We start from the raw sequence: 54,181 nt of genomic DNA, 5'->3' as shown, positions 1-54,181 counted from the left end.
TCCACCCTCCGACCATGCATGAAACGTCGTTCCCAGACGTCGGTGGTTAATCTCGCAGCCTGAGTTCGCTCTTGGGGGTGGACGTTCAGTTCCTCTGCAACAGTATCCATTAGACGAAGTGTTTCAACGAACCGATGCTCAGACGAGTCTTTTGGGACAAAATCTACAAACCAATCGCTTGGACCGAGTTCTTCGTTCACCTCAGTCGTAGTGTTATGTTCTACTGCGACCACTGAGGCGAGTGCCTCTTCATTCTCTGATTGCACCAACCCACATTCTGGACAGACAGTCGGTAGTTCCCATCGTTCTCGATTATTGACTCGATTTCTGGAGTCAAACGAACGCGATCAGAGGAACTAATCCGATGACTCGGGCAAAGACGGCGCTCTCACTAGCGTGAGAACGCCGTCATCCGGACAAAGATCCACAGCTGTCGCTCACCACGAGGCGGCTGCTGGACGCGGGCAGATTCAGCCCGCGTCCAGCTGGCTGTAGGTCAGCGGGATTCCGGTACGGTTGGTCGGGGCTTCCCATTTCCGACATAACGTCTCGTCAAGAGCGTGGTCAATCCACTCGCGGAACACCTCGAACCGAAACCAGACGGGGAGTGCTCGCCCGCCGCGCCGCGGCGTGGCGAGCACACCCCATCGGACGATCAACCAGAGATTCCGCAACAAGAAGCTCACAAGAACGAACAACAACCTAACCACCGGATCAGTCGTGCTTGTCCGCGCACGTGCCTCGCGCATCGTCCGGAACGCTGTCTCGATGGCCGAGCGTTTCTGGTAGAGAGCTTCGACTTCCTTCGGCGTGCGATCGGCCAGATCGCACGCCACATACGCTCTGACGAGCAAGCCGTGTTTGCCACGGTTCCCCTGCTGGTAGGAGACACAGACCGCGAGCGGGAAGCGCAGTTCCCGCTCGCTTCCCTCGTACATCACGTACTCCGTCCAGTAGGAGACCGTTGTGTCCAGTTTCTCGGCCATCTGTTTCCCACGGCGGATGATTGGAAGGGCGACCGGTGCAACTGCATCAAGTCGCTGGATTGACGCGCCGTTGTAGAATCCACGGTCAGCGAGGAGTCCAGCGATGTCAAACGGAAGGGCTGCGACGTGGTCGAGCAGACGCTCGACCGCGTCGCTTTTCGGTTCGTCTCCACGGACGGGTGTGACTGCGACGATGAGTGGTTTTGCCCGACAGAGAACGAATCCAGCGAGATAGCGATGGCACTGAGAGGTGCCATCGCGGGGGTTTGTGTGGCAGAGTTCGCCAGCCTCAGCGTGTGGACAGCCGTGGTAATGAATATCGACGAAATCGAGACAGATGATCCTCGGCGTGGGGCCGAGGATCATCGCGGCTTGCTGAGCGAGCAGGTTGTTGACAGTGTCTTCGAGTTGGTCAGCCGGAATAGTGTGTAACTGCTCGAAGGTGTAGTCGTCAGAGTAGGTCCGACGAGTGGTGTCGGTAACGGCCTTGATGGACTTCTGATCAACGGCTGCTTGGGTAACAGTGTCCCAGATGATCCCGGAGTCGAAGACTGCGGCTTCGACTCCGGGGAGAGGAAGCTCCAGTAGAAGTCCGACCGCTAAGGTTTCGAGGTCTGAAGCCGTAAGGAAAGTGTCTGGATGGTAGAGAAATCTCACAATCACCCATCCAGACGCTTGCTGAGAATCTAACCCTACCAGTTGTGACTCTCCGCTAACCCGATGGGAACTACCGACAGTCGCACCCGATCCAACCCTCAAATCACTTAATTCGGCGTGACAAACGAGACAGGAGGTCGCTGACTCGCTCATGAGGACACCAACTCTTTCTCTACGCAATCGATGTATCGTGCACAGATTCGGTGTGCTTTCGACTGCTTTCTCGTTTGCTCCATCTGAGGCTTAGATTGCTTGAAGCGGTAGCGAGCCTCTGTTACTGCCTCAAAGAGATCATCACTCAAAATTCGATACTCCTCCACGTAGGTCTCGAACCCCGCAACCCTGTATGTCCCTACGTAAATTTCGTTAGTGAGTATCGTTTTGACACACTGCCGATTCCAATTGTTCCCTTTCTTGGTTCGAATCCCTTCCTCGTTAAGCAAAAAGGCGACCTGCGGCATCGACTTCTCACGGAGATACAGTCGAAAGATTCGCTCCACCAGTTCCTTCTCGCACTCGTTGACCAGAAGCATCCCATCCTCTGATTTCTCGTATCCTAAGGGAGGATGGTCGTTCGGCCACTTTCGCTCCTGTGCTAACCCGTACAGACCCATTTTCACACGCTGACTCGTGAGGTCAATTTCCAACTCTGCGGCTGACGCCAAGTTTCGAAAATTGAACCGTCCGACTGGACTGGTGGTGTCGATGAATTCAGTGACACTCTGTAATGCCACTCCCCATTTGTTGAGACGCTCTTCCGTCTTCACGAGATCAACGAGTGACCGACAAAACCGGTCTAACTTCCAAAATACAACAACACCAATTAGACCGTATTCCGCCTTTTCAAGCATTGCTTGGAACTTCGGTCGATCTGTGTTCCGTCCGGACTTCGCTTCATCAATAAACACGTACCTGACATCCCACTCAGATTGTTCGCAGTGTTCCCAACAACGGCGTACCTGTTCGTCAATAGAATATCCAAATCGTTGGCTTGAGGACGATGTTCGAGCGTAAATCGCCGCCGGGGTTCGCTCATTCTGAGAGGTAGTCTCTGGAGCTTGATTTGCTAAATCAGTCATTGTTGATCCTCGTCTAGTATCTGCTGTGCCTCCGGGCCTGGTTCCGATAGTGGAACGGGTACGTCTTCATTGACGCAGGCAGGGCAGAGAGGAGGATTTTCTATGTCGCCATTCCACTCAATCACGTCGAACGGATAAAGCGCAGAACACCGCTGACACGCCCATTCGTACACGTCGTATCGGTCAGTCAATTGAGGATATCGACTTGCGAGTGTCGGTGTGAGTTTTGCCCCTTCGTGACTATCGAGGTACTGGATTACTTTCTCTTCAGGATACCTGTTGAAAAGTGGGAGAAGCCCGTGCGCATCAACATCGCTGTACTGCGTGCCTTGCGCTCGGCCACATCGATGTTTGAACGTGCAGAACTTACACTCCCAATCGAACTCGGGTTCAGCCGGAGGGAGTTCTTGATTCAGTCGGTATTCCGTATGTTTGTCCGCCCAATCGACGACGAAATCCTCCCAGCGGTCGGGGTCGAACTGAATGTGGAAGGGTTTGATGTCGAGTGTCGTCCGGTCGCCGTAGACGATGACGGCGTCTGCGAGGTCAACGTCCCACTCTTGAGATAACCCCCAGAGATATGCGTAAGCTTGAGCGATATGGTGTTCGCTGGGTTCAGTGGCGTACTCCAGTGACTGCTTGGTCTTGATTTCTGTAAGGAGGATCGGACAGCTATCCTCATCAACGATAACAGGGTCAGTCTGTCCCCGAATCTGAATCTCCCCGGCATCGGTATCGAGGGTGTAGTCGACCCACATGGAGTTTCTGACGTATGCTCCTTCTTCGCTTGCGATCTGTTCGAGGTAGGGCATCATCCACTCTTCTTCGAACTGTGTTCCGGTCCAGAAGATTCCTGACGGGTCTTCGGATTCTTCGGGCGCGTTGAGTTGCTGGTAGTAGACTTTCCGGTGACACTGGTTCAGTTGATGTGGACTGTGCCGCTCTGGGGGTTTCTCCGGTGGAGGGAGATTGAACCATGTCCTACCGGACTTGATGTTCTGTCTGAACTCACGGTGTTGTTGCCACTGAATGAAGCTCTCTTTCCCGATTTTCCGGGCGAGGGTGGCGGCAGTTGGTTCCATCACATTACTCTCATAGGCGTTCAAAGAATATAGATATATGCATAAACGTAATCTATGAACTACGTTTATGCATTTATTCTTTTGAGAGCGGTGTGGTTTTACTCTGGCTTTGAATATCACGTCTCAATGCGTCCCCGTGTTAGTTGGATGACCCGAGCGGACGATGCTATACTTGAATTACTTAGCGAAGCGGGGATCGCAGCGAATCCGAGCACTATTGCCTTCAATATTGATTACGACAACCGATACGTTTCACAGCGGTGCAGAGTGCTTGCAGAGCACGAGCTAGTAGTGCGAGTTCACGATACGAAAGCAATGTATCAGATAACTAATTTGGGTGAGAGGTATCTCGTAGGGGATATTGACAAAGACGAACTAGAATAAAGACATGTCATTTCTCCGCTTTGTAGATCTCTCAGTCTGTCTGAGTGTCATGTCGTTTGTTACATACCACTACTTGGACTCTTCGGTAACAATTCCGTTTCTAAGTAGGTGCCTCTGATATAGCGGTGAATACTCAGAAACTTGTTCACTGAGATCAGAACGAATTTCGTCCTTATCGTCGTCTTCTGGCACGTCTAAGTCTAATGCAATTGACCTATCGATTCCTAAGTCCATAAGTAATAGCCGCCCTGAGTCGTATGACCCACGCTCAAGACGCTTGTCGAAATTGAGCATGAATTGGTTATCATACTCATCAATATCTTCAAGAATATCACATAGGATTTTGTAATATTTCACGAGGACATAGCGAACATCCGTATTGATAATTCGCATCAACTCTTTAATTGCCGAGTTCACACTGTCCTGATTCAATGCGTCCTGACGCAGCTCAATCATCTCTTTGTAATCACGTTCGCTGAGCCAGTGATATGCCGTATACAAGATATGGTTCAAATTGTATGCACGTGTTTCATCGGCAGGTGTCGATTCAATTTCCTCATTGGAGTCTGACACGAAATGGAATATAGTATTCAGTCTTCGCGTAACATTAAAGAATGAATCCTTGAGATCACGAGTATTCACTTCCCAAGGTTCGGTACTAGCATGAACATTCTCATATAGTTGATTTTGTAGTATTGGATCAACTGTCGGGTTCTTTTTGAGAATCTTCTGTGGAATTGAGATATTTGGCAACTCGGTATCCAGTTTATTGACTACCTGATCCGCTACCTGATCCTTTACCCCCTTCTGCAAGAGATATGGCTTAACCGAACTTCGATCCTTTAGATATCTATTTCGTAAGAGTATAACGGTATATCTAAGCCCAGCGTCGCCGATATTGTTGGTGTTCGCTGTCGCAACTTGTTCGAGAAGGTCCTCTTGCTTGTTTAGAACTGCACTTGATGTCGCTGATGTTATCTCTTTCTCAATGGTTTTGTCAAGTTTCCCGTCAGACCATTCGTCATCATCACGGTCGATATAATAGATTGTACCGTAGAGTTTGCTACCGACACGACCAACTCGGCCAATTAAATTCTGTAATTCAAAGTCTGAGAGTGTTTTATTTCTCCCTTTGCTATGGTCTATAATATACATCTTTTCAGCAGGGAGATTGACCCCCTGCAGGAGTGTTGGCGTACATACAATTGTATCGATAATCTCTTCGCGATACAAGGATTCAATTTCGTCCCGAGCTACCTGCGGAACACTGGCATGATGGAAGGCCACACCGTTCTGGATCGTGTCGATTAGAGCGTACTCATCGTGAATCGACCGTCTAAGATAGTCGAGAAGAGCCTTGGTTTCTGGCTCAGACTGAGGCTCTCGAGAATTTGCAATGCCCTTAGCCATGTTCTCTGCAGCAGACTGTGATTTGGCATATAGCAGAGACTGATCACCGAACCCAAAGTTGTCGACAAATTCTTTGATTGTTTTCTTTTTGTTAGTTTTAACGGTGCTATAGCTCAATCCAGTCGGTCTATCTACCTCCAAATTTAGGATGTTCCCAGATGCACTCTTTACTTCGACATCAATTGAATCAGAGTATTTTCTAAAAGTAAACCGTGCCTGAAGCTGAAATACGGGATTAAATACTGTTTTGATGTCTGATGCTTTCCCTTGGACAATCCCTTCAAGTGCTGTCGATGGGTTCTCAATATATGGTCCTGCAGCGATAATTTGGGTCTCTTCCCAAGCAGCTTCGAGATTTTCTAGTACATTCTCAAAGAGTGGTCCTCGACCGCCGTCCTCCAACTGTTGAATCTCATCAAGGAAGATTAAATCAATATCTACCTTCTCAGACTCTTCATAGTCAAACAGCTGAAGACACCGCTCAGGAGTCAATATTAACAAGAAACTTTCGTCGACACCCTCTAAGTTTGCGCTTGTCCGTATATCAATTTCATCACCAAGTTCGTCTCTAAAGTCTGCACTAACTTCCGAAATTAGTGCACGTGAGGGTACAAGATATACTCCTTGGAACAAATCATCTTCTGCAATACAGTGTGCAATATACCGGCGCATTAAGAAAGACTTGCCAGAAGAGGTTGGACCAGAGAACACAACATACTTTTCGTCAAGTTCGCTCCAAATTTTGTGCTGGAAGCGGGAGAGCACTGTTTCACTATTTAGGCGGTGATATTCTTCGGTAGCATCTAATTCTGCGTTGAGGAGTGTTCCTTCAAAGTCATCCGGGACTTGTCCTTCCCCATTATTATCTGACAGAGAATGTGCGCTCGGTAAACTTCCCAAACGGGACAGGATAGTGTACAGAAATTTCCGGTACAGGTTTTCTTGTGCGTCATCTCGGGTGATATATAACAAGACAGCAGTAGCTAGTGCCTTTTTGAGATGATCATCGTTGGAACTACCAGCTAAAACTGAACTTGCCCAAGCAGCTTTCCTGATGTCTCTTTTCTCGAGATCTGCGGTGTAGTCATGGCCGATGTCTGTGTAGAATACCTCTTTTGTGAGTTCATCAAGAGTGTGATTAAGATACTCCGCATTGTTGGCAGCATCATAAGTACTCATGCGCTTTCACCTTGTGCATTAGAGCTATCATTTATGTCGGGATCTTTTGCATCGTCATTTTCAGTGTCATCTTCACTCTCCTCCTCCTCCTCCTCGAAAATATATCGTAAGCCCGGATCGATAGATACCAGCATTCTTTCACGAAACTCGTCAAGATCAGGAACTGGGAGAAATAGAAATAACAGATAAGCTCGTCTCAAACGGTCACTTCCGTTGTGAACCTGGGTTTTCGTCCTCGAAAGTGGGTCAAGATCATCTAACCGATCTTCAATGTCCGTTTTGATCTCTTCATCATCCTTTGTGACATCTTCTACTGAACTTAGATCGCTATCTTCGTAGCAGATAAATATAGGATGTAGTATTGGATATTCACTAGGATCACTCACGAGAACATCAGCTAAATAATCAAATTGGTCGTCATCAAGGTTGTCCGTGAGATTGTTTGGAGCAACATTTAATTCTTGATTGAAATATGTTCTTGATTGCTCTTCGTGAAACTCAGAAATACTTTGAACTGCTTCTCGAATTCCACTAGTTAGGTTTCCATATACTTTTGCTTCACCGATCCCGATACATTCTTGATTATTAAATTCCCCAAAGAAAAAATTGTCACACCCATACACTTCGTGATTATAACTTTGTTTACTTGCTATCTTATGGGAAATCATAGGAATATCTAGAAACCCATCAGTTAAGAGAAATAGTAGAAATTCACCGAGTGTTCCATCTTGGCGGAACTGCTTTCCAATGCCCGCCATCTCCTGGGCCTTTATACTGGGTGATTTGTTGTTCTCTCTAAGGTCTTCAACTTCAGACTCAGAAAATACGTAGTACGCAAATCGATTTCGTAGAAATTCTCCTAACCCGCCAAACGCAAATCCTGCTGGTTGGACTTGAACACAGTAGTTTGTCAAGTGAAGATTATCAACAGAGTCAGAATCCACATTGTAGATGTATTCTCCAAGAGAACCTGAGTCTGCTGTGTTGAATAGACAGACGGCGTCGGGATAGACCGTCAAATCAGTAAGGATGAAGCCGAGGAGGTCGGGTATGGTGGAAGTCGATCTCCTCGACTTCGTTGAGTGGTTCAAGCGTCTAGCCAAACAAGCCTTGGGAAAGCACGCGGGCGAGCCCGCCACCGGCGGGTTCGCCCGCTGGAAGCACGTCGTTATTCACGGGTTTCGGCTCGAAGAGGAGCACAGCTTCCGAGAAACCGCAAATCGGCTGAAGTACATGGGTGACATACGGGACGTCCTTGAGTTGAACAGGAGCGACGTCCCAGATTACACGACGCTGAACAAGTCGTTCGATCGGTTCAAGATGTGGGTGTGGCGGGCGTTGCTGCGCGTTTCAGCGCAGCAACACCCGCAGTCTGGATTCGCCGCTCTCGACAGCACGTTTTTTGATCGAGGCCACGCCTCTGCGCATTATCTCGATCGGTCGAACCAGACGGTTGAGACGATGAAAGTGACGACATTGACCGATACAGCGTCACTCGCTGTTCTTGACGTGCAGTGCCACGCGCAGTGGCCACATGATACGAAATCAGGGCCGCAGGTCGTCCGCCGGAACGCGGACGACCTGCATACAGTCGCTGCTGATAACGGCTTCCAGGATTGGCACTCTGAATACGAGTTCTACAGCCTCAGCGTGGAACCGTTGATTCACTACCGTGGATCGTCTGCGAACGCGCTCAGCAACAACGCGCTCATTCGAGAGCGTGGCTACACCCAGCGTTGGATGGCTGAAACGTCGTATTCGTCCGTGAAGCGCTCGCTCGGCGATGCCGTGCGAGCGCAAACCTGGTATCGAGAGTTTCGTGAAATCGTCCTGATGTTCGCCATCATCAACATCGAACAACTCTGTGATCCGCTCTGATCCCTACGCCGTACCCCTATTCAACACAGCACCTGAGTCAATTACTGTGGCTTCCGACCAGTCAAATTTGCCCATCTGTTTGTCTCTCTCTTATGTCATAATCACTTAATACTTTACATAAGTTTATTTTCTTCATTGTAGGTATGAGCGACCCAACGTCAAGAACTGTTTTCAAGAGAGACTATGAGGACCTTACTAGACTCACACCGAGAAACATCTTCAGCAAGCGATTTCTACACCTACTCCGAAGGAGATGCTACCGAATCACGGGACAGCACCGACCCCCGTTCGGATGACGAACGAAATCAATCGCGTGACATAGCACTCGTTTATAAACGATGTACCGCCGTCTTGCGGATGTGGATCGTTCGGAAAACGGATGGGCGCTACAGGATTTGAACCCGTGACAACTTGGTCCGAAGCCAAGCACTCTGTCCAGACTGAGCTAAGCGCCCTCACTCCTTCGTACGGGAAGCCCCGATTTTAAACCCCCGGATTTCGGTCGACGATGCCAGTCGAACACACGGTCTCAGAGGTCCGTACTCAGATGTGACACCGGCAGCTCCGACTCGTCGTCGAGGTCCAACTGTCGTGCCAGCACGTCGACCGCGATCCGCCGAGCGACCGTCTCACTCTGCTCACCAGCAGTCTCTCGGAGATGGCGTTCGCCGGGTAACGACCCGTCCGTCTGCTCGTCGACGAACCGCCGAAGCGCTCCCCGTGTCGTCGGTTCTGCCTCGGTCGCTAGCTCGCCGAGTCGTGCCAGTTCGAGCTGTGTCTCCACTGTCGCGACCAGATACCGCTCGGCCGTTGCGACGGGGTCGGAAACCGAGGGGATCGTCGAGAGATAGCGCGCGGCGGCCGAGTCGTCGACGCCGGCGTGGTCCGTCACCCACTCGCGGACAGTCTCCGCGTCGGCGTCGGTCGGAAGGTCGTCTCGGGCGTCCGCACAGAGCGTCGCCTCCTCGGCGGCCACGTCGTGGAAGACGTCGCCGACGACGACGGTGTCGGCACCGGCGTCGAGCATCGCCTGTGCGTGCTCCCGAGAGTCGAGGCCGCCGCCGTACCAGAGTCGCGACCAGTCGAGGCTGTCGGCGACGGTCGAGAGGATGGCTTCGGCCTCGTCGCCGCCGTAGGTGCCGGAGTACTCGAGGTAGACGAGTTCGCTCTCGAGGTGGCGCTCGGCGGCCATCGCGTGCTGTTTCGCCGTGTCCGCCGCGAGCAGGTCGTCCTCGTCGACGTTCGCCTCACGAGCGGCCGCGCTGTCGGGGTTCTGGATGATGTAGGCCTCGAACACCGCCTCCGAGAGCAGCAGTGAGGTGGCGACGTTCGCGAGCGCGTCAAGCACGCGGTCCGGCGTCCACCACGGGAGTTTCTCCGCGAGCATCGACGGCGTGAGTTCCTCTCGGATGTACTCGGTGCCTTTCCCGAGCGTGCCGACGAGCGACTCGGAGTCACCGTTGAGCACCTCCGGGATGGCGATGAACGCGGCGGCCTCGCGGGTGCGTTCGGTGACGTGTCGCGCCTCGCTGGGTTCGTGGAAGGCGGGGACCGAGAGCGGTTCGAGGAGCGCGAACGTCTCTTCGGTGTTTCTCGCGGTGACGTCGCTCGACCCGCCGACGGAGACGGCGCTCGTGTGGCGGAGGAAGAGCGGATAGAGGAGTGGAAGCTTCTTCGCGTCCTCGGGGTCGAGTTTGGTGACGTGGGTCCACTCTCTCGGAACCGGATTGGTGTCGAACGGGCCCACCGTCCGACCGACGATACCGACCGTGTCGACCAGTCGACCGACGCTGCGCGCGAACTCGTCGAGGGAAACCATCACTCGAACTGCACAGAGCAGCCAGTAAATAGCTCGCGAATCGGTCGCGTGTTTTGGGACGAGAGGGCCCGTCTCGGTCCACCTGCCGGCGGCTCACCGCTCCTCGGTTCACCTCGTACGGTCGCCGTCGCGTTCACAACCCCTATTAGTGGCTGGTGGTGTACCACACAACCAATGCAGGATGTAGCCGCCACGGCACGGTCACGAGTGCCGCCCATCGCTCGGGCGTTTCTCCGCTACGTCGGTCGGTCTCCCGACCCCAGCGTGGTACCCGTCCTCTTGCTTCGCTCCGAGGTCGACGCCGACATCGACGCGATGACCGAACGGATGTTCAGCGACGTCGAACTCGAACTCGAGCGTGCGCTCGCGGCGGGCGAGATCGAGACGGTCGACGCGGGTACGGCGGTCCGGTTCGACTACGACACCCGCCTCGTCCTGCCGGCGCTTCTGACGCTCGGTCGCCTCTGTCTGCTCGCCAACGACGTTCCGGTGCTCCGCCACGTCCGCGACGTCGACGAGGAACTCGCCCGCGAGAGCCGGACGACGACCTACAACATCGTCCAGGCGCTCGTCGACGGCGACATGCGCGACGCCATCAACGACGAGGAGTACGAGGACTTCGAGACGAACGCGCGGCCGAAGTCCCGCGTCGCCGCACGCGCACAGCGACGCCTCTCGGAGAACGTCCGCCGCTGGTTCGAGAGTCCGGACACGCCTGCGGCCGTCCGCGACCACTACGACCACGCCGTCGGTCTCTCGGAGGGACACCAGGACGACGACGAGCGGTTCCGCGACCTGCTCGAGCGGTATCACGCCGCCGAGAGCGAGGACCGGTCGGCAGTCGCCGACGAGATCCGCGACTCCTACAAGTTCGCCGAGTCGGCGGACGCGCTCGAGCTGTTCGACGACGATCAGTCGCTGCCCTACTTCCTCACGCAGTACCTCCGCGTCGGCATCCTCTACGAAGACATGTTGAACATGTACGAGGCCGACCTCGACGTCGACCTCGGGCGCGACTTCAAGCGGGCGATCGTGCTCATGGTCATCGCCGCGCAGGTGGGTCTCGACGACACGGACGACTACCCGGAGGACCGTCGGACGCAGTTGACGCCGGTGACGGCGGAGTTGAACCTCGCGGCCGACCGGGAGACGGGCGTCGCGAACCTCCGCGACGTGGTCGTCGAGTATCTCGACCGGGCCGAAGCCTGTTCGCCCGACCATCTGACCAGCATGGCGATCGAGTTCATCCGACAGCAGTCGCTGGACCGGTTGGCAGCACTGCCAACGAGGGAGTAGGGGGACCCGACGTTTCGCCCGACGACGTCGTCGACACCGAGTCGCGTCCGGGACGTCCGCCAGCGGCGAGACAGCCCGGTTCGACGTCGAAAGCCAATAGTGTGTCCCGGTGGCTCTATCAAAAAGAATATTACCGACACTCCGTATTTTACTATCAGTTGATGATTCCCGGCGATGCGGAGCGATGGGTAGCCGGTTCACGACGAGCGGGTGGTTCGGCGGTGACAGCCGATGTATGACCTCCGTCCGACGTTCGACGCCGAGGTCGACCCGGGAACGAACGTCCTCGTCACCGGACCGCCGTTGACCGGAAAACGCTCGCTCGCCCTCGACGTCCTCGCGGCAGGGACGCGCGCGGGAGAGGGGACGATTGTCGTCACGACGAAAGACAACGGCGAGCGTCTCCTCGACGACTACGCGAAACGGACGCCCTACGAGGGGAAGCCGGTGGCCGTCGTCGACTGCGTCTCCCGCCAGCAGGGCGTCGGCGACCTCCGCGACGACGACCGGATCAAGTACGCCTCGTCGCCGGTCGACATGACCGGGATCGGGATCAAACTCTCGGAGTTCCTCCAGGCGTTCTCCCAGGAACAGCGGATCGAACGCAACCGCATCATGGTCCACTCGCTGTCGACGCTCCTGATGTACTCGAACCTCCAGACGGTGTTCCGGTTCCTCCACGTGTTCACGGGTCGGGTCCAGAGCGTCGGCGGGCTCGGACTGTTCTGTCTCGACTCGAGCGCTCACGACGAGCAGACGATGAACACGCTCAAACAGCTGTTCGACGGCATCGTCACGACCGCCGAAGACGATCCGCCGTCGATCCGACTCGCCGACGACTGACGGCGAGTCACGGCAGCCGACAGTGACCGACGGCGGGGCGACGAGAGTCGGCGTCCGTGTGCGCCGTCGGCGTCCGTGTGTGGTCCGCAATCGCGCGCGAACCACTTTTGTCTCCACTCGCCCTTCACGACGGTATGCCGCTCACGAGTGACGACGAACTCCGCTCGCTGTTCGATCTCGAGACGATCGCCGTCGTCGGCTGTTCGACGACGCCCGGTAAGGCCGCTCACGAGATTCCGGCCTATCTCCAACGTCACGGATACGAGATCGTCCCCGTCAACCCCTTCGCCGACGAGGTCCTCGGCCAGCGGGCGTACGACTCGCTGGGCGAGGTCGAACCGACGGTCGACCTGGTGAACGTGTTTCGGCCGAGCGAGGCGGTGCCCGGCGTCGTCGACGACGTCCTCGCACGTCACGAGGAACACGCCGACGTACAGGCGCTCTGGCTCCAACTCGGCATCACACACGACGAGGCCGTCGCCCGCGCCGAGGAGGCGGGGCTCCGCGTCGTCCAGGACAGATGTATGAAGGTGGAACACCAGCGACTGCTGGAGTGAACGTCAGCGTTTTCTCACTGTGGCTGTGAGTCTCGGACGTGGCCGTCCGACTCCTCCACTACTCGGATCTCGAACGCGCGTTCGACGACCCGAGACACGCCGCACGCGTCGCCGCCGTCGTCGGCGAGCGACGCTGTCCGGGAACGCTCGTCCTCGGGACGGGCGACAACACCGCCCCGAGCGTCCTCGGCGTCGAGAGCGACGGACGGCAGGCGTTGGACTTCTTCAACGCGGTCGGCACCGACTTCGAGACGTTCGGCAACCACGAGTTCGACCACGGACTCGACGCCGCGCGCGCGCTGGTCCGCGACGCACCCAACGAGTGGCTCACGGCCAACGTCTTCGAGGACGGACGGCGGTTCGGTCACCCCCACACCGCCCCGTGGACCGTCGCCGACGTCGAGGGCACTCGCGTCGGTCTCGTCGGCGTGACGACCGCGGAGACGCCGCTGTCGAACCCCGAGGCGACGTCGCTCACCATCACCGACCCCGTCGACGCCGCGACCGAGGCGATCGCCGACCTCCGGGCGTCGGAGCCGGCGGTGGCGTTCGTCGTCGTCCTCGCTCACGTCGGCGACGACCGCCTCGCGGACGCCGTCGACGCCGACGTCGTCCTCGACGGACACCGTCACGACCCGGTCGTCTCCCGACACGGCGACACCTGTTACGTCCGGACCGGAGCCGGTGGGGAGCGGCTGACCGAGGTGCGACTCACGGCCGACGAAGCGCCGTCCGTCGAGCCGCACGTCGTCGGCGAGACGTCCGTCACGCCCGATGCGAGTCTCGAACAGGCGCTCGCGACTCGCATCGCTGCCACCGGACTCGACGAGGTGGTCACCCACCTCGACGCCCCCATCGAGCGGACCGACGTCGCGGTCAACTGCGCGGAGAGCCCCCTCGGCAACGCCGTCGCCGACGCGATCCGCTGGGCCACCGACGCCGACGCCGCCGTCGTCCCCGCCGGCGGGTTCCGCACCGGACCCGCCCTGGTCGGGGAGGTGACGGCGTTCGACCTCCGACGAGTGGCACCGTTCGACGACGAGTTCCGCGTCGTCAGCTGTACGGGCGCGGACCTCCGGGCGGCCGTCCACGACCTCTCGCTCGCCGACGTCTGCGCGGACGCCTCCCCGGCCTGTTTCGGACACGTCAGCGGGATGCACGTCGTGTGGGACGACGACCGTTCGACGATCCGCGAACTCTCCGTCGGGGGAGACCCCGTCGCTCCGGAGCAGGAGTACACGCTCGCCACCGTCGCGTACTTCCTCCGGACGAACCGTCGCCTCACGGCGGTCGGGTCCGGCGACGTCGTCGACAGCTACGCCGGCGAGCATCCGCTCGTCGCCTACGCTCGCTACGTCGGTCTCGACCCGCAGACCGACGGACGGATCGAGCGACCGACGTTGACGGAGTGAGGACGGCGCGCCTCGCCGACAGATGAGGATGGCGCGTCTCGCCGAGCGCTCACGGACGTGTCCCGTCCGAGCGGTCGCGTTCGGTCGTCCGAGAGCGACCTACCCCTCCCACTCCTCGTACGAGCCGTAGACGCCCTTCGAGAGGTATCGCTCGCTGGAGTCGGGGAAGACCGTCGCCACCGTGTCGAACGGGGCGTCGATCTCGCCGTCGCGGATGTCCCGAGCGACCTGCTGGGCGACGACGCTGTTGGCCGCAGAACTGGACGCGACGAGCTGTCCCTCCTCGCGGGCGAGTCGCTGCATCTCCGCGTGCGTGTCGCGGTCGGCCACCTGCACGACGTCGTCGACGAGGTCGGCGTCGAACAGCTCGTTGGTCGAGGGGTCGTGTGTCCCGATCCCTTCCGTCTTGTACTCTCCCTCCTCGACGTCGCGACCCTTCAGCGTCGAATAGAGCGACCCCTCGGGCTCGACGGCGACGACGTAGGTGTCGGCGTGGAGCTCGCGCCCGTAACGCGCCATCCCCATCAGCGTCCCCGCGGTGCCACAGCCGGCGACGAGCGCACCGACCTCGCCGTCGAGTGCGTCGTAGATCTCGGGTGCGGTGGTCTCGTAGTGCGCCTCGACGTTGAGCGGGTTCTGGAACTGCTGGGGAACGACGGCGTCGTCGAGTTCCTCGGCGAGTTCGTGTGCGCGGTCGATGGCACCACCCATCCCGTCCTCGGAGGGCGTGTTGACGACCGTCGCACCGAGCGCGCGCATCAGTCGCTGTTTCTCGACGCTGAATCGCTCGGGGACGACGAACACCGCCTCGAGGTCGAGTTGGCCGGCGGCGACGGCGATGCCGATGCCGGTGTTGCCCGCCGTCGGTTCGATCACCGTCCCACCGGGCGAGAGCGTCCCCTCGGCGAGCAGCTGTTCGAGCATGTACTTCCCGATCCGGTCTTTGACGCTCGCGCCGGGGTTGAACGACTCCAGTTTCGCGTAGACTGGAACGTCGTCGGGGGCGGCGTGGAGGGAGACGAGCGGCGTCTCACCGATAGTCTCTAGGACGGACGAGAGCGGTTCCCGATGGGTCGTCATTACGGTGGCAAATGTTGCCCCGTCCCCTTAACGTTGTTATCCCCGTCTCGGGTCGTCGCGCGGTCGGAGGTCGTCGACAAGAGCGTTGCGGGGTCGACCGGCGGACTACTGACTGTCCGACGCAGACGACGTCTCCGTCGAGTCCGTCGAATCGGCCGACTGGGTCGCCTCGCTGCCGTCCTCGGCAGTCGTACCGGCGTCGGCAGTGTCGCCGGCCAGCGAGTCGTCTTCGGCCTCGGCGATGTGGGCCTCGGCCGTCACGGAGTCGAGGTCGATCCCCTGCTCTTTGGCGAGCGCCTCGAGGATCGCACGCTGCTCGGCGCTCTCGGCTTCGAGCGCCTCGACGCGGTCTCTGGTCCCCGTGACCGTCTCCTGCATCTCTTTGATCTGATCGCGGAGTTCGTTGAGTCGTTTGTAGAGTTCCTCCGCCATGTCCGCGATTCGCTGGACTTTCTTCGCCGTACTTCCGAGTCCCATAGGCGAACGTACACGTGCTCCCTTGTGTGCGTTCCGGCTTGTCGACCGACCACGTCAGCGACCTGACCGTGATTCGTCTCCCGGCTCCTGGTCGCCGTAGTCGTCGCCGTACTTCAGGAAGAAGTAGGCGAGTACGACCACCGAGACGAGCGCCGTCGTCGCCGCGACGGCGATCGATCTCGCGGAGTCCGGCACCGACGGGATGTCGACGGCCGGTTCCGGCTGTGCGCCACCCGGGACGACCGAGAGTTCGGCGATCATCCCGACCGACTCGTGAGGGATACAGAAGTAACTGTAGTCGCCCTCGACGTCGAAGGTGTGGCTGTACTCCTCGCCGCCGGCGACGTCCCCCCGCTGGGGGTAGCCGCCCCGAGCGGCCGACTCGCCGTCGAAGTCGCCGCTGGCGAAGAACTCGGCGTCCCCGGGGATCTCCTCTTCGTACGCGGTGACGCTGTGGCCGACCGTGCCGACGTTCACCCACCGGACCGTGTCGCCGGGGGCGATAGTCAACTCGTCGGGGTCGAACACGAGGTCGTCGGTCATGTCGACGGTGTGAGTCGTCCCGCCGTCGTCCTCCTGGGCGGCGGCGGATCCTGCCCCGCCGGCCACCGTCGCGGCGGCAGCGGCCCCGCCCGTCACACCTCGGAGGAACGCACGACGGGTCGTTCGGGAAGCGGTGGCAGATGGACGCTGACCACTCTCGTTCGTAGGAGGCTCCATAGATCGTGATACGGTCCGAAGGGGAATAAACGTCACCTCGGTGAACATATCTGTCGCTCGCTCGCCCGTGGCTCAATCGTGCCGTCTCCGGAGCTATCGGCCGATACATCCGAACCGTGGACTGTCATTTGCTTCGACACGTATGAAATCTGTTAATATGGGCGGGCGAGTTGGAGACCGTTCTCGAACGTGCGTTCGGAGTGGGCCTCCGCAGGGTGGTCTACGGCGACTTCCGGGCCCGCGAGCCCACCGTCGGCGACGCGGACGAGACGACGCCCGAACGCTGTACCGGGCATCGAACCGCTGTGCGAACGCGCGGTGGCGACGAGAGCCGCGTCACCGGTGCGCTTTTGCGCTCCCCATCGCACGTTTCGCCATGGGCAGAACCCGCATCTTGCTGACCAACGACGACGGGATCGAGAGCGTCGGCTTCCGGACACTCTACGACGCTCTCGAGGAGGTCGCCGACGTGACGGCCGTCGCGCCCGCAGACGACAAGAGCGCCGTCGGCCGGGCGATGTCCCACGAGGCCGCCGTCGAAGAACACGAACTCGGCTACGCCATCCACGGGACGCCCGCCGACTGCACCGTCGCGGGACTCGAGGCGCTCTGTCCCGACACGGATCTGGTCGTCGCCGGCTGCAACAAGGGTGCGAACCTCGGTGCGTACGTGCTCGGACGGTCGGGGACGGTCAGCGCCGCCGTCGAGGCGGCCTTCTTCGACGTCCCCTCGATGGCCGTCTCACTCTACGTCCCTGGCGGGACCGGCGAGTGGCACGAGAAGGCGACCGACCCCGACGACTACCGGGAGGCGACCGACGCCGCGGTCTTCCTCGCGGAGCACGCCGTCGACGCGGGCGTCTTCGAGCAGGCGGACTATCTGAACGTCAACGCGCCGATGCCGGGCGACGAGCCGGCGGAGATGGCGATCACCGCACCGTCGACGCTGTACGACATGACGGCCGAACACGAGAACGCGACCGTCCGGCTCGTCGACCGCATCTGGGACCGGATGCGCGACGACGACATCCCGGACCCCGAAGGAACCGACCGCCGCGCCATCGTCGACGGGAAGGTCAGCGTCTCGCCGCTGACCGCACCGCACACCACCGAACACCACGAGTCGCTGGACGCGCTGGCGGAGACGTACCGGACGCAGACAGAGACCGGGGAACGCACGTCGAACCAGTAACGACGGCCCACTAATTACGCCAGTACCAAGGAATATATCGGACCGAGTGTGTTCTCACGAGTATGCAGCAGCCATTCGTCGAGTTGCTCCAGGCCAACGCACGACACGCCGACGAGTTCCAGTCGAAGTTCGACGACGTACAGGACGGTCAGCGTCCCGACGTCGTCACCGTCTGCTGTTCGGACTCGCGGGTCCCGCAGGATCGGATGTGGGAGAACGACGAACCGGGACGGATCTTCACCTGTGGGAACATCGGCAACCGCGTCGTCCAGCGGACCGACTCCGGCACGGTCGTCTCCGGTGACGTGCTCTACCCGATCGAACACACCGGGACGAACGTCGCCGTCGTCGTCGGCCACACGGGGTGTGGTGCAGTGACGGCGACGTACGACGCGCTCACCGACGGCGTCTCCGAACCGGCGGGGATCGAACACTGTCTCGACCTGCTGAAACCGCAGCTCGAACCCGGTCTCGAACTGCTCCCCGACGACGTCGACCGGGAGGGAGCGATCAACCGCCTCGTCGAGTACAACGTCGACCGGCAGGTCGAGTTCCTCCGCGAGAGCGACGACGTCCCCGACGACGTCGAGGTCGTCGGCGTCGTCTACGACTTCCAGGACGTGTACTCGGGTCGTCGCGGCGAGGTTCACGTGATCAACGTCGACGGCGAGACGGACGTCGAGACGCTCCGGGAGGACACCCCCGAGGTCGACTCGCGGATCGAGCGCCTCTGGGAGTACTGAACGACCCCGGCTGTAGGCGACGCAAGGCCTCGTCCCACCGAAGCCCGGCTCTCACTCGCGGGCGACCCAGAGCGGTTTCGGAGCGAGTTCAGTCGTCGCTCGGCGCGACGTTCACGTTCTTGTTCAGCGAGTTAGCAGTGTCGTACGTCGCTTTGATCTCGGCGAGCCGGTCGAAGTTCTCCCCGTAGACTCGCTCGGTGACGTCTTCGTCGTCGCGTGCACTGACACCTGTGAAGCCGCCGTAGGCCCCGTACCCACCGAGACTCCGGAACAGGTCGTCGCCGTCACGCGCCCATTCGATGTTCGCCTCGTCGTCGCCCGTATCCCAGTTCGACTCGATCGTAATCATGTACGCTGCGTCTCGATTCGGATATGCAGTCGCGTCCGAAGCAACCTCGCCGACTGCGCCGCCCATCTGCCAGACACCCACACCCGACAGCTCAGACGGCGCATCTTCCATGTGGTCGACGATAGAGTCGATGACGTCGTCCGAGAGGCCGTCCACGAAACACGATCGGTGGCAGTAGTTACGGCCTTCGGGGAACATCATGGTCCCGAGTTGGTGGAGCATGAGATACGGCATCGGCTCACTCATGTCGAGAAGCGGTTCCGTAATCTCACGGAACGGCTGAAGCGCCGCCATCCCCTCCTCTGGGTCGCCGATGTAGCAGCCCATAATCGCCACGGCGTCTTCGCCGACGAGTTCGTCCGGCATCGGTGGCAGATCGGGAACGTGGCTCTTCAGTGCGAGCGTGGTGACTTCGTTCGGAGCCGCTGCTGCGGCTCGACGGTACTGCGTGAGTACCTCGCTCGCTTCGTCGCCGGGGTAGAAAACACCGAGACCAGCGACGATCGGGCCGACCTCGTACAGCTCGAACTCGAAGTTCGTGACGATGCCGAAGTTGCCGCCGCCACCGCGAACGGCCCAGAACAGGTCTTCGTTGTGCTCCGCGCTCGCAGTGACGAGTTCACCACCGGGGGTGACAACCTCGACCGACCGAAGTGCGTCGATACCGAGGCCGTGTTTCCGGCGCATCCAGCCGATCGCACCACCGAGTGTGGAGCCTGCGATGCCTACGTCGACCGCGCTCCCGGTGGGTGTCGCGAGACCGTAGTGTTGGGCTTCGACGAGTACGTCACGGGCACGACAGCCAGGCCCGACCTGTGCGATGCGGTCGTCGGGGTCGACCCGGACGTGGTTCATCTCCGAGAGGTCGAGAACGAGACCTTCGTCGACCACCGAACTGCCAGATTGGTGGTGAGCACCACCGCGAACCGAGAACGGGAGTCTGTGGTCCGTCGCGAACTGCATCCCCCTCGCGACGTCCGCCGCTCCCTGACAGCGGAGGATGAGTGCGGGGTGCTTGTCGACGAGACCGTTCCAGACGGCCCGACGCTCGTCGTAGGTATCATCTTCCTGTGAGATAACCGTTCCTCTGAGCGACATCGACAGCTCGACAACGTCTTCGTCGTCCACTTTCGTTACTAGTGAACCTTCTGCAGACATTCACTACAACGAATATATTAGATACATATAGTATTTTGTAGAATATTTCTACCTAGATTAGGTAAACACTACGTAGACAGTCCTGTGATAAATGTTCTCGACACCGAAGCCTCCGAGAAACCGGACCATAGGGGAACGCAACGATGCTACCTCAGTGTAGCTTCAAGTTTGTACTCGCTAGTTCATGCTTTCTGAGCGCCTCTCTACCGGAATGAGCAGAAAGAAGCACGTTGTCGAACTCTCTGACGGAGAACGCAGAACGCTCAAGTGGTTCATTTCGACTGGTGAACGCAACGCCGAAGATATCACCCGAGCGCGCATCCTCCTGAAAGCTGACGAGGGGCTCACAGATGTCCAGATCTGTGAGCACCTCGGCTGTTCAATCGGCACTCCCTACAACGCACGTAAAAACTACTGTGAACGAGGGCTCGCGGCGATTCATCGCCGCAAGCCCGACCGCGAGTACGACCTCAAGATGGACGGGAAAGCTGAAGCACACCTCATCAAACTCGCCTGTAGTGAGCCGCCGGAAGGGCTCTCTCGCTGGACACTTCACTTGCTCGCCGACGAACTCGTTACTCTTGACGAGATCGACTTTGAGTCGATCTCTCACGAAACCGTTCGACAGCGCCTAAAAAAACACCCTCAAACCGCATCTCTCCGACTACTGGGCGATTCCACCTGAACAGGACGCTGACTTCGTCTATTACATGGAGGACGTACTCGACCTCTATCACGAACCGTACAACGAGAACCGACCGGTCATCTGCTTCGACGAGTCCAGCAAAGCACTCCGTGGCCATGAGAGCGATCCGCTCCCGGCCCGACCGGGAGCGGTCGCACGTGTTGATCACCGCTACGAACGCAACGGGAAACAGCGGATTCACCTCGCCACAGAACCGTTGACCGGCTGGGTCACCGTCGCGATTACCGAGCGGAGACGCACCGTTGAATGGATCGACCGGATGGTCGAACTCGCAGACGACCACTACCCGGATGCGGACTGCATCCGGGTTGTGGTCGATCAGCTCAACACGCACAACCCTGCCGGCTTCTATCAGTTCTTCCCGCCAGACCAAGCCCAAGCGTACCTTGATCGGTTCGAGTTCCACTACGTCCCCAAGAAAGGCAGTTGGTTGAACATGGCCGAGATCGAGTTAAACGTCCTCAAACGCCAGTGCCTCAACCGTCGCATCTATCACGCAGCGACCCTCCGGTCGGAGGTCGCTGCGTGGCAGCAGCATCGCAACGCAGCTGACCGACTCATCGACTGGCAATTCACGACCGACGACGCCCGGATCAAGCTACGCCGACTCTACCCAGTCGAGTTGGAAGAGAACTAGCGAGACCACGGTTGAAGCTACACTCAGCCTAATCTGGACTCACCGTCGAAGAAGTCGTGGGTTGTCTTGCTCTCCGTAGCACCTCTCTAGTAGCTTGTGCAACTGGTCACTCACCGGACCGCATGACAGCGTGCGGTCGAGTGAGTGATGACGTGCACTCGTTACGATAGCACCGATCGCCTACGAAATTGTACGCTGCCAGTTGTAAGCATCTGACACAATTCCTGAGACCGCCCCATATATGAACGCGATCAGATTCGCTGAGATGCGACTCGTTCAATCCATTCTCACGTCGAGTAGGAATACACGCATCGAGAGAGCAACGACGGTTTACCTACGACCCACGAAATGGCCGATAGATGAACTCGAAGAGATGGCTCCAACGGCATCAAGTCGTCGTCTACGCCGCCTTCGTCGTCCTCGCCGTCGGCGTCGGCGTCGGCCGTCCGAACTCGACTCCGTTCTTCGAGCGACTCATCGACCCGGTGCTGGCCGTCCTGCTCTACGTCACGTTCCTCGAGATCCCGTTCGTTCGACTCCGTCGCGCGTTTCGGAACGGACGGTTCATCGCGGCGGCGCTGGGGATGAACTTCCTCGTCGTCCCAGTCGTCGTCTGGGGACTCACCCGGTTCCTTCCCCCGCGGCCGGTCATCCTCGTGGGTGCGCTCATGGTTCTTCTGACGCCGTGCATCGACTACGTGATCACCTTCACCGAACTCGCGGGCGGCGACTCCGAGCAGATCACGGCGACCACGCCCGCTCTGATGCTCGTCCAACTGCTGTTGCTACCGGTGTATCTGTGGCTGTTCATGGGCGCGGAGGTCGCGGCAGGTATCGAGCCAGGGCCGTTCGTCGAGGCGTTCCTGATCATCATCGCACTCCCCCTGACGCTCGCGTGGCTTACGGAACTGTGGGCGGAACGGTCGTCCAGAGGGAAAGCGTGGCAGGAGACGATGGGATGGTTGCCGGTTCCGATGATGGGCGCGACGTTGTTCGTCGTCATCGCGTCGCAACTCCCGCGGGTACGGAACTCGATCGAGCAGATTGCCGTCGTCGTTCCGGTGTACGTCGCGTTCCTCGTCGTCATGCCGATCCTCGGACGACTCGCGGCGGGAGTACTGGGGATGGATTCCGGCGAGAGCAGGGCGCTCGTGTTCACGTCGGTCACGCGTAATTCGCTGGTCGTCTTGCCGCTCGCACTGGCGCTCCCGGCAGGCTACCGACTGGCACCGGCCGTCGTCGTCACACAGACGCTCGTCGAACTGGTCGGGATGGTGACCCTCACGCGCGTCGTCCCGGCGTGGCTCGTTCCGGAGTCGCCGAAGGGGGTCTGGTCTCCCGACCGATAGTGGCTCGTGCAACTGTCTCCACACCCGACCGCACGACGGCGGCCGGTCGGGTATGTGACGACGTGCACTCGTTACGATAGTGAACTGCGAGTGAAAGTTCAACGTATCCCGGTTCGATGACCGAGTAGGCGGTCACCGACCTTGGGTATCGGTGGTTCTAGGACGTTCCCCAAGTATCTCCTCGGATTCGTCACGAGAGGAGACGTCTGTCGCTCTCAGACGGTCCACCGCTGATAGGGGTTATCGTCGCAGTTCGTCGATTCTCTCCCCGAGAGTCGACCCCTGTAGCTCGCCGGAGATCGCTGGTCTGCCGGCCGGCTCGGATAACCCCTACGACTCATCCACATCTCTTTGATGGACTCGCACCGTCGAAATACGGGTTCCCTCGACGCTCGTTACCTCGACGACGTGACCGTCGATCTCGACGCGGTCGCCACGCTCTGGCGCACGGTTGAGTTGTCCGAGCACCAAACCACCGATCGTTTCGACCTCCTCGCTTTCGAAGTTCCCATCGAAGACGTCGTTCACTTTCGACAGTGGAACTCCCCCGTCGATGTCGTACATTCCGTCGTCGCGCCGGCGGATCGAGGGTTCGCGCTCGTCGAGGTCAAACCCGTCTCGAAGGTCTCCAACGAGGGACTCGACGATGTCTTCGACCGTCGCGATCCCCTCGAACGCTCCCCACTCGTCGATGACGCCAGCGATCTGCTGACGATCCTCTCTGAACTGTATCAGGAGGTCGCTGATCGTCATCGTCTCCGGAACGATGAGAATCTCGCGGGCGATGTCACCGACGCTCTCTGCATCCTCGTCGTTCACCTCGGCTCGCAGCACGTCTTTGACGTCTACGAATCCGACCACTTGGTCGCCGTCGTTGGCAGCGAGAACCGGATAGCGCGTGTGACCGGCCTCGAAGACGACCGACTGCAGTTCGGATAGCGTGGCATCCGCCGGCACGCTCACCACGTCCGGTCGGGGGACCATGACCTCTCGCACCACGGTGTCGTCGAGATCGAAGACGCGCTCGATCATCGTCACTTCTGCCACGTCGATGTCTCCTTCTTCGCCAGATCGGGAAAGTACCCGAAGGAGTTCCCGTTCGCCGAGCGTCTCATCCGTTTCGGAGGCGGGCGGCACGCCGATCGACCGTGTGAACGCGTTGGCTGTCCCGTTGAAGACGACGATCCCTGGATAGAGGATGTAGTAGAAGATCTTCATTGGCGGGGCGAGAAACAGTGAGAGTCGCTCGGTCTTGGCGATTGCAAGCGTCTTCGGCGCGAGCTCACCGAAGACGACGTGGAGGAACGTGATGAGACTAAAGCCGATCGCGAAGGCGACCAGATGGATGAGATTCCCCGGGAGAATCGGGTCCAAAACGGGTTCGATGAGTGACGCGACGGCAGGTTCGCCGACCCATCCCAGTCCCAGGGAAGCGATGGTGATGCCGAGCTGCGTCGTCGCGAGATAGTCGTCGAGGTTCGCCATCACTTCTTGGAGCGTCCCCGCACCAGGCCGCCCCTCCTCGACGAGCTGTTCGACCGACGTTCCTCGAATCCGAACGAAAGCGAACTCAGCAGCGACGAAAAACCCGTTCAGAACCACGAGAATCAGTGCAGCGACGAGTTGTGCCGCCGAGAGCACGACGTTTACCATCGGTGCTTCCGGAAACCGTTCTCGTTCGATTGTAATGCGTCCATATCTCTGTATCTCGTTCCATTTACTAAAAGCATCTAAAGAGTCCACGAGTGGTCGAGTGCCGTCAGTAACGAACCGAACCAGAGACATCGTGGTCAGAGACTGTTTTCCTCGTTCCGCCAGCTACCTGCGAAGGTGGAGCCTCGACATTCGTTGGACAGATCAGCGTCAGCCTCTGCTGAAAATACCCGTTGTCTGCAGCAAGTTCTTGTTGTCAGATACTGGTGAGATCCTTGGTTATTGCTGGATTTCGCACCACCTGCTCTCGCGCTGCTCGACCTTGTTCAACTCGGAGAAATCCACCATACCTGTGCCTGCAAGAAACTCAGTCGTCGTCGGCAGTGTATGCGCCACCCCGGCGCTTGATTCGAGCGACCACCATGCGCTGTTCGTTTCGACGGAACGTCACAGCCAGACGGAACTCTCCAACTCGCACTTTCCTGTGCGGGCTGTTCTGGAGCGGTTCCCCGTAATCCGGTGGGTCACGCCACGGTGATTCGACGATCTCGTCCAATTTGTCCAGTAGCCGGTCTTGCTCCTGCGGCGAGAGTGCGGCGAGGTCGTCCTGTGCCTTCGGTGTGAGTTCCCACGTCCAGTCGTCGTCACTCATCGCCGTCCGTTCCGAACTGCTCGCGGGCTTCCTCGGCGCTCATCGTGCGCCCTTCGCGGATGTCCTCCTCGGCTCGGAGGAGAGCGACGAGTTCGTCCCGGTCGAACGTCGGGAACTCGGTCGCATCCCTGAGTGTGTAGCGGATAAACTCGCTCCGGCTGTTGAAGCCACGCCCCTGCCACGTCTCGTCGATCTCGTCGAGGAACGACTGCGTGACCTTGAAGTTCACCGTGACGATCTCGTCGTCTCCGTTGTTTCCGATGGTTGCTTCAGACATACGCTAGTATTACGTGTGTGTTACCAAAGCCGTTTCGACGATCGTGTTCTCATCGTGGACCATCGAAACTCACCGAAGGAGCGGGCCAGAAAAGGATATGTCGATAGGAATATAATTGAACGATATGGACAGTGCCCTCCGTAACACCCTGTGGAACCGAGCAGTGCTGCTCGTGTTTGCCCTGCCCGCAGTTGGCTACCTTGGGTTCCTCTCACAATTTCTGGTAGGTGAGCCGACCGGGGTGCTTCGAGCGATCCTTCTCGCCCTGTTCGTGTTCGCGTTACCCGTCATGGCACTCTACGGAACCCTGCTTGGTGGGATCGCCCCCGTCGACCAAGGACTCGGGACGGTCGGGTTCTTCCTCTTCGCCTACCTAGTCGCGGTCGTGCTTGTCTGGGCTGCCCGACGTGGCAAAAAACTCGTCCGAGGTCGCCGCCTATCGAGGAACGATAATGGAACGGTAGAGTAGCGTGGGTGAGCCTGTCGTACCTCATCCGAACGCACCCCTGACTTCTCGACGGTGAGTGGCTCGTCGGTGGGCGGAGACTGCGCGATATAACGAATCGGTCACGACCTCAAATCTTGGAAAGTAGAGAGGTCTACGGACAGCAGTTCGGGGCCAGTGAGACAGAATATGGTGCATTTCACCGAACTCGAACTGAGAGAACAGCAATCGGAAAAATATCGCTGGGACTAAACGAGTGCTATACGGTTCGTGTCGCCAGATTACGGCTACCTACTGCTCCATTGCTCTACCTTGACTCGACAAAATCCACCATGGATTGCTACGGAATCAGCTGTGGCGTGTCACAGAAGCTTAATTGGTGGTAAGATTCTTATTTCGTTCCACCATAGTCCGCTCTATGTCAGCAGAGACGGACCGGCAAGGTCGGCTGTACATCCCCAAAGAGATACGGGAAAAGTACGGTGACAAGTATCACATCGTGACCTACGAGGACAGGATCGAACTCATCCCTGTCGCAGACGACCCGCTCGCCGCCGTCCGTGAGGCGGCAGGCGGTCTTCGTGATGCGTCCGTTGAGGAGATTCGAGAGGAAATCGAAGCGGAAGCCAAAGCCGAGGCCCAAGAGAAGGACGCCGATAGATGACGGTGTACGTCGAGACTGACTTCTTGCTCGCACTCGCCAAGGACTCCGACTGGTTGCAGGGGTCGGCGGAGGAAGCGCTCGACGAGTACGAGGTCGAAACGTCGCCGTTCTCGTATCTCGAACTCGTCCTCGCCCGAGAACGCTACGAGTTCGACTACGTGCCGCTTGTGGCGAACCTGCTCGAACTCGTCCCCGTGCGAGACGAAGAAGAGAAACAGGTGGTACTGAAAGCCGTCAACTACTACGACGAAGGGATGACGCCGTTCGATGCGTTCCACGCGGCGACTGCGGAAACGCGAGGTATGGACGTACTCTCGTCCGAGAAAGACTACGAGGACATCGAAGTGTCGAGAGTGCCGTTGGAGCCGACGGACGAGGAGTAGTTTCGGGTCCTCAGCGACTCTCCCGTTGCTCTACCTTGTTCAACTCGATGAGCAACCGGAAGATCGCCTTCACGAGGTTCGCGTCGACCTCGAATCGCTCTGCGTTCTCGCCAGCGCGTTCCATCACGCGGTCCTCCTGTGACTCGTCGGTCGTCGGGAGGTCTTGCTCTTCTTTCACCTGTGCGACGGTGTCAGCGACGTAGGTACGCCGTGCGATGAGTTCGACGATCTCGCGGTCGATGTCTTCGATCTCTTCGCGCAGTTCGTCCAGACTCATCTCTTCGGGTCGTGTCTCGTTCTGTGTCATAGAATTCGTGCTCCGTCGTTTCGCGTCGTGGTCAGTCGAGTCGTTCCGTCGCGTTCACCCCACCGGTCTTCGAGGTCCGCTAGGTTCGCCCGTTCGCCGACGGCGACGACGCTCGGGCCGGTTCCCGACAGCGAGACGCCGTCGACGTGGGGCATCGCCTCGACTGCGGGGTCCGTCGGGAAGTCGAGGGCGGCCGAGAACGCCAGTCCGTTGACGGTCATCGCCTCGCCGTACCGACCGTCGAGTGCGAGGTCCGCGACGAGGTGGGCCATCGGCGCGACCTGTTTACAGCGGTCGACGTCGGCGTCGGCGGAGAACGCCCGCTCCGGCGGCGTCCAGACGAGGACGTCCCAGTCGATCTGCTCGCGGGAGAGCAGGTCGTCGGTGGTGTTGTCCGTGACGGTGACGCCGCCGAGCATGCTCGCCGAGGCGTCGTCGAACGCGCCGGTGGCGGTGACGCCGGCGTCGCGAGCGGCCTGTACGCCGAGTCGACAGGCGTCCGCCCGGTCGAGTGCGTCCTCGGCGTCGAGCGCCGAGAGCGTCGCCAGCACCGTCGCGTTCGCGGCCGCACTCGAACTCTTGAGACCGGCGGCCATCGGGAGGTCACTCTCAGTACGGACGTGGCCACCCTCGCCGTCGCCGAACTCCTCGACGACGAGTTCGACGCAGCGCTCGATCAGTCGCGTGTCGGCGTCGGGTGCGCCGTCGATCTCGCCGGTCACCTCGCCGCTTTCGTCCAGGTCGACGGTCGCCCGCGTCTCGGCGTCGATGGCGAAAGCCGACCCGACACCGGTCGCGAGGGCGTTCAACACGGTGCCCGCCCCGAGGGCGGCCGCTCGGCCGTTCATACCCAGAGACTGCCAAGCACCGCAATAGGTGTGGCGGTCCCTGCCGTATTCGCGTCCCCGGTCGTCGGGTTCCCGTCCGCCAGTCCGCACCGAACGCTCGCGAGGGCGCACCGTCGAGACGCGACGCTTTTCCGCACTCCCCCGGTAGCGTCGGACATGAGCGCACGCAACGACGTGGCACCGAGCACGCTCGGGGTCGAACTCCGCGAGGAGGGTGTCGTCGTCGAGTATCTCGACGGCCGGACGACGCTCTACCGCGGGGTCCCACAGACGGTTACCGACACGCTGAGAACCGGCCCCGGCAAGGAGACGCACATCCTCGTCACCGACCCGACGGAGACCGAGGGCGTGTTGATGTACGTCAACGACCTCAAGACCCACGACGACATCCTCGAACAGAGCGGCGTCGGACGAGTCATCCTGAACCCCGACGAGGAGGAGGAGCTGTTCCCCGGCGTCACCGTCCACCGGACGGGCGGGATGCGAAACGAGGTCGTCGCCGACCCCGAGGTCGCTCGCGGCCGCGTGTTCGTCTTCGTCGAGGACGACTGGGGCGAACAGAGCTACGAGTTCGTCGCCGAGGACTGACCGTGGCGCTCCGCAAGCAGTGGCGTGCGCTGGACCGCTCGACGGTCGGGAGCGCGCCCGACCGCTTCGGCTACTACGAACTCGGCGACTCGGACGGCGCGGTCGTCGACAGCGGCGTCGGCGTCCTCCGGGACGTGCTGAAAGACGCCCTCGGCTACAGCAGTGCGGAGAAAGTCCGGTGGGCGGAGGCGACGTCGCGCGAGCACGCCGAGCGACTCGCCGACGAACACCGGTAGTTTCGGCCGAGTCCCGTCACCACCAGTACGACGGCGAGTCGACGCCACCGTCACAACACTCCTCGTGCTGTTCCGCGTCCAGCTCGGAATCGACGAGGAGCCCACACTTCTCACAGCGGTACCACGTCATCTGGTCGAGTTCTGTCGTGGCGACCATGGTGTGAGATGAGTTATCACAGAGTATAGCTGTTATCCAGTCCGAGTGACAGAGCGAGGAGCCGGCCGGTGTGAGAGGAGGCGTGAGAGAGGCCGGGCAGACGCGCTGGGGAAGCGTAAAGTCCCGGCCACGCCAACCCGGTGACATGAGCGACGAGACGGCGCTCGAACTCACCGTTCGCGGCGCCGAGAAACGAGACGCGGGCAGGGGGATCGCCAGACTGCCCGAGGGGGCACGCCAGCGACTCGGCGTGCTCAGTGGCGACACGGTCGTCATCGAGGGGGAACGCGAGACGGTCGCGAAGGTGTGGCCCGCCCGCGGCGGCGCGGTAGAGGGAAGCATCCAGATCGACGCCGACACCCGGACGAACGCCGGCGTGAAGATCGGCGAGACGGTTCGCGTCCGACAACAGGCCGTCGACGAGGCGGTCGCAGTCACCCTCGCGGCCCCCGACGACCTCGGCTACGACGACGCCGACCTCGTCCGAGAGAGCGTCAAGCGCGACCTGCAGGATCGACCGCTCCACCAGGGCGAGCGCGTCCGCATCGAGCGGTTGGGCGGGAGCGCGTTCGTCGTCACGAAGACCGTCCCCGACGGGACGGTCCGCGTCACCGACGACACGAACGTGACGGTGACTCGCAAGTCGAAGGCCTCCGAGACCGTCAGCAAGGCGGTCGACAGCGTCACCGGCGGCGGGTCGACGTCGGAGAGCGAGGACCGCACCGGCGTCACCTACGAGGACATCGGGGGACTCGACGAGGAGCTCGACCTCGTCCGCGAGATGATCGAACTCCCCCTCTCCGAGCCGGAGGTGTTCGCCCGCCTCGGCGTCGAACCGCCGAAGGGCGTGCTCCTGCACGGCCCACCGGGGACCGGCAAGACGCTCATCGCGAAGGCCGTCGCCAACGAGGTCGACGCCACCTTCATCACCGTCTCGGGCCCCGAGATCATGTCGAAGTACAAAGGGGAGTCTGAGGAGAAGCTGCGAGAGAAGTTCGAGGAGGCCGAGGCCAACGCGCCGGCGATCGTCTTCTTCGACGAGATCGACTCCATCGCAGGCAAGCGCGACGACGGCGGCGACGTCGAGAACCGCGTCGTCGGCCAGCTGCTCACTCTCATGGACGGGTTGGACGCCCGCGGCGACGTCATCGTCATCGGCGCGACGAACCGCGTCGACTCGCTGGACCCCGCGCTCCGACGGGGCGGTCGCTTCGACCGCGAGATCGAGATCGGCGTCCCCGGCGAGACGGGTCGCCGCGAGATCCTCGACGTCCACACTCGCCGGATGCCGCTGGCCGACGACGTCGACGTCGACCGCATCGCCTCGCGCACGCACGGCTTCGTCGGTGCCGACCTCGAGTCGCTGGCGAAGGAGGCCGCGATGACTGCGCTCCGGCGCGTCCGGCGGGACGGCGAGCGCGTCCCGCTGGACGAACTCGAGGTCACCCGCTCGGACTTCGAAGCCGCGATGGCCTCCGTCGAGCCGAGCGCGATGCGCGAGTACGTCGCCGAGACGCCGACGACGACGTTCGAGAACGTCGGCGGTCTGCAGGACGCCAAAGACACGCTCGAACGCGCGGTCACGTGGCCGCTGACCTACGCGCCGCTGTTCGAGTCGGCCAACACCGAACCCCCCTCCGGCGTCCTGCTCTACGGCCCGCCGGGGACGGGCAAGACGCTGCTGGCCCGCGCCATCGCCGGCGAGAGCGGCGTCAACTTCATCCACGTCGCCGGACCCGAACTCCTGGATCGCTACGTCGGCGAGTCAGAGAAGGCGGTGAGAGAGGTGTTCGAGCGCGCACGACAGGCCGCGCCGGCGATCGTCTTCTTCGACGAGATCGACGCCGTCGCCACCAGCCGCGACAGCATGGGGAGCGACTCCGGCGTCGGCGAACGCGTCGTCTCCCAACTACTCACCGAACTCGACCGCCTGACCGACAACCCCAACCTCGTCGTGCTCGCGGCGACGAACCGCCGCGACGCACTCGACCCCGCGCTCCTCCGCCCCGGCCGGCTGGAGTCACACGTCGAGGTGCCCGCCCCGGACCACGCCGCGCGGCGGGCGATCCTGGGCGTCCACACCCGCGACAAACCGCTCGCCGACGACGTCGATCTCGACGATCTCGCCGGGCAGTTGGAGGGGTACTCCGGTGCCGATCTGACGGCCATCTGTCGAGAGGCGGCGATGTCTGCCATCCGAGAGGTGGCAGACGCCTACGAGACGCCCGAGGAGGCGAACGAACACCGCGACGAGGTGTTGATCCGACGGGACCACTTCGACGCCGCCGTCGAGTCGGTCCGGCCGTCGCTCGGCGCAGTCTGAGACCGGCGACGCTCACGTCGGGCGTCTCACTCCTTCTGTAACACCGCTCGGTAGTGACCGCCCGTCGGCCGCTCGTGGACTTCGCCGACCGACCACGACGTCCCGACGGTCGCATCCCGCAGTCGCTCCGGACCGAACAGCACGAACGAGAGCGTCCGCCCGACGAGCCGTTCGTTCCCTCTCTGGTACTCGAAGTGGAACGCGCGGCGTGCGACGCCGTCGCGGGGGTCCGGCCGGTAACCGATCATCTCGGCGGCGTCGACGCGGCGGGGGTCGTAGTTGTCGACGACCGCGACGCCCCCCTCGTCGGTGACGTACGCCAGATCCGAGAGGAACGCCGAGACGCCCGGAAGCGACCCCGCGACCCCGAGTTGCGTCCCGCACATCCAGGCCGAACGGAACCGACCGCGCGGGAACGCCACGTCGAACATGTCGGCGACGACGGCGTCCTCGACGCCGCGGTCGCGGGCGGCCTCGACGGCACCGGGACTCACGTCGAAGGCGACGCAGTCGTCGACGCGCTCCTGCAGGTACAGCGCGTGGTTTCCCGCACCACAGCCGACGTCGACGACCGGCCCCGCCAGCGAGTCGAGGAGCCGTCTCGTCGTCCCGTTCCACTGCTCCGGGTCGCCGAAGTAGTTCTCGCGAACGTGAGCGTCGACCGTCTCCGCGCCGTCGACGTATCGGCACTCCCCCCGGAGGCCGCCGCGCTGGTAGTCGAGCATCGCCACTCCGAGCGCGTCCGCGTCCGTCTCCACGTCTGTCGACATGGTGTGATATCGTACACCACGTTACATAACTCTGTCACGACGCGAGTCGATACCACGTCACACCCCTCACGTCCGGGATGTTGCACTCGTCGCCGGATATATGAGGATGCGTCACAGTTCCCCAGCCAATGGAGAATCAGTTGCTCCCCGAGAAGGCCAAAGACCGCCTCACACGAACCTGCCGGACAGCCGTCGGCGACAGTCTGCGGTCGCTCACCTACATCAACCGGTTCGACTACGAACAGGTGTATCTCCGCGGCGACCTCGAACGCGACGCCGATCTCAACTCCTTCATCGGCAACGAGTGGCACGACTTCAAGATGACACAGGACGCCTACCGCGGGTCGGAGTTGGGTGACTACCGCTACACCATCCGCGTCTTCGAGAACGGCTATCTCGTCCGCATCACTATCGAGGACTCGGGCGTGTTCATCACGACCGACGGGATCACGATGCAGGACTTCGAGGCGCTGTCGAAGGCAGTCGAGGAAGTGCTCGACGAGTGGGCGGTCGCCGAGTGAGGGAGCCAGTCACGGGAGACGTCTTTTCGGAGTAGTTCGCGCGCCTAGAGGACGGTAAGTAGTTCGCGCGCCTAGAGGACAGTATGAGTACGATACAGCCGGGCGACGAGTGTCGGCTCGCCGCGGCCGCCCTCCGACAGTTCCCCGCCGAGGTCGCGATCCTCGACGCCGACGGCGAGATCGTCTCGACGAACCTGGCGTGGCGAGCGTTCGCGGAGGCCAACGGCTACCGCGGCGACGTCGAGATGGTCGGCGTGAACTATCTCGACGTCTGCGAGGCCGCTGCCGCCGCAGACGACGACGCGGCGACGGCGGCCACGGGACTCCGTGCAGTGTTCGCGGGGAGACGCGACGGGTTCGACTTCGAGTACCCCTGTCACAGCCCCGACGAGCGACGCTGGTTTCTCATGCGGGCGGTCCCGTTCACCGTCGACGGCGAGCGCTACGTCCTCGTCGCCCATCTGAACGTCACGGAACGGAAACTCGCCGAACTGGACGTCAGAGAGCAGACGACACAGTTGGAAGGCATCGCGACGCTCCTCTCGGAGGACGTCCAGCGGGAGCTGTCGACGGCGCTGGGACGGGCGGTGCTGCTCAACCGCGAACTCGGCACTGCACGGAGTATCGACCTCGAAGCCTCGTTACACCGCGTGAACGCGCGTCTCACCGACGCACTCGCCCTTCTGACGGGCGAAGACGTCGACCTCGTCTCGGTCGACCTCGAAGCCAGCGCGAAGGCCGCCTGGCGCAAGGTCGACACGCTCGATGCGACGCTCACCGTCGACGCCGCCGGCGTCCTCGCCGCCGACGTCGGACTGCTCGGCCGCCTGTTCCAACATCTGTTCGAGTGTGCGCTCGTCCTCGGCGGGACCGACGTCCACGTCTCGGTGGGAACCAGCGGCGACCGGGTCTACGTCGAGTTCGACCGCGAGCAGGCGGTGTCGACCACGGTCGACGGCCGCTCGACCGCCGACGGCGTCGAGTCGAACGTCGCGGTCGCCACCCGGATCGCCGAGGTCCACGGCTGGACGCTCACCACCGACGCCGACGGAAGCGTCAGATACGAGGTGTCGGGCGTCGAGTGGCAGACGTAAGTTACCCATGACTGAAGTCATGGGCTTTCCCCCGCGAGGGGTTTCGGCCCACATGGTTCGGAAGACGCGGTGCGTCTTCCGTCATCACGAGACGGCGTCGCCGTCTCGAACGACTCCGTCTGTCGTCACAGGCGGGCTCCACGGCAGAAGGTCGGGCACACGGAGGGGTTTCCTGCGTGGTTTGCCGACCCGTGGTCGGCGTCCGAATCTGCCTCACACCGCTTTAATCCTCGGTGGACTCGAACGCGGACGTTTCACGAGGCGGTTAATCCGCCTCGGAGAGACGGCGGCATCGTCCCCGAGTTTCGGCACATCGCTGGGACGGTCTATCCGGGGCCTACCTACGGAGGCCCTTACTCCGAGACGCGTTTGGCCTCGAAGCAATACGACTGCCTACGAATCAATGCTACAACACTCATCTCGAAACCAGCCCAAACAGTCTGCATTGTTTGAGAACCACCGTGTCGGTTTCCTCCCACGACTAAAGTCGTGGGCTTCCACCTTGAGGTTCCTGTGAGTCAGTCCCAGAACGACTTGGTCCGCGCGAACTGCCGCTCCTGGGCGAGGATGTCCCGGTAGAAGTCGTCCTCGTCCTCGCGCAACTTGGCGATGATGCGCGCGGCGTTGTGCGGGCCGACGCCGCGAGCGGCCAGCGCGACGACCGCCTGTTTGCCGTGGCTCTGGACGAGGTTCGCCGACCGCGAGGCCCGCTGGACGAGCTCGTCCTGCTCCTCGTCGCGGGCCTGCGACTGCACCGCCTGGACGGTGTCGTCGTCCCAGGGGTTGAGCGCCGCGATCCGCGTCGACTCGCACTCGGGACACCTCGGCTGGTCGGGGACGCGTCGCACCTTCGTCTTCCGCGACCACTCTCCACAGTGCAGACAGACCAGGATGACGCGGTCGTTCCGGATGCGCTCGCGAACCGTCTCGATGACGCTCGCGTCGGCGTTCTCAGGGACGAGGAAGTCCCGCCCGCTGGAGGAGCCGGCGGTGCCGACGGGCGTACGCTCGCGGGCGACGACGAGGTCGACCTCGCCCGACTGCATCGCTTCGAGCACCTCGACGGTCTCTGCGACCGCGAGATCGGTGTGGAACACCTCTCTGACCGCCTCGTCGTAGACGGGCGTGTCCTGCAGCGCCGCGAGCAGTCGGTCGCCGCCGAACCGCTTCCGTCCCTGATACCGCTTCAGCGACCCGAACTTCGCGGCGACCTGTGCGAGGGTGAACTTCAGCGAGTCGGCGTTCTTCAGGGCGAGTTCGAGCAGCCCCTCCACGTGGGCTGGGTCGGTCGACTTGAGCACCTCGACGAACGTGTTGGGGCCGACCTTGGGCGGTACCTCGAACTCGATGCGGTAGGGGTCGGTCTCCATCCCGACCGACGACCCGGTTCGCTGGGCGACGAGCGCCGAGAGCAGTCGCCCGAGCGTCTCGTTGACTTTGTGGCCGAAACAGGCGTTGACGACGACGGTTCGGCCCTGTCCCTCGACGACGACGCGGTCGTGTGTCGGCATCGGCGTCCCCGTCTCCGCCTGGCGTTCGAGCAGGTCCAGCGCCTCGCTCACGGTGTGTTCGTCGGTCGGGTAGCGCCGGACGAACTCGCGGGCGACCGACTGCCGCGGCGCGCCGCGGTCGAACTGCGGTCCCGCGACGGCCCGCATCTCGCCGACCTCCTGGGCAACGGGCTTCGGGACCGGGATCTCCGACCCGACCCACGAGGGGACCTCGCCGGCGGGGTCTTCGATGGGCGCGACGTTCACCTCCCCCTCGTCTTCGTCGATGTCGTTGATGCGCCACATCTCGCCGCGCTGGATGAACACCTCGCCCGGTTCCGCGAAGTTGACGACGAACTTCTCGTCTAACGTCCCGATCTGCTGGCGCGAGGAGATGTCGTGGACCTCGTAGGTCTCCTCGTCGGGGATCATCGAGAGGTTGGCGTAGAAGTACTGCCACGTCCCGCCGGACTTCTCCAGGAGGTCCTTCTCCTCGTTCAGCCACAGGAGACGATTGCCGTGGAGTTCACGGACGACCTCGCGGAACTGTTCCTCCGAGAGGTCGCGAAACGGGTAGGCGTCGGTGAGCAGGTCGTACGTCTCGCGGGCGCTCACCTCGCCGTGGTCCATCACGCAGCCGACGATCTGGTTGGCGACGACGTCGAGACTGCCGTGGTGGATGTGCGCCGGTTCGACCTCGCCGGCCTCGGCGCGGCGGGCGATGGCCAGCGCCTCGAACGTGTCGTCGGCGTCGCTGGTGACGACCGTCCCCTCGCTGACGACGCCCATCCGGTGACCTGCGCGACCGACGCGCTGGAGCAGGCGGGCGACCTCTCGGGGGCTGCCGTACTGGACGACGTGGTCGACGCGGCCGACGTCGATGCCGAGTTCCATCGACGACGTACAGATGAGTCCGTCGAGTTCCCCCGACTTGAACGCGTCCTCGACCTCGATGCGGGCCTCCTTCGACAGCGATCCGTGGTGGACGCCGACCGGCGTGTCGAGTTTCTTGAATCGCGACCCCAGCGCCTCGGCGGTCTGACGGGTGTTGACGAAGACGAGCGTCGAGGTGTGTTCCTCGACGACGTCGCGGATGGTCCGGACGTGGCTCGCGATCTCGGCGTCGGTCGCCAACTTCCCGGCGAGTCGTTCGTCCTCGTCGGTGATTCGGGGGTGCGTGACGGTGAAGTCGACGCGGTTGTCGACGTCGACCTCGACGACGTCGAACGGCCGGCCGCCGGTGAGAAACCGCCCGACTTCCCCGGGGGAGCCGACGGTCGCCGAGAGGCCGACGCGCTGGTAGTCGCCCGCGAGTTGGCCGAGTCGTTCGAAGGCGACGGTCAACTGCGCGCCGCGCTTCGAGGAGGCGAGTTCGTGGACCTCGTCGACGACGACGTGGTGGACGTCCGACAGCGCTCGCCGCAACTTCTTGCCCGTCAGCATCGCCTGCAGCGTCTCGGGCGTCGTGACGAGGACGTCCGGCGGGTCGTCCGCCTGTTTCCCCCGCTGGTACTGGGTGGTGTCGCCGTGGCGGACGTCGACGTCGAGATCGAGGTAGTCGCCCCACCAGTCGAGGCGTTCGCGCATGTCGCGGTTGAGCGCCCGCAGCGGCGTGATGTAGAGCGCGGAGATGCCGAAGCGGTCGTCGGCCTCCGCGATCGAGTCGAACACCGGCAACATCGCGGTCTCCGTCTTCCCCGTCCCGGTGGGGGCGATGACGAGCGCGTCGTTCCCGGCGGCGAGCGGCGGGATCGCCCGACGCTGTGGCTCGGTCGGTGTGGAGAACCCCCGTTCGGAGAGCGCCGACCGGACGGACGGACCGAGATGCGTGAACGCGTCGGCGTCGTCGCCGACCTGCGAGTCCGACATTGGTCTGGTTAGTGGACGAACGCGATTAAGCGCACCGTTCGTGGTCGGCGTGGCCGTCGTCACCGACCGAGAGCGACGTTTAGAAGTCGAGGAACCGCGCCACTGCACCGATGACGAAGATGATGAGACCGAGCACCGACAGTCCAGGGATCGGGAGCCCGAAGATGGTGAGTGCAGCGCCGATCAGCATGACGATGGTGGATGCTTTCATCACCCGACGATTCGCCGCCACGACGGGAATGAGTTGTGGCCGCCCCGAGGGACAGTGCCGACGCGCCTACGGTTAGCCGAGACAGACCACCCAGTCGGACAGAACAGGGGTTGATGCTCGCCGCGACCCATTCTCCACGTATGAGTAAAGTCACCACACTCGGCGAACTGGACGTCTTCGACCACGTCCGGGTGCTGCTCACCGACGACACCGAGATCGAGGGCCGAGCGACCGCGATCGACTACGTCCCGAACGAGCGCCTCCGACTCGAACTCCGGCCGCGACACTCGGGGGTCCGCTACGAACTCTCGGCGGAACACGGCGGGTCGCGCTGGAGTCCGGTTCGGGTCCGACGGTGCGACACCGAGGCCGACGCCGTCGAGTGGGAGCGCCTCGGGAACGTGGGTGGCGTCTCGGTGCGGTCGGACACGTCTGCGTCGGTGTGAGACTGCGGTCGTCTCGTTCCGAACTGTCGGCCGACTACACCCGTCGGTAGTCGCCGAGGCGCGTCCCGTCGAGGAGATACGCCTCGCCGTCGACGAGCGCCTCGGGCAGGAACGGCGCGAGGAACCCCTGTCCCTCGACGTTCACCCACGTCCCGCCCGAGCGGTCGTTGAACGCCGGGAAGACGACGAGCTCCGGGTCGTTCCACTCGAGCTCCGAGACGTCGACGCCGAGCCCCTCGGCGAACACCGCCCTGTCGAGCGACCCGCGGAGCCAGCTCTGTTCGACGCGGCTGCCGCCGACCGAGTCGGTGAGTTTCACCGCCGGATGCTCGTGGCCGACACAGACCGTCTCGGCCGACAGTACGACCTCGCTCGGCCACGTGTGACCGTGGAGGATGCCGACGTCGCCGAAGCGTGCGCCGTCGCCGGTGGTCACCTCGATGCGGTCGCCGAACGCCGCGGCGACGCCGCCGTCGTGGTTCCCCTTCGCGAGCGTCAGCGGAACGCGGTCGGTGACCGCGGCGACGAGCGTCTCCAACTCCTCGCGTTCGTCACCGCGCGGGTCGCCGATGCGGTGGCCCAGGTCGCCGAGGACGACGAGACGGTCCGCGCGACTGCGGTCGAGGAGCGACAGCAGGCGCTCGCGGCGGACGTCGGCGTTGCTCGCGAGTTCGACGCCGCGCTCGTAGCGCAGCGCCGTCTCGATGCCGCAGTGGACGTCGGCGACGACGAGCGCGCGCTCGCCGCCGAGGTCGGCGACGGCGGCGGGTTCGCCCGGAAGCGGTTCGACCGCGGTCATCGGGTCATCGACTCATCGGCTCAGATCGCCTTCAGCTGTCCCTCGTCGGGTTCGTAGCACTGTCCACCCATCAGCGCGTCCTGGATAGCGTCCTCGACGTCGCCGGGGTCGGCACCGTACTGCTCGACGACCGCGGCGACGACGGCGTCGTGGTCCGCCCCGTCGCCGTCGTCGAGTTCGTCCATCGCCTCGACGGCGACGGCTTCGAGGTCGACGTCCGCGGCGGACGCGTCGGTCTCCGACTCCGTCGCGTCGCGCTCCTCGTCCACGCTGCCGTCCGTCGAGGCGGTGACGTCTTCGGCGTCGGCCTCGGGAGCGTTGGCCGAGTCGTTCGCTGCCTCCTCGTCGATCTCCGCCTGCAGGTCGTCGGCGTCCGGGACGTCGATGTCGGCCTCGCCGGGGTCGTCGACCTCGCTCCCGGTGGAGAACTCGGTGCCGAACTCCGCTTCGACCTCCTGTCGCTCCTCCTCGGGGAGCTCGTACATCCCGTCTGCGGACTCCTCGTCGCCTGCCTCGGCGTCGTCGGTATCGGCGTCGGCGGCGTCGGCGTTACTGTCGCCGTCACCGAAGTCGCCGAGACCGCTGTCTGCCGTCTCCTCGACTCCGTCGTCGAAGTCGCCGAGTCCGGCGTCGTCGGCGTCGGTGTCGCTATCGACACCGGTGTCGTCGAAGTCTTCGAGTCCGTCGGCGTCGTCCGTCGTGTCTCCGACGTCGCCAGTCGGGGCGGCCGCCTCTGCCGGTTCCGCGGCCCCGCTCGTCTCGTCCACGACGCTGTCGGTCGAGGCGGTCGCATCGCTCGGTTCGGCGACGGCCTCCGTCGGTTCCGTCGCGTCCTCGGTTTCGGTCTCCGCGTCGTCTGCGGCCTCGCCGTCGACGGTCTCCGTCGCGGCGTCGCCGACCTCGACAGCCTCGGCCGGTTCTGCGGCGACGTCGGTCTCCGCCTCGGCGTCGTCGTCGACGAGCGTCTCCGTCGACGCCGTCGAGTCGGTCGTCGCGGCGGCCGGTGACTCCTCGGCGGGGACGTCGACGTCGACATTGGCGTCGACCTCCGCGGGCGTCTCCCGCTCGGGTGCGTCCGCGAGATCGACGGCCGGCAGCGGGCCGAGCGTCGCGTCACCATCCTCGCCGGGCGCGACGTCGAGCGAACGGACCTCGTCGCGGTCGCCCGCGACGACCTCCAGCGCGTCGACGGCGAGTCGCCGAACGGCTTCGAGATACGCGCGGGTCGTACCGTAGTGGTCGATCGCCAGCGGGATGCCCGACGCCAGCGACGGAGCGACGCCGCGGGCTTCGAGTTCGGTCGCGAGCACGTCGCCGCGGGCGTCGGAGTCGAGCGCCTCCGCGAAGACGGCGACGCGTTCGAGCGTCGCCTCCGCCGTCGTGACGACCCAGCGGTCGCGGGTGTCGGCGTCGACGTCGTTGAGGCTCTCCGGCCGGACGGAGGTGTACACGCGGTCGGAGTCCTCCGGTTCGAACGTCCGAGCCTTTCCCGTCAACGCGAGGAACGCCGGCGGCGTCGTCCGGTCGAGGTACGCCATCTCGTCGGGCTGGTACTGTCCGGCGTAGGTGACGAACGCGCCCGTCGGGTCGGCGATACGACCTCTGAGCACGTCCTCGTTGACGTCCTCCTTCTCGGTGAGCACGCCCACCGCGAACAGGCGGTTGACGCGCGCGCCGGTCGGCGTGACGACGTAGTTCGGGGCGCGCTCCTCGTCGCTCTCGGAGTACGACAGCGAGGCGTCGTCGAACTCCGCGGCGAACAGACGGTGGGCGACCTCGCGTCGTCCCGGGCCGTTGTCGTTGGAGTCTGTCGAACTCATGCGCCCACCTCCTCGGTCGAGACGACCGCAAGCAGTTCGCGGGCGCGCGCTGCGGGGTCGTCGTCGGACTCGGCGAACTCGTCGGCGTCGAGGTTCGCGCCGTACTCGTCGACCGAGAGGTTGCCACGGACGCGGAACTCGCGGCCGACGACCTCCTCGCGGATGTCGTCGGCGACGACCTCCTTGTCCATCGCCTCGCGTGCGGCCTCCTTCGCGTCGGCGACGTCGCCGCCGTAGATCTCCTCGGTGAGTTCGGCGTCGAGGACGACCGTGACGGTGTCGCTGCCGTCGTCGAGGATGCCTTTCACGCGCAGGTCGTCCTCACCGTCGACCGCGCCGTGGCTCCGGCACTGACCGTTCTGGATGACGCGAGCGCACTCCGGACAGCGCTCGATGAGTCCGGAGCCGTCGCGGACGGCGATCAGGTTGCCGACGACCTCCACGTCGAACATCCCGCCGGTGTCGACGGCCTCGCGGATGCCGAGTCGCGGTGCGGACTCCTTGACCTCGACCGGCGCCGCGAGTTCGGTGACCGTCGTGAACTCCGAGAGGTTGATCGAGGGGACGCCGCGGAACTCACGGATGTAGACGTCCTCGATCCGGAGACTCGCACCCTCCGAGAGCGCCTCGTGGGGGTTCCAGTCGGTGAAGGGGAGTCGTGCGCTCTCGTCGCCGAGGACGCCCGAGAGGATCTCCGTCTCCCCGTCGCGGCCGTCGATGGTCCGCTCTTCGACCTCCAGCACCTGCACCTCAACGTTGCGGCCGCGGTCGCCGGGTTCGAGGTCGATGAGGTCGGCGTCGCCGCCGACGGAGTAGTCGACCGCGACGGGCTCGTCGGCCATCGCGACGGTCGTGCTGTCGTTGAGGTTCAGTTCGGGCTTGCCGTCCCACTCGCGGACGTTGGCGTTACCGACGGTGACGGAGTCGCCGGCCTCGAAGCCGAAGTCCTGCCACGAGGTGTACGAGAGCTTCCCCGTCTCGTCGGCGAGTTCGCCCTCACGGATGGTGATGTCGTCACCCTGATACCGGATCGTGCGAGTGCCGACGGTGAGCACCGTCGCCGTCACGTTGACGCTGCCGTCCTCGGGCGTCACGTCGGCGACGTCCTTCGTCGACGGGGAACTTCCGCCGCTGCCACCACCGTGTTTTCGTCGGATACTCTGCTTGGCCTCGTCCAGCGGAACGCTGTACTGTACGAGGTTCTCCAGATCGTTCTTGACCTCCTCTTTGTCAACGCCGAGAGCGGAGGCGAGCTCCTCGGCATGGTCGTCTAACTGCATCAGACACGTCTTGGTCCCCCTGCGGTAAAAAGCGTTGCACGCGGGGTCCGACGGTTGCACCGGTACGAAGGGCTAAGTGTCCCGCGCGTCCACTCCCGGGCATGCCCGAGGAGTTCGACTGTTCGATGCGCGTGGCCGACGGGAAGACGGAGATAACGATCACGGGAACGCAGGAGGCGGCCGTCGTCGTCCGCTCGGAGAGCGGCGAACGGATCTACCTGCCGCCGGAGGGGTTCGACGCCGACCTGGACAGTCCGTACCAGTCGGCGCGGAGCGACAGTCCGTACCAGTCCGTACCGGACGACAGCCCCTACCAGTCGGTCCCCGACGACAGTCCGTACCAGTCGATTCGACGCGGCCCGGGCGTCACGAAGACGAGCGACGGGTTCCGCATCGTCCACGGCGAGAAAGTGACCGAGTACTGCGTCTACCGGTAAACCGTCCGAGTCGGGCAGCTCGATCCGCTCAGAGGGGTTATCGTAGAATCTCATAGATTTTCTTCAAGAGAATCGAACCCTGTGGTCTGCCGGGGATGGCCGGTCTTCCGGTTGGCGACGATAACCCCTATCAGTAGTCGCCCGCGGCGACCGTCTCGTAGACGTCGATAGTCTCGTCGACCACTTCGTTCCAGGTGCGTGGTTCGTACTCCGGCGGCCCCTCGCGGGCGCGTTCGAGTCCCTTCTCGATGCCGCCGGCGATCGACTCGGAGTCGATCTCGACCTCGACGACGCAGTCCTCCGGCAGACACTCGATGACGCCGGCGGGCGTCGAGACGACGTGTGTCCCCGCCGCGAGCGCCTCGGTGACGGTGATGCCGAACGGTTCCGACAGCGACGGCGAGACGAACACGTCCGCGGAGGCGTAGTAGTCGCCCAGTTGTTCCTCGGGGATGTAGCCGACGAACTCTACCTGCTCCTCGACGCCGAGCAGTTCGACGAACTTCTTCAGCTGTTCGGTCAGGTGGCCCTTCCCGCCGACGACGAGCGTCACGTCGGGGTTCCGGAGCTTCTTCATCGCGTAGATGAGATGCGAGATCCCCTTCTGGTCGGTGTGTCGGCCGACGAAGAACAGCATCTCGCCGTCGATTCCCAACTCGGCTTTCATGTCGCGGCCGCCGAACTCCGGTTCGGTGAACCCGTTGTGGACGACGTGGGAGTCGCCGCCGTACTCGCGTTTCAGTTTGTCCGCCAGCAGGTGACTGACGGAGATGAGGAAGTCCGAGCGGTTGGTCACGCGCTGTTCGGTCTCGACCTCCCGCTGGGGCGGGTCGACGTTCCGATCCGAGGAGAGCGAGTGGAACGACGTGATCCACTTGACGTCCTCGTCGCTCTGCTGGGCGCGCGACCCCGGACCGTAGCCGAACCAGTCGTGGGTGTGGACGACGTCGAAGTCGCCCTCGGCAGCCTTCTCGGCGAACCGCTTGCTCAGCCGCCCGATGCGAGTGATGATGTCACCGTCGCCCGTGGCGACTCCCTCGATGTTCTCGCGACCCTCCGGCGCGTACTCCGAGGGGAGAATCAACTGCGCGTCGACGTCGTCGCGCGCTTCCATCCGATCGAACACTTCGCCGACGTGGGTGTCCAACCCGCCCGTCACGTTCGGCGGGTATCCCCACCCGAGCATCAACACTCGAACCATGTTGCCCTACGTTGCCTGCGGGATTATTTAAAAGCCCGCCTCGGTACGGGATTCGCCGCCAGTGGACGGAGTGAGACGGAGTCCGCAGCCCACCCCGTCTCGGAAGCACCGAAAACCGTTTTCTCCCCCCGCGCGACCACGTCTACTATGCACGTCGTCGTCAACGCCGCGACGAGCGTCGACGGGAAACTCTCCTCGCGGCGGCGCGAGCAGGTCGAGATCAGCGGTCCAGAGGACTTCGACCGGATGGACCGACTCCGGGCGGCGGCCGACGCGGTGATGGTCGGCGTCGGCACCGTCCTCGCCGACGACCCCCACCTCGCGCTCGACGTCGAGGACCGCCGCGTCCAGCGACTCCGGAACGGCCGTCCCGGCAACCCGGCCCGCGTCGTCGCCGACTCGCGCGCCCGAACGCCGACCGACGCACGGATCCTCGACGACGAGGCGACGACCTACCTCCTCGTCGCCGACGTCGCCCCCGACGACCGGGTCGAGGCGCTCGAGGCGACGGGGGCCGTCGTCCTCCGGGCGGGCGACGAACGCGTCGACCTCGCGGCCGGGTTCGAGGCGCTCGAGCGCCACGACGTCGAGCGGATGATGGTCGAGGGGGGCGGTGAGCTCATCTTCTCGCTGTTCGCGGCGGGCCTCGTCGACGAACTCTCCCTGTACGTCGGGTCGCTGGTCATCGGGGGTCGGGACGCGCCGACCCTGGCCGACGGCGAGGGGTTCGTCGACGCCGACGAGTTCCCGCGACTGGAGTTGACCGACGTCGAACGGCTGGACGACGGCGTCGTCCTGCACTACGCGGTCTGAGTCGGTCGTGCACACGACCGACATACCTACTCAATAGTTAAGCCCGTCCCATCAGTAGATGGGGGCATGAGCGAAACCGAGACGACCGGAACGCCGATCCACGTCGAAGACGAAGCCCACTTCGAACGCCTCGTCGACGAGAACGACGTCGTCCTCGCCGACTTCTACGCCGACTGGTGTGGCCCGTGTAAGATGCTCGAGCCGACGCTCGAGGAGATCGCCGCCGAGACCGACGCCGTCGTCGCCAAGGTCGACATCGAGAAGCTCCAGGAGTTCGCCCAGACCCACGGGGTCCGCTCGGTGCCGACGCTGAAGTTCTTCGCGAACGGCGAGGAGGCGAAGACGGTCGTCGGCGTCCAGGACAAAGCCGACCTCGTCGACGTCGTCGAACAGCTCGGCTAGTCGGTCGACGCTCCCCGTCGGTCACTGTTTCTTCGGACGCACGGCGTCGAGAGCGACGGCGACTGCAAGTAGTGGCGAGAATCGTCGACGACCGTTCAGGCCACCCGGTCGAACTCGACGGTGTGGTCCGATTCGGTGACGTGGCTGTCGACGAGTTGCTCGGCGGCGGTCTCGGTGTCGACGAGCGACTCGACGTGACAGTCGCGACAGACGACGTGGTAGACTGTGGTGGCCATGACTCGCCCGGACCAACGGCGACGACGACGTTAAGTAATACCCCCTTATCGGCGTTTAGCACCCCTCAAAAGCACCGTCGACGCCCGTCTCGTGGGTGGCGTCAGAACGGCACGTCCGAGAACGTGTCGTCGTTGCCGCCGTCGCCGCGGTCGTGCGCCCACATCCCCGTTCCGGCGTGGACCTCGCTGAGTTCGTCGAACTCGGCGAGCATCCGACGCTTCAGCGCCTGGATGGTCATCGGAGAGATGCCACACCCCGAACACGCACCCGTGAGCGAGATCCACACCTCGCCCGTCTCCTCGTCGACGGCGTCGATACCGGCGTCGCCGCCGTGCAGCTGAATCTGGGGGAAGTTCCGCATCACGAACTGCTCGATCCGTGCTTCGAGACTCTCCTCGGGGGACGTCGTACTCATCACCCGAGAGAGGCGGGAGGGCGATATAGCGTTTCGCGTCCCTCGACCGACGGACGACCGGTCGCCGTCGAAACCACGGCCAGTGCGTTGTTTCGAGTGTCAAAACAGCTATACCGAAATTGTCTGTTATTGTCTGTCATGGACTACGCACTTTCCGAGGAGCATCGCGTCATCCGAGAGGAGGTCCGGCGGTTCGCCGAGAACGAGATCGCGCCCGTCGCGAGCGAGTACGACCGAGCGGAGAAGTACCCGTACGAGATCGTCGAGAAGGCTGCCGAGATGGGGCTGACGGGGGCACACTTCCCGGTCGAGTACGGTGGCGTCGGCTACTCGTCGCTGGAGAACGCGCTCGTCACCGAGGAACTGTTCGCAGTCGACCCCGGGATCGGACTGTGTGTCACGAGCGCCGGGTTCGGTGCGGAGGCGATCGTCGAGTTCGGCACCGACGAGCAGAAAGAGCGGTATCTCCCGCCGATCACCGAAGGCGAGGCCGTGATGGGCGCGGCCATCAGCGAACCGCAGGCCGGCTCCGACGTCACCTCGGTCTCGACGCGTGCGAAGAGAGACGGCGACGAGTGGGTGATAGACGGCAACAAGATGTGGATCACGAACGGGAGCGTCGGCGACTACTTCGTCGTGATGTGTCAGACCGACCCCGACGCCGACGACCGCTACTCGGGGTTCTCACAGATCGTCGTCGAGGCCGACCGCGACGGGTTCGAGGCCGACAAACTCACCGGCAAACTGGGTATCCGCGCCAGCGACACAGCAGAGTTGAGATTCGACGGCGTGCGCGTCCCCGAAGAGAACCTCGTCGGCACCGAGGGGATGGGGTTTCTCCAGCTGATGCAGTTCTTCGACGAGACCCGCACCGCCGTCGCCGCACAGGGCGTCGGCATCGCCAAGGGGGCCTGCGAACGCGCCCTCGACTACGCACAGGAACGAGAGCAGTTCGGGCGTTCCATCGGGGAGTTCCAGGCGATACAGCACAAACTCGCCGACATGCACATCCGGACGGAGGCAGCCAGACAGCTGACCTACAAGTCCGCGTGGAGCGTCGACAACGACGAGGGACAGCTGACCGCGCTCGCGTCGATGGCCAAGGAGTTCGCCTCGCGGGTCGCCACCGACGCGGCCGACGAGGCCGTCCAGATCTACGGCGGGTCCGGCTACGTCGACGACTACGACGTCGAGCGACTGTACCGCGACGCGAAGATCACGCAGATCTACGAGGGGACCTCGGAGATTCAGAAGAACATCGTCGCCCGCGAACTGCTCGGAAAGGGGTTCTGAGAGGGATTATCGGAGCAACCGCAGCCCTCCGGTTAACCCCACGACTCGTGTGAATCGGTCCCCGGACGTGAGAGCTCTGAACTCCTCCGAGAATCCCTCTGAGCACGAGGGGAACATCGATCGATTCCTGTCAGCGTCGGGGAGAGCTTTTAACGTCGGAGGTGGTATCCCGTCGTATGATTTCACTCGACGAAGCCGTGACGGCACGACTCGAATCGCACGGCGCCCGGTTCGAGGTGCTCATCGACCCCGACGCGGCGTTGGCGATGAAACGCGACGAGTTCGAGGGCGAGCTGGAAGATGTCATCGCCGCCGAGGACGTCTTCGAGGACGCCTCCCGCGGGGACCGGCCCGCCGAGAGCGACCTGGAGAAGGTGTTCGGGACGACGGACCCGATGGAGATCATCCCCGAGGTAGTCAAACGTGGGGAGATCCAGATCACCGCCGAACAGCGCCGCGAGATGCAAGAGCAGAAGCGCAAACAGCTCATCACTCGCATCGCGCGCAACGCGGTCAACCCGCAGATGGACGACGCCCCCCACCCCCCGGAGCGTATCGAGCGCGCGCTGGAGGAGGCGGGGTTCAAGATCGACCCGATGGAGCCGGTCGAGACACAGGTCGACGACGCGCTCGACGCGCTCCGTCCGGTGATCCCCATCCGCTTCGCCGAGGTCACCATCGCGGTCAACCTCCCCGCGGAGTACGCCGGGAGCGCGCAGGCCCGCGTCCGGAAGTTCGGCGACCTCGAACGCGAGGAGTGGCAGAACGACGGCTCGTGGGTCGGCGTGCTGACGTTCCCCGCCGGGATGCAGAACGACTTCTACGACCTGGTCAACGACCTGACCAGCGGCCAGGCGGAGACCCGCGTCGTCAAGGACAAAGACGACCTCAACGTCCGGTAGTCGCCTCGCTCGGCCGAGCACCCTCTCTCGGCAGTGTTGGAGTAGTCAGCGACTCACGATAGAAGCGTGCAGAAGACTGTTCTGTGTCGGTTCGAACGAATCAGCCAGCAGTGACGTGGAGTGTGCCGGTCGAGACGCGGTCTACTGGATGTGGCCTTCGCGGCGGAGCTGGTCTGCGTCCTGCCCCGTGTAGCGCCACTCGATGTTGGCCTTCTCGTCCTGCCAGTCCCACGGTTCGATGAGGACGACGTCGTCCTCGTTGATCCAGGTCCGGTACTTCATACGACCGGGGATCCGGCCCAATCGCTCCTTCCCGTCCTGGCAGCGGAGGCGAACGTGGTTTCCACCGAGCATCTCGGTCACGACGGCGAACATCTCGTCACTGTTGGGCATCCGAAGGTTCCGACGCCCTGATTCTTCACTCACAGGTTATATGGGAGATGGAGACGGTTAAATCATTGGAGACGAGAGGTACCGTATACCACGCGAGTGACACTCGGAACTGACCGAACACCGAGTGCGGAGTGATGTCCCGGATAGACGCGCCGCGAGCAGACGGACGTCGGACCGTGAGCGTACCTTTTGCGAACATCTCGATCCAGTGGTGCGGTGTCGTGGGAAGCCGCACCGTTCACGGCGAGCTATCCCTTCTTGAAGCCGAGGAGGAAACCGGCGGCGAACCCGCCGGAGATCGACAGCGTCGAGAGGATGGTCATCACCCAGTCCGGCGGTGCGTCGGTCGCGGCGCTCTCGCTCGTCTTCACGAGCCCCGAGGTGAGCTTCTCCCAGTCGACGCTGAGGATCTCGCGCGACTCGAGGAACTTGAACAGTGCGAGTTCGAGACCGACGAGGACGGCGATGACTTTGGCGACCTTCTTGGCGGCGAAACCGACGATACCGCCGACGATCGCACCCGATCCGGCCTCGACGCCGAGCTGCCGGAAGTCGATCGCGAGGGGGAGGTCCGCTTGTACCATAGTCACGTATCTGTCACTCTCTGTTAAGACCTTTGTGCTGCGTCGGCAGATAGCTGTTCGGAAGAGAAACAGGTCTATAAAAAGTAAAATAAAAGAAGGGAGACACTCAGCTGTCGAGAGCGTTCGTCCTCCCGAGCGGTCGCCGGGAAGCTTCAAGAGTGACGGTGACCTACGCGCGAGTATGGAACGGACAGACGAACGCGAGGTGGAGAGCCCCCACCCCTGAGGTGGTGGGCGTCGACATCAGCGGCCGCCACGAGGAGGCCGGCGAGTATCTGATGGTCGCCGCCGCCGTCCACGCCGTCGTCGACTCGACGCGCATCCGTAGCATCGAAGGGATGGGGTTCGCCACCAGTCGCGCCCAGCCGACGCTGGACGCGACGCTGGCGGTCGTCGCCGACGCCGTCGCGGAACTCCCGACGGCCCCCGACGGCCCTATCGTCGCCGAACACGGTGAGTTCTACGAAGAGCCGACAGAACGCGTCGGCCTGGAGTTCCAACCAGCGTTCAAGTACATCGAGAGCATAGCGGAACGCGAGACAGTGCAAGCCGCACACCACGCCGCGTACGCCGCCCGAGAACTACTGTTATGACAGGGACGAAAGCAGTCGTCGCAAAGCGCGTCGACGCCGGAACAGCCGACCTCGAAGAGATCACCGACCTCGCCAACGCCGCGGGCTACGACGTCGTCGGGTCGCTCACACAGACCCGAGAGGAGGACGCCGCCTACGGCTTCGGCAAGGGGAAAGTCGACGAACTGGCCGCGCTGGTCAGAGAGACCGGGGCGACCACCGTCGTCGTCGACAACCGACTCGGGCCGTATCAGACGTACAACATCGGACAGAAACTGCCCGAGGGAGTCGAGGTGGTCGACCGGTTCACGCTCATCCTCGACATCTTCGGGCAGCGTGCGCAGACCCGGAAGGCCCAACTGCAGGTCGAACTGGCCGAGCTGCGCTACGAACTGCCGCGAGCCGCCGCGAAGGCGAGTCTCGCCAAGCGCGACGAGCGCCCCGGGTTCATGGGGCTCGGCGAGTACGACGAGAGCCGCGAGCGCGACATCAAGGCCCAGATCTCCAACATCAAGCAGGAGCTCGACGCCATCGCCGACAAGGAGGAGACGCGTCGCGCCGAGCGCCGCGAGTCCGGCTTCGACCTCGTCGCGCTGGCGGGCTACACCAACGCGGGGAAGTCGACGCTGATGCGTCGCCTCGCCGCCGACCTCGACGTCGACGAGAACGAGGAGCTCCACCCGGACCTCGAGACGACCGCCGAGTCGGAGGACATGCTGTTTACGACGCTCGGGACGACCACCCGCCGGGCGGACACGGGGATGCGGAACGTGCTCCTGACCGACACGGTCGGGTTCATCTCCGATCTGCCCCACTGGCTGGTCGAGTCGTTCCAGTCGACGCTGGACTCGGTCTACCGCGCGGACCTCGTCCTGCTCGTCGTCGACGCCAGCGAGTCGGTCCAGGAGATCCGCGAGAAACTCGTCACCAGCCACGACACGCTGTACGAGCGCAACGAGGCACCCATCGTGACGGTGCTGAACAAGATCGACACGGTCGACGACGAGGAGCTGGCGGAGAAGATGCAGGCGCTGACCGCGCTCGCGCCCAACCCCGTCGCCGTCTCCGGGCTGACCGGCGAGAACGTCGACGAACTGTGCCGCCGCATCGAGGCCGAGTTGCCCGCGTGGCACGAGGAACGGCTGATGCTGCCGATGACCGACGAGACGATGAGCGTCGTCTCGTGGATCCACGACCACGGCCACGTCGACGAGGAGGAGTACACCGACGAGAACGTCCTCATCGAGTTCAAGGCACGCCCGGAGATCGTCGAGAAGGCACGGTCGAAAGCCGCCGACCTGTCGGTGGCGACGAGCTGAGCTGCGCTACTCGGGGTCGTCGACCGCTCGCTTCTCCTTCGAGACCACCTCGACGTCCGTGAGGCGCGTCCCAGGGTACTGCCCGTCTTGGTCCTTCTCGGCCGCTTTCACCATGTCCCAGACGACGTTGAGACCGGTCGTCACGCCCTCCAGCGCCTCCATCTCACAGCCGGTCTTCCCGGTCGTCTCGACGACGACGTCGAGGACGACGTGGTCCTCGCGCACGTCGAAGGTCGTCTCGACGTTCGTGATCGGGATCTGGTGACACATCGGGATCGTCTCCCAGGTGTGTTTGACTGCCTGGATCGCACCGATCCGGGCGGTGGCGAGCACGTCGCCCTTCCCGATCTCGTCGGCCTCGATGGCCTCGACCGTCGACGGCTGGAGGTGGATCGTCCCGCGGGCGACCGCCCGGCGAGCCGTGTCGGGTTTCGCGCCGACGTCGACCATCTGGACGTTCCCCTCAGCGTCGGTGTGGGTCAGCTCCTCCGTCCCGGTCGGGTCGTCGCTCGGATCACTCATCGTTCTCACCCTCTCCCCAGAGCGCCCGCGGCAGTTCGTCCAGGAGGTCCGACGCCAGCAGTCCGCCGTGGCGGTCGTCGAGCAGTTCGGCGGCCGTCCCGTTGGCGAAGGGGGCGAGGCAGGCGGCGTCGAACGGGTCGTGGGAGGCGAGAAGCGCCGCGGTGACGCCCGCGAGCACGTCGCCCGTCCCGCCGACGGTCATCCCGCGCGTGCCGGCTCGACAAACGCGCGTCGTCTCGCCGTCGCTGACGACGTCGTACTTCCCCTTCGCGAGGACGACGTGTCCGAGCTCGGCGGCGAACGACTCGATCTCGTCGGTGTGTTCGCGGAGGTCGTCGACGTCCGGCCCGCCCATCTCGGCGAGTTCGTGGCTGTTGGGCGTACAGACGAGCGTCGCGTCGGTCTCCACCTCGGGGACGACCGAGAGCGCGTCGGCGTCGACGACGACCGGCCCCTCGAACCGGGCGAGGAACTGACGGGCCGCCTCCATCGTCTCGTCGTGCGTCCCGAGGCCGGGACCGAGGACGACCACGTCGTCGTGGCGCTCGGCCGTGTCCACGAGGTCGTCGACCTGGTCGGGCGTCAGGTGGTCGCCGTCGTACGGCTGGACGATGAGGTCCTCCGCGTAGCCCGCGAGCACGTCGAAGATGCTGTCGGGGCAGGCGACGAACGAGAGATCCGCACCCGCTCGGAGCGCGGCCTGCGCGCTCAGCGCCGGCGCACCGGTGTAGGGACCGCCGCCGACGACGAACACCCGCCCGTTCTCGCCTTTGGTGTCGCCGCCGACGCCCGCGAGGATCTGGCGGTCGCCGGGGCCGACGAACCGCTCTGCGGCCGCGGGGATGCCGATGTCGGCGACGGTGACCGCGGCGTCGAGGTCGGTCAGCCCCGGTTTCGCGTCGTGGAAGGTGACGACGCGGTCGGCCTCGACGGCCCCCTCGGCGGCCTCGCCGGTGTTCGCGTCGACGCCGGAGGGGACGTCGACGGCGACGACCGTCGCGTCGGCCTCGTTGACTGCGCGAGCGGCCGACGCCTCCGGTTCCCGGAGCGATCCGGTGATGCCGGTGCCGAGCATCGCGTCGACGACGACGTCGGGCTCGCCGAGAGCGAGGTCACGGGAGTCGCGGACGACGGTGGTGTCGGCCTCAGCGGCTTCGAGCGCCTCCCAGTTCTCGCGGGCGATGTCGGTCGTGATCGTCTCGGGACGACCGAGGAGGTGGACCGTCACGTCGTACTCTTTCAGGAAGCGGGCGGCGACGAAGGCGTCGCCGCCGTTGTTGCCGCGGCCGGCGACGACGGCGACCGTCGTGCCGGGGTCTGCGGCCTCGCGGACAGCGCGGGCGACTGCGTTGCCGCTCGACTCCATCAGCTGTTTCTGAAGGACGCCCAGCGCCGCCGCGTTGCGGTCGACGACGGCCATGCGTTCGGCGGTTATCATGGTCCGGGATTCGCCCGGCCGCCTGTTAATCTCTCGGGGTCGCCGGACGACCGCTCGGGGACTGTAGGGAGGGCGATACCGCCGGACACACGAGCGGGCGAGTCGCAACGCTTGACCCGCCTCTCGACGAAGCGTGTCCCAGTGACCAGCCGCCTGTTCGGAACGCTCTGTGGGTTCGTCTTCCTCGTCAACTTCGGGAGAGTCGCCTTCGCGCCGCTCGTCGACCCGCTCCGGACGGAGTTCGGCGTCGGCTCGGCCGCCGTCGGCCTCGTCATCTCGCTCGTCTGGTGGGGGTCGGCGCTGCCGCGCATCCCCGTCGGCGTGCTCCTGACGCGCGTGCCGCGCCACCGGGTCGTCCTCGGAACTGGCGTGCTTCTCACGGCGGCCGCCGCGTTCACCGCGTCGGCGACGTCGCTCCTGACGCTCCAAGTGGGGGCGTTCTGCGTCGGTCTCGCCTCGGGGGCGTACTTCGTCTCGGCGGTCCCGCTGCTCGGCGAACTCTACCCGGAGTCGGTCGGCCGGGTCGTCGGCATCCACGGGATGGCGAGCCAGCTCGCGGCGGTCGTCGTGCCGACGCTCGCCGTCTGGCTGCTCTCGCAGGCGACGTGGAGAGCCGTGTTCTGGCTGCTGGCGGCCGCGGCGGCCGTCGTGACGCTCGCGCTCGCCGTCGTCGCCGACGGCGACACGGTGCCCGAGAACGCCGACGCAGACCGCGACTTCCTGGCGGCGCTGGCCCACTGGCGCACCATCCTGCTCGGGGTGGTGATGGTCGCCGCGCTCGGCTTCGTCTGGCAGGGGCTGTTCAACTTCTACGTCGAGTACATGACGACGGTGAAGAGGCTGTCGCCGACGACGGCCGGGACGATGCTGACCGTCGTCTTCGCGGCCGGCGTCCCCGCGTTCTGGCTGAGCGGCCGCCTCGCCGACCGACTGCCGAACGTCCCCTACGTCCTCGCGATCCACCTCGCGTTCGTCGTCTGTCTCGTCGCGCTGACGGTCGTCTCCTCGCGGGCGGCGCTGTTCGCGGTCACGGCGGCGATCGGCTACGTCGTCCACAGTCTCTTTCCGGCGCTCGACACCTACGTCCTGGGCGTGCTGCCGGCCGACAACCGGGCGGCCGCCTACGCCGTCTTCAGCGGGACCGCGCTCCTCATCGAGGCGGGCGGGAGCGGGACGCTCGGCTATCTCCGCGAGGCCGGTCTCCCGTTCGACGTCGTCTTCCTCGCCGCTGCGGGCGGCCTCACTGTCGTCCTCCTCGGCCTCACGGTGCTGTACGTCCTCGACGCGTTCCCCGGATCCGCGGCAGAACCGACCGACGTGAGCGCCTCGTAACCGATTCGTCGCCCGAACACTCTATCTCGACGTGTGTTAACGGATTCCGAAGGGTTTACTTCTTCGCCGTATAATGGAGGAATATGTCAGGGCTGCTACCGTCTGACACGCAACCGTCTCAGACGCGAGACGGTGACCTCCGCGTGCTCTGGCTCGACGACGAGGAGTCGGACCGACTCATCAGTTCGCTCTCCTCGGAGACAGCCCGTTCCATTCTCACCGCGCTTCACGAAGCTCCCGCGACGGCCTCGGAACTCTCCGAGACGGTCGACACCTCGCTCCAGAACATCCGACACCACCTGACGAACCTGCAGGACGCCGGGTTGGTACAGGTCACCGACACGCGATACTCGGTGAAAGGGCGAGAGATGAACGTCTACGCGCCGACCGACGACTCGCTCGTCGTCTGCGTCGGGCGGGAAGACGACCGGTCGACGTTTCTGGACTCGTTGCGACGGCTGCTCGGGACGGTGGCGGTACTCGGAGTCGCGAGTC

58 protein-coding genes, 1 tRNA gene and 1 pseudogene (2 of these 60 only partly in view) are annotated in these 54,181 nt (G+C 63.1%); 28 read left to right on the top strand and 32 right to left on the bottom strand.

Features of this window, described 5'->3' with window-relative positions:
• The 4 genes from EOHIBHHM_RS17530 to EOHIBHHM_RS17515 form a co-directional block, all read right to left on the bottom strand.
• On the bottom strand, positions 1 to 200 hold the start of the coding sequence (locus EOHIBHHM_RS17530) for a transcription initiation factor IIB family protein (RefSeq protein WP_497257048.1). The gene continues 421 nt to the left of window position 1, outside the view; the window shows 200 of its 621 coding nt (coding positions 1-200); it begins with the start codon at positions 198 to 200; the stop codon falls past the left edge of the window.
• Between the two features lie 270 nt (positions 201 to 470).
• Complete coding sequence (locus tag EOHIBHHM_RS17525) at positions 471 to 1,649, bottom strand: ISH3 family transposase (protein ID WP_497257046.1); 1,179 nt, start codon at positions 1,647 to 1,649, stop codon at positions 471 to 473.
• A gap of 143 nt (positions 1,650 to 1,792) precedes the next feature.
• Positions 1,793 to 2,722, bottom strand: a complete 930-nt coding sequence (locus tag EOHIBHHM_RS17520; protein ID WP_497252866.1) for a recombinase family protein — start codon at positions 2,720 to 2,722, stop codon at positions 1,793 to 1,795.
• The gene (locus EOHIBHHM_RS17515; protein WP_497252864.1) at positions 2,719 to 3,804 is read right to left on the bottom strand and encodes a CRISPR-associated protein Cas4; all 1,086 of its coding nucleotides are present in this window, start codon (positions 3,802 to 3,804) and stop codon (positions 2,719 to 2,721) included. Before EOHIBHHM_RS17515 ends, EOHIBHHM_RS17520 begins: the two co-directional genes overlap by 4 nt.
• Positions 3,805 to 3,930: 126 nt before the next feature.
• Here EOHIBHHM_RS17515 and EOHIBHHM_RS17510 point away from each other — a divergent pair, with 126 nt between their 5' ends.
• Positions 3,931 to 4,188 carry a winged helix-turn-helix domain-containing protein gene (locus EOHIBHHM_RS17510; protein ID WP_497257044.1) on the top strand — a complete coding sequence of 86 codons (258 nt, stop codon included), beginning with the start codon at positions 3,931 to 3,933 and terminating at the stop codon, positions 4,186 to 4,188.
• A 69-nt stretch (positions 4,189 to 4,257) separates the two neighbouring features.
• Here the strand turns inward: EOHIBHHM_RS17510 and EOHIBHHM_RS17505 are convergent, their stop codons facing one another.
• Both EOHIBHHM_RS17505 and EOHIBHHM_RS17500 read right to left on the bottom strand, forming a co-directional pair.
• Positions 4,258 to 6,777 carry a DEAD/DEAH box helicase gene (locus tag EOHIBHHM_RS17505; protein WP_497252862.1) on the bottom strand — a complete coding sequence of 840 codons (2,520 nt, stop codon included), beginning with the start codon at positions 6,775 to 6,777 and terminating at the stop codon, positions 4,258 to 4,260.
• Complete coding sequence (locus EOHIBHHM_RS17500) at positions 6,774 to 7,721, bottom strand: HamA C-terminal domain-containing protein (RefSeq protein ID WP_497252861.1); 948 nt, start codon at positions 7,719 to 7,721, stop codon at positions 6,774 to 6,776. Before EOHIBHHM_RS17500 ends, EOHIBHHM_RS17505 begins: the two co-directional genes overlap by 4 nt.
• Before the next feature lie 109 nt (positions 7,722 to 7,830).
• Between EOHIBHHM_RS17500 and EOHIBHHM_RS17495 the strand changes: the two genes are divergently transcribed.
• Complete coding sequence (locus EOHIBHHM_RS17495) at positions 7,831 to 8,655, top strand: IS5 family transposase (protein WP_497256876.1); 825 nt, start codon at positions 7,831 to 7,833, stop codon at positions 8,653 to 8,655.
• A 380-nt stretch (positions 8,656 to 9,035) separates the two neighbouring features.
• Here EOHIBHHM_RS17495 and EOHIBHHM_RS17490 read toward each other — a convergent pair.
• Positions 9,036 to 9,110, bottom strand: a tRNA-Arg gene (locus EOHIBHHM_RS17490).
• A gap of 74 nt (positions 9,111 to 9,184) precedes the next feature.
• Complete coding sequence (locus EOHIBHHM_RS17485; protein WP_497252859.1) at positions 9,185 to 10,474, bottom strand: geranylgeranylglyceryl/heptaprenylglyceryl phosphate synthase; 1,290 nt, start codon at positions 10,472 to 10,474, stop codon at positions 9,185 to 9,187.
• A gap of 174 nt (positions 10,475 to 10,648) precedes the next feature.
• Here EOHIBHHM_RS17485 and EOHIBHHM_RS17480 point away from each other — a divergent pair, with 174 nt between their 5' ends.
• The 4 genes from EOHIBHHM_RS17480 (at position 10,649) to EOHIBHHM_RS17465 (ending at position 14,582) form a co-directional block, all read left to right on the top strand.
• Positions 10,649 to 11,770, top strand: coding sequence for a hypothetical protein (locus EOHIBHHM_RS17480; RefSeq protein WP_497252857.1), 1,122 nt, complete (start codon positions 10,649 to 10,651; stop codon positions 11,768 to 11,770).
• Positions 11,771 to 12,001: 231 nt separating this feature from the next.
• Positions 12,002 to 12,613, top strand: a complete 612-nt coding sequence (locus tag EOHIBHHM_RS17475; RefSeq protein ID WP_497252855.1) for an RAD55 family ATPase — start codon at positions 12,002 to 12,004, stop codon at positions 12,611 to 12,613.
• Between the two features lie 134 nt (positions 12,614 to 12,747).
• Positions 12,748 to 13,170 (top strand): CoA-binding protein, encoded by a 423-nt coding sequence (locus tag EOHIBHHM_RS17470; RefSeq protein ID WP_497252853.1) that lies wholly within the window; start codon positions 12,748 to 12,750, stop codon positions 13,168 to 13,170.
• 38 nt (positions 13,171 to 13,208) lie between these two features.
• Entirely contained in the window at positions 13,209 to 14,582 is a 1,374-nt protein-coding gene (locus tag EOHIBHHM_RS17465) for a bifunctional metallophosphatase/5'-nucleotidase (protein ID WP_497252851.1), read from the top strand.
• A 99-nt stretch (positions 14,583 to 14,681) separates the two neighbouring features.
• On the opposite strand, the gene EOHIBHHM_RS17460 is transcribed toward EOHIBHHM_RS17465, so the two are convergent.
• From EOHIBHHM_RS17460 to EOHIBHHM_RS17445, 4 genes are all read right to left on the bottom strand, one after another.
• On the bottom strand, positions 14,682 to 15,662 hold the full coding sequence (locus EOHIBHHM_RS17460; protein WP_497252849.1) for a PLP-dependent cysteine synthase family protein: 981 nt from the start codon (positions 15,660 to 15,662) through the stop codon (positions 14,682 to 14,684).
• 105 nt (positions 15,663 to 15,767) lie between these two features.
• On the bottom strand, positions 15,768 to 16,139 hold the full coding sequence (locus tag EOHIBHHM_RS17455) for a DUF5798 family protein (RefSeq protein WP_497252847.1): 372 nt from the start codon (positions 16,137 to 16,139) through the stop codon (positions 15,768 to 15,770).
• 54 nt (positions 16,140 to 16,193) lie between these two features.
• Positions 16,194 to 16,859 carry a plastocyanin/azurin family copper-binding protein gene (locus EOHIBHHM_RS17450; RefSeq protein ID WP_497252845.1) on the bottom strand — a complete coding sequence of 222 codons (666 nt, stop codon included), beginning with the start codon at positions 16,857 to 16,859 and terminating at the stop codon, positions 16,194 to 16,196.
• A gap of 152 nt (positions 16,860 to 17,011) precedes the next feature.
• A complete protein-coding gene (locus tag EOHIBHHM_RS17445; protein ID WP_497252843.1) occupies positions 17,012 to 17,155 on the bottom strand; it encodes a hypothetical protein in 144 nt (47 codons plus the stop codon).
• Between the two features lie 80 nt (positions 17,156 to 17,235).
• Between EOHIBHHM_RS17445 and surE the strand changes: the two genes are divergently transcribed.
• Entirely contained in the window at positions 17,236 to 18,051 is an 816-nt protein-coding gene (gene surE / locus EOHIBHHM_RS17440; protein ID WP_497252841.1) for a 5'/3'-nucleotidase SurE, read from the top strand.
• 62 nt (positions 18,052 to 18,113) lie between these two features.
• Positions 18,114 to 18,794: a carbonic anhydrase gene (locus EOHIBHHM_RS17435; RefSeq protein WP_497252839.1), complete on the top strand. Its 681-nt coding sequence runs from the start codon at positions 18,114 to 18,116 to the stop codon at positions 18,792 to 18,794.
• A gap of 88 nt (positions 18,795 to 18,882) precedes the next feature.
• On the opposite strand, the gene EOHIBHHM_RS17430 is transcribed toward EOHIBHHM_RS17435, so the two are convergent.
• The gene (locus EOHIBHHM_RS17430; protein WP_497252837.1) at positions 18,883 to 20,301 is read right to left on the bottom strand and encodes an FAD-binding oxidoreductase; all 1,419 of its coding nucleotides are present in this window, start codon (positions 20,299 to 20,301) and stop codon (positions 18,883 to 18,885) included.
• 211 nt (positions 20,302 to 20,512) lie between these two features.
• On the opposite strand from EOHIBHHM_RS17430, the pseudogene EOHIBHHM_RS17425 reads away from it, so the two are divergent.
• Positions 20,513 to 21,644: pseudogene (locus tag EOHIBHHM_RS17425) on the top strand (IS630 family transposase).
• Positions 21,645 to 22,003: 359 nt separating this feature from the next.
• On the top strand, positions 22,004 to 22,993 hold the full coding sequence (locus tag EOHIBHHM_RS17420; protein ID WP_497252835.1) for an arsenic resistance protein: 990 nt from the start codon (positions 22,004 to 22,006) through the stop codon (positions 22,991 to 22,993).
• Positions 22,994 to 23,323: 330 nt separating this feature from the next.
• Here the strand turns inward: EOHIBHHM_RS17420 and EOHIBHHM_RS17415 are convergent, their stop codons facing one another.
• The 3 genes from EOHIBHHM_RS17415 to EOHIBHHM_RS17405 form a co-directional block, all read right to left on the bottom strand.
• Positions 23,324 to 24,646, bottom strand: a complete 1,323-nt coding sequence (locus tag EOHIBHHM_RS17415; RefSeq protein ID WP_497257042.1) for a hemolysin family protein — start codon at positions 24,644 to 24,646, stop codon at positions 23,324 to 23,326.
• Between the two features lie 367 nt (positions 24,647 to 25,013).
• Complete coding sequence (locus EOHIBHHM_RS17410) at positions 25,014 to 25,298, bottom strand: type II toxin-antitoxin system RelE family toxin (RefSeq protein ID WP_497252833.1); 285 nt, start codon at positions 25,296 to 25,298, stop codon at positions 25,014 to 25,016.
• A complete protein-coding gene (locus tag EOHIBHHM_RS17405) occupies positions 25,291 to 25,575 on the bottom strand; it encodes a ribbon-helix-helix domain-containing protein (protein WP_497252831.1) in 285 nt (94 codons plus the stop codon). The genes EOHIBHHM_RS17410 and EOHIBHHM_RS17405 overlap by 8 nt, the downstream gene beginning before the upstream one ends.
• 124 nt (positions 25,576 to 25,699) lie before the next feature.
• On the opposite strand from EOHIBHHM_RS17405, the gene EOHIBHHM_RS17400 reads away from it, so the two are divergent.
• The 3 genes from EOHIBHHM_RS17400 to EOHIBHHM_RS17390 all read left to right on the top strand — a co-directional run bounded on the left by EOHIBHHM_RS17400 (position 25,700) and on the right by EOHIBHHM_RS17390 (position 27,067).
• On the top strand, positions 25,700 to 26,044 hold the full coding sequence (locus EOHIBHHM_RS17400; RefSeq protein WP_497257061.1) for a hypothetical protein: 345 nt from the start codon (positions 25,700 to 25,702) through the stop codon (positions 26,042 to 26,044).
• Between the two features lie 394 nt (positions 26,045 to 26,438).
• A complete protein-coding gene (locus EOHIBHHM_RS17395; RefSeq protein WP_497252829.1) occupies positions 26,439 to 26,684 on the top strand; it encodes an AbrB/MazE/SpoVT family DNA-binding domain-containing protein in 246 nt (81 codons plus the stop codon).
• Entirely contained in the window at positions 26,681 to 27,067 is a 387-nt protein-coding gene (locus EOHIBHHM_RS17390; RefSeq protein ID WP_497252827.1) for a PIN domain-containing protein, read from the top strand. The genes EOHIBHHM_RS17395 and EOHIBHHM_RS17390 overlap by 4 nt, the downstream gene beginning before the upstream one ends.
• 10 nt (positions 27,068 to 27,077) lie before the next feature.
• Here the strand turns inward: EOHIBHHM_RS17390 and EOHIBHHM_RS17385 are convergent, their stop codons facing one another.
• Together EOHIBHHM_RS17385 and EOHIBHHM_RS17380 are read right to left on the bottom strand one after the other, a co-directional pair.
• Positions 27,078 to 27,374, bottom strand: a complete 297-nt coding sequence (locus EOHIBHHM_RS17385; protein ID WP_497252825.1) for a chorismate mutase — start codon at positions 27,372 to 27,374, stop codon at positions 27,078 to 27,080.
• The gene (locus EOHIBHHM_RS17380) at positions 27,371 to 28,222 is read right to left on the bottom strand and encodes a shikimate kinase (protein WP_497252823.1); all 852 of its coding nucleotides are present in this window, start codon (positions 28,220 to 28,222) and stop codon (positions 27,371 to 27,373) included. The genes EOHIBHHM_RS17385 and EOHIBHHM_RS17380 overlap by 4 nt, the downstream gene beginning before the upstream one ends.
• A gap of 156 nt (positions 28,223 to 28,378) precedes the next feature.
• Between EOHIBHHM_RS17380 and EOHIBHHM_RS17375 the strand changes: the two genes are divergently transcribed.
• Both EOHIBHHM_RS17375 and EOHIBHHM_RS17370 read left to right on the top strand, forming a co-directional pair.
• On the top strand, positions 28,379 to 28,810 hold the full coding sequence (locus tag EOHIBHHM_RS17375) for a DUF5796 family protein (protein ID WP_497252821.1): 432 nt from the start codon (positions 28,379 to 28,381) through the stop codon (positions 28,808 to 28,810).
• Between the two features lie 2 nt (positions 28,811 to 28,812).
• Positions 28,813 to 29,046 carry a DUF7508 domain-containing protein gene (locus EOHIBHHM_RS17370; RefSeq protein WP_497252819.1) on the top strand — a complete coding sequence of 78 codons (234 nt, stop codon included), beginning with the start codon at positions 28,813 to 28,815 and terminating at the stop codon, positions 29,044 to 29,046.
• Between the two features lie 16 nt (positions 29,047 to 29,062).
• Here EOHIBHHM_RS17370 and EOHIBHHM_RS17365 read toward each other — a convergent pair whose 3' ends face one another.
• Positions 29,063 to 29,203 carry a DUF7128 family protein gene (locus EOHIBHHM_RS17365; protein WP_497252817.1) on the bottom strand — a complete coding sequence of 47 codons (141 nt, stop codon included), beginning with the start codon at positions 29,201 to 29,203 and terminating at the stop codon, positions 29,063 to 29,065.
• 145 nt (positions 29,204 to 29,348) lie between these two features.
• Here EOHIBHHM_RS17365 and EOHIBHHM_RS17360 point away from each other — a divergent pair, with 145 nt between their 5' ends.
• Complete coding sequence (locus tag EOHIBHHM_RS17360) at positions 29,349 to 31,526, top strand: CDC48 family AAA ATPase (RefSeq protein WP_497252815.1); 2,178 nt, start codon at positions 29,349 to 29,351, stop codon at positions 31,524 to 31,526.
• 26 nt (positions 31,527 to 31,552) lie between these two features.
• On the opposite strand, the gene EOHIBHHM_RS17355 is transcribed toward EOHIBHHM_RS17360, so the two are convergent.
• Positions 31,553 to 32,296, bottom strand: a complete 744-nt coding sequence (locus EOHIBHHM_RS17355) for a class I SAM-dependent methyltransferase (RefSeq protein WP_497252813.1) — start codon at positions 32,294 to 32,296, stop codon at positions 31,553 to 31,555.
• A 128-nt stretch (positions 32,297 to 32,424) separates the two neighbouring features.
• Here EOHIBHHM_RS17355 and EOHIBHHM_RS17350 point away from each other — a divergent pair, with 128 nt between their 5' ends.
• On the top strand, positions 32,425 to 32,817 hold the full coding sequence (locus EOHIBHHM_RS17350; RefSeq protein WP_089824373.1) for a DUF7522 family protein: 393 nt from the start codon (positions 32,425 to 32,427) through the stop codon (positions 32,815 to 32,817).
• A gap of 83 nt (positions 32,818 to 32,900) precedes the next feature.
• The gene (locus EOHIBHHM_RS17345; protein ID WP_497252811.1) at positions 32,901 to 33,911 is read left to right on the top strand and encodes a PAS domain-containing protein; all 1,011 of its coding nucleotides are present in this window, start codon (positions 32,901 to 32,903) and stop codon (positions 33,909 to 33,911) included.
• A gap of 518 nt (positions 33,912 to 34,429) precedes the next feature.
• Here EOHIBHHM_RS17345 and EOHIBHHM_RS17340 read toward each other — a convergent pair.
• Both EOHIBHHM_RS17340 and EOHIBHHM_RS17335 read right to left on the bottom strand, forming a co-directional pair.
• On the bottom strand, positions 34,430 to 37,270 hold the full coding sequence (locus EOHIBHHM_RS17340) for a DEAD/DEAH box helicase (protein ID WP_497252809.1): 2,841 nt from the start codon (positions 37,268 to 37,270) through the stop codon (positions 34,430 to 34,432).
• Positions 37,271 to 37,349: 79 nt separating this feature from the next.
• Positions 37,350 to 37,481 (bottom strand): hypothetical protein, encoded by a 132-nt coding sequence (locus tag EOHIBHHM_RS17335; RefSeq protein WP_497252807.1) that lies wholly within the window; start codon positions 37,479 to 37,481, stop codon positions 37,350 to 37,352.
• Between the two features lie 140 nt (positions 37,482 to 37,621).
• Between EOHIBHHM_RS17335 and EOHIBHHM_RS17330 the strand changes: the two genes are divergently transcribed.
• Positions 37,622 to 37,927 carry a hypothetical protein gene (locus EOHIBHHM_RS17330; RefSeq protein ID WP_497252805.1) on the top strand — a complete coding sequence of 102 codons (306 nt, stop codon included), beginning with the start codon at positions 37,622 to 37,624 and terminating at the stop codon, positions 37,925 to 37,927.
• Between the two features lie 34 nt (positions 37,928 to 37,961).
• On the opposite strand, the gene EOHIBHHM_RS17325 is transcribed toward EOHIBHHM_RS17330, so the two are convergent.
• The 3 genes from EOHIBHHM_RS17325 to EOHIBHHM_RS17315 are packed head-to-tail and all read right to left on the bottom strand — an operon-like array spanning position 37,962 to position 41,826.
• A complete protein-coding gene (locus EOHIBHHM_RS17325) occupies positions 37,962 to 38,726 on the bottom strand; it encodes a metallophosphoesterase (protein ID WP_497252803.1) in 765 nt (254 codons plus the stop codon).
• Positions 38,727 to 38,746: 20 nt separating this feature from the next.
• The gene (locus tag EOHIBHHM_RS17320; RefSeq protein ID WP_497252801.1) at positions 38,747 to 40,546 is read right to left on the bottom strand and encodes an RPA family protein; all 1,800 of its coding nucleotides are present in this window, start codon (positions 40,544 to 40,546) and stop codon (positions 38,747 to 38,749) included.
• Positions 40,543 to 41,826: a Single-stranded DNA binding protein gene (locus EOHIBHHM_RS17315; RefSeq protein ID WP_497252799.1), complete on the bottom strand. Its 1,284-nt coding sequence runs from the start codon at positions 41,824 to 41,826 to the stop codon at positions 40,543 to 40,545. Before EOHIBHHM_RS17315 ends, EOHIBHHM_RS17320 begins: the two co-directional genes overlap by 4 nt.
• Before the next feature lie 101 nt (positions 41,827 to 41,927).
• Here EOHIBHHM_RS17315 and EOHIBHHM_RS17310 point away from each other — a divergent pair, with 101 nt between their 5' ends.
• Positions 41,928 to 42,263 carry a DUF7510 family protein gene (locus EOHIBHHM_RS17310; protein WP_497252797.1) on the top strand — a complete coding sequence of 112 codons (336 nt, stop codon included), beginning with the start codon at positions 41,928 to 41,930 and terminating at the stop codon, positions 42,261 to 42,263.
• A 130-nt stretch (positions 42,264 to 42,393) separates the two neighbouring features.
• Here EOHIBHHM_RS17310 and EOHIBHHM_RS17305 read toward each other — a convergent pair whose 3' ends face one another.
• Positions 42,394 to 43,449, bottom strand: a complete 1,056-nt coding sequence (locus tag EOHIBHHM_RS17305; RefSeq protein WP_497257040.1) for a glycosyltransferase family 4 protein — start codon at positions 43,447 to 43,449, stop codon at positions 42,394 to 42,396.
• A 162-nt stretch (positions 43,450 to 43,611) separates the two neighbouring features.
• Between EOHIBHHM_RS17305 and EOHIBHHM_RS17300 the strand changes: the two genes are divergently transcribed.
• Both EOHIBHHM_RS17300 and trxA read left to right on the top strand, forming a co-directional pair.
• The gene (locus EOHIBHHM_RS17300) at positions 43,612 to 44,277 is read left to right on the top strand and encodes a 2,5-diamino-6-(ribosylamino)-4(3H)-pyrimidinone 5'-phosphate reductase (protein ID WP_497252795.1); all 666 of its coding nucleotides are present in this window, start codon (positions 43,612 to 43,614) and stop codon (positions 44,275 to 44,277) included.
• A gap of 66 nt (positions 44,278 to 44,343) precedes the next feature.
• The gene (gene trxA, locus EOHIBHHM_RS17295) at positions 44,344 to 44,679 is read left to right on the top strand and encodes a thioredoxin (RefSeq protein WP_497252793.1); all 336 of its coding nucleotides are present in this window, start codon (positions 44,344 to 44,346) and stop codon (positions 44,677 to 44,679) included.
• Between the two features lie 95 nt (positions 44,680 to 44,774).
• Here trxA and EOHIBHHM_RS17290 read toward each other — a convergent pair whose 3' ends face one another.
• On the bottom strand, positions 44,775 to 44,915 hold the full coding sequence (locus tag EOHIBHHM_RS17290; protein ID WP_497252791.1) for a hypothetical protein: 141 nt from the start codon (positions 44,913 to 44,915) through the stop codon (positions 44,775 to 44,777).
• Between the two features lie 101 nt (positions 44,916 to 45,016).
• Positions 45,017 to 45,331, bottom strand: a complete 315-nt coding sequence (locus EOHIBHHM_RS17285; protein WP_497252789.1) for a NifU family protein — start codon at positions 45,329 to 45,331, stop codon at positions 45,017 to 45,019.
• Between the two features lie 138 nt (positions 45,332 to 45,469).
• On the opposite strand from EOHIBHHM_RS17285, the gene EOHIBHHM_RS17280 reads away from it, so the two are divergent.
• A complete protein-coding gene (locus EOHIBHHM_RS17280; protein WP_497252787.1) occupies positions 45,470 to 46,624 on the top strand; it encodes an acyl-CoA dehydrogenase family protein in 1,155 nt (384 codons plus the stop codon).
• A 176-nt stretch (positions 46,625 to 46,800) separates the two neighbouring features.
• On the top strand, positions 46,801 to 47,526 hold the full coding sequence (locus tag EOHIBHHM_RS17275; protein WP_497252785.1) for a ribosome assembly factor SBDS: 726 nt from the start codon (positions 46,801 to 46,803) through the stop codon (positions 47,524 to 47,526).
• 141 nt (positions 47,527 to 47,667) lie between these two features.
• Here EOHIBHHM_RS17275 and eif1A read toward each other — a convergent pair whose 3' ends face one another.
• Entirely contained in the window at positions 47,668 to 47,952 is a 285-nt protein-coding gene (eif1A, locus tag EOHIBHHM_RS17270) for a translation initiation factor eIF-1A (protein ID WP_083850995.1), read from the bottom strand.
• Between the two features lie 215 nt (positions 47,953 to 48,167).
• Positions 48,168 to 48,503, bottom strand: coding sequence for an FUN14 domain-containing protein (locus EOHIBHHM_RS17265; RefSeq protein ID WP_497252783.1), 336 nt, complete (start codon positions 48,501 to 48,503; stop codon positions 48,168 to 48,170).
• Positions 48,504 to 48,781: 278 nt separating this feature from the next.
• On the opposite strand from EOHIBHHM_RS17265, the gene EOHIBHHM_RS17260 reads away from it, so the two are divergent.
• Both EOHIBHHM_RS17260 and hflX read left to right on the top strand, forming a co-directional pair.
• Positions 48,782 to 49,096 carry a DUF2209 family protein gene (locus EOHIBHHM_RS17260; RefSeq protein WP_497257038.1) on the top strand — a complete coding sequence of 105 codons (315 nt, stop codon included), beginning with the start codon at positions 48,782 to 48,784 and terminating at the stop codon, positions 49,094 to 49,096.
• Complete coding sequence (gene hflX / locus EOHIBHHM_RS17255; protein ID WP_497252781.1) at positions 49,093 to 50,394, top strand: GTPase HflX; 1,302 nt, start codon at positions 49,093 to 49,095, stop codon at positions 50,392 to 50,394. The genes EOHIBHHM_RS17260 and hflX overlap by 4 nt, the downstream gene beginning before the upstream one ends.
• 6 nt (positions 50,395 to 50,400) lie before the next feature.
• Here hflX and moaC read toward each other — a convergent pair whose 3' ends face one another.
• Together moaC and EOHIBHHM_RS17245 are read right to left on the bottom strand one after the other, a co-directional pair.
• A complete protein-coding gene (gene moaC, locus EOHIBHHM_RS17250; RefSeq protein WP_497252779.1) occupies positions 50,401 to 50,916 on the bottom strand; it encodes a cyclic pyranopterin monophosphate synthase MoaC in 516 nt (171 codons plus the stop codon).
• Entirely contained in the window at positions 50,909 to 52,354 is a 1,446-nt protein-coding gene (locus EOHIBHHM_RS17245) for an NAD(P)H-hydrate dehydratase (protein ID WP_497252777.1), read from the bottom strand. The genes moaC and EOHIBHHM_RS17245 overlap by 8 nt, the downstream gene beginning before the upstream one ends.
• Positions 52,355 to 52,495: 141 nt before the next feature.
• On the opposite strand from EOHIBHHM_RS17245, the gene EOHIBHHM_RS17240 reads away from it, so the two are divergent.
• Entirely contained in the window at positions 52,496 to 53,686 is a 1,191-nt protein-coding gene (locus EOHIBHHM_RS17240) for an MFS transporter (RefSeq protein WP_497252775.1), read from the top strand.
• A gap of 83 nt (positions 53,687 to 53,769) precedes the next feature.
• On the top strand, positions 53,770 to 54,181 hold the 5' portion of the coding sequence (locus EOHIBHHM_RS17235; protein WP_497252773.1) for an ArsR/SmtB family transcription factor. 191 nt of this gene lie beyond the right edge of the window; the window shows 412 of its 603 coding nt (coding positions 1-412); the start codon lies at positions 53,770 to 53,772; the stop codon falls past the right edge of the window.

It is taken from the genome of Halogranum roseipondis (genome assembly GCF_059695585.1).
This window is presented reverse-complemented; position numbering and strand designations above follow the sequence as displayed.

Coding starts and splice junctions, on each gene's coding strand:
- EOHIBHHM_RS17520 (WP_497252866.1), bottom strand. CDS start 2,722: ATGACTGATTTAGCAAATCAAGCTCCAGAGACTACCTCTCAGAATGAG.
- EOHIBHHM_RS17515 (WP_497252864.1), bottom strand. CDS start 3,804: ATGGAACCAACTGCCGCCACCCTCGCCCGGAAAATCGGGAAAGAGAGC.
- EOHIBHHM_RS17510 (WP_497257044.1), top strand. CDS start 3,931: ATGCGTCCCCGTGTTAGTTGGATGACCCGAGCGGACGATGCTATACTT.
- EOHIBHHM_RS17505 (WP_497252862.1), bottom strand. CDS start 6,777: ATGAGTACTTATGATGCTGCCAACAATGCGGAGTATCTTAATCACACT.
- EOHIBHHM_RS17485 (WP_497252859.1), bottom strand. CDS start 10,474: ATGGTTTCCCTCGACGAGTTCGCGCGCAGCGTCGGTCGACTGGTCGAC.
- EOHIBHHM_RS17480 (WP_497252857.1), top strand. CDS start 10,649: ATGCAGGATGTAGCCGCCACGGCACGGTCACGAGTGCCGCCCATCGCT.
- EOHIBHHM_RS17475 (WP_497252855.1), top strand. CDS start 12,002: ATGTATGACCTCCGTCCGACGTTCGACGCCGAGGTCGACCCGGGAACG.
- EOHIBHHM_RS17470 (WP_497252853.1), top strand. CDS start 12,748: ATGCCGCTCACGAGTGACGACGAACTCCGCTCGCTGTTCGATCTCGAG.
- EOHIBHHM_RS17460 (WP_497252849.1), bottom strand. CDS start 15,662: ATGACGACCCATCGGGAACCGCTCTCGTCCGTCCTAGAGACTATCGGT.
- EOHIBHHM_RS17455 (WP_497252847.1), bottom strand. CDS start 16,139: ATGGGACTCGGAAGTACGGCGAAGAAAGTCCAGCGAATCGCGGACATG.
- EOHIBHHM_RS17450 (WP_497252845.1), bottom strand. CDS start 16,859: ATGGAGCCTCCTACGAACGAGAGTGGTCAGCGTCCATCTGCCACCGCT.
- EOHIBHHM_RS17445 (WP_497252843.1), bottom strand. CDS start 17,155: ATGCCCGGTACAGCGTTCGGGCGTCGTCTCGTCCGCGTCGCCGACGGT.
- surE (WP_497252841.1), top strand. CDS start 17,236: ATGGGCAGAACCCGCATCTTGCTGACCAACGACGACGGGATCGAGAGC.
- EOHIBHHM_RS17435 (WP_497252839.1), top strand. CDS start 18,114: ATGCAGCAGCCATTCGTCGAGTTGCTCCAGGCCAACGCACGACACGCC.
- EOHIBHHM_RS17430 (WP_497252837.1), bottom strand. CDS start 20,301: ATGTCTGCAGAAGGTTCACTAGTAACGAAAGTGGACGACGAAGACGTT.
- EOHIBHHM_RS17420 (WP_497252835.1), top strand. CDS start 22,004: ATGAACTCGAAGAGATGGCTCCAACGGCATCAAGTCGTCGTCTACGCC.
- EOHIBHHM_RS17415 (WP_497257042.1), bottom strand. CDS start 24,646: ATGGTAAACGTCGTGCTCTCGGCGGCACAACTCGTCGCTGCACTGATT.
- EOHIBHHM_RS17410 (WP_497252833.1), bottom strand. CDS start 25,298: ATGAGTGACGACGACTGGACGTGGGAACTCACACCGAAGGCACAGGAC.
- EOHIBHHM_RS17405 (WP_497252831.1), bottom strand. CDS start 25,575: ATGTCTGAAGCAACCATCGGAAACAACGGAGACGACGAGATCGTCACG.
- EOHIBHHM_RS17400 (WP_497257061.1), top strand. CDS start 25,700: ATGGACAGTGCCCTCCGTAACACCCTGTGGAACCGAGCAGTGCTGCTC.
- EOHIBHHM_RS17395 (WP_497252829.1), top strand. CDS start 26,439: ATGTCAGCAGAGACGGACCGGCAAGGTCGGCTGTACATCCCCAAAGAG.
- EOHIBHHM_RS17390 (WP_497252827.1), top strand. CDS start 26,681: ATGACGGTGTACGTCGAGACTGACTTCTTGCTCGCACTCGCCAAGGAC.
- EOHIBHHM_RS17385 (WP_497252825.1), bottom strand. CDS start 27,374: ATGACACAGAACGAGACACGACCCGAAGAGATGAGTCTGGACGAACTG.
- EOHIBHHM_RS17380 (WP_497252823.1), bottom strand. CDS start 28,222: ATGAACGGCCGAGCGGCCGCCCTCGGGGCGGGCACCGTGTTGAACGCC.
- EOHIBHHM_RS17375 (WP_497252821.1), top strand. CDS start 28,379: ATGAGCGCACGCAACGACGTGGCACCGAGCACGCTCGGGGTCGAACTC.
- EOHIBHHM_RS17365 (WP_497252817.1), bottom strand. CDS start 29,203: ATGGTCGCCACGACAGAACTCGACCAGATGACGTGGTACCGCTGTGAG.
- EOHIBHHM_RS17360 (WP_497252815.1), top strand. CDS start 29,349: ATGAGCGACGAGACGGCGCTCGAACTCACCGTTCGCGGCGCCGAGAAA.
- EOHIBHHM_RS17355 (WP_497252813.1), bottom strand. CDS start 32,296: ATGTCGACAGACGTGGAGACGGACGCGGACGCGCTCGGAGTGGCGATG.
- EOHIBHHM_RS17350 (WP_089824373.1), top strand. CDS start 32,425: ATGGAGAATCAGTTGCTCCCCGAGAAGGCCAAAGACCGCCTCACACGA.
- EOHIBHHM_RS17345 (WP_497252811.1), top strand. CDS start 32,901: ATGAGTACGATACAGCCGGGCGACGAGTGTCGGCTCGCCGCGGCCGCC.
- EOHIBHHM_RS17340 (WP_497252809.1), bottom strand. CDS start 37,270: ATGTCGGACTCGCAGGTCGGCGACGACGCCGACGCGTTCACGCATCTC.
- EOHIBHHM_RS17335 (WP_497252807.1), bottom strand. CDS start 37,481: ATGAAAGCATCCACCATCGTCATGCTGATCGGCGCTGCACTCACCATC.
- EOHIBHHM_RS17330 (WP_497252805.1), top strand. CDS start 37,622: ATGAGTAAAGTCACCACACTCGGCGAACTGGACGTCTTCGACCACGTC.
- EOHIBHHM_RS17325 (WP_497252803.1), bottom strand. CDS start 38,726: ATGACCGCGGTCGAACCGCTTCCGGGCGAACCCGCCGCCGTCGCCGAC.
- EOHIBHHM_RS17320 (WP_497252801.1), bottom strand. CDS start 40,546: ATGAGTTCGACAGACTCCAACGACAACGGCCCGGGACGACGCGAGGTC.
- EOHIBHHM_RS17315 (WP_497252799.1), bottom strand. CDS start 41,826: ATGCAGTTAGACGACCATGCCGAGGAGCTCGCCTCCGCTCTCGGCGTT.
- EOHIBHHM_RS17310 (WP_497252797.1), top strand. CDS start 41,928: ATGCCCGAGGAGTTCGACTGTTCGATGCGCGTGGCCGACGGGAAGACG.
- EOHIBHHM_RS17305 (WP_497257040.1), bottom strand. CDS start 43,449: ATGCTCGGGTGGGGATACCCGCCGAACGTGACGGGCGGGTTGGACACC.
- EOHIBHHM_RS17300 (WP_497252795.1), top strand. CDS start 43,612: ATGCACGTCGTCGTCAACGCCGCGACGAGCGTCGACGGGAAACTCTCC.
- trxA (WP_497252793.1), top strand. CDS start 44,344: ATGAGCGAAACCGAGACGACCGGAACGCCGATCCACGTCGAAGACGAA.
- EOHIBHHM_RS17290 (WP_497252791.1), bottom strand. CDS start 44,915: ATGGCCACCACAGTCTACCACGTCGTCTGTCGCGACTGTCACGTCGAG.
- EOHIBHHM_RS17285 (WP_497252789.1), bottom strand. CDS start 45,331: ATGAGTACGACGTCCCCCGAGGAGAGTCTCGAAGCACGGATCGAGCAG.
- EOHIBHHM_RS17280 (WP_497252787.1), top strand. CDS start 45,470: ATGGACTACGCACTTTCCGAGGAGCATCGCGTCATCCGAGAGGAGGTC.
- EOHIBHHM_RS17275 (WP_497252785.1), top strand. CDS start 46,801: ATGATTTCACTCGACGAAGCCGTGACGGCACGACTCGAATCGCACGGC.
- EOHIBHHM_RS17265 (WP_497252783.1), bottom strand. CDS start 48,503: ATGGTACAAGCGGACCTCCCCCTCGCGATCGACTTCCGGCAGCTCGGC.
- EOHIBHHM_RS17260 (WP_497257038.1), top strand. CDS start 48,782: ATGGTCGCCGCCGCCGTCCACGCCGTCGTCGACTCGACGCGCATCCGT.
- hflX (WP_497252781.1), top strand. CDS start 49,093: ATGACAGGGACGAAAGCAGTCGTCGCAAAGCGCGTCGACGCCGGAACA.
- moaC (WP_497252779.1), bottom strand. CDS start 50,916: ATGAGTGATCCGAGCGACGACCCGACCGGGACGGAGGAGCTGACCCAC.
- EOHIBHHM_RS17245 (WP_497252777.1), bottom strand. CDS start 52,354: ATGATAACCGCCGAACGCATGGCCGTCGTCGACCGCAACGCGGCGGCG.